Annotated in this window: 54 protein-coding genes and 2 riboswitches (1 of these 56 only partly in view); of the genes, 41 read left to right on the top strand and 13 right to left on the bottom strand. The window is 32.4% G+C overall.

The window, feature by feature from the left end:
* Positions 1 to 746, top strand: partial view of an asparagine synthase (glutamine-hydrolyzing) gene (gene asnB, locus AB8U03_RS10800; protein WP_369704567.1) — the 3' end only. 1,096 nt of this gene lie to the left of the window's left edge; the window shows 746 of its 1,842 coding nt (coding positions 1,097-1,842); its start codon lies beyond the left edge, outside the window; the stop codon is at positions 744 to 746.
* Positions 747 to 941: 195 nt separating this feature from the next.
* Positions 942 to 1,541: a nitroreductase family protein gene (locus AB8U03_RS10795; RefSeq protein WP_369704566.1), complete on the top strand. Its 600-nt coding sequence runs from the start codon at positions 942 to 944 to the stop codon at positions 1,539 to 1,541.
* Between the two features lie 210 nt (positions 1,542 to 1,751).
* Here AB8U03_RS10795 and larE read toward each other — a convergent pair whose 3' ends face one another.
* Positions 1,752 to 2,570 (bottom strand): ATP-dependent sacrificial sulfur transferase LarE, encoded by an 819-nt coding sequence (larE, locus tag AB8U03_RS10790; protein WP_369704565.1) that lies wholly within the window; start codon positions 2,568 to 2,570, stop codon positions 1,752 to 1,754.
* Positions 2,571 to 2,708: 138 nt separating this feature from the next.
* Here larE and AB8U03_RS10785 point away from each other — a divergent pair, with 138 nt between their 5' ends.
* A complete protein-coding gene (locus AB8U03_RS10785) occupies positions 2,709 to 4,064 on the top strand; it encodes an ATP-binding protein (RefSeq protein ID WP_369704564.1) in 1,356 nt (451 codons plus the stop codon).
* Positions 4,065 to 4,170: 106 nt separating this feature from the next.
* On the opposite strand, the gene AB8U03_RS10780 is transcribed toward AB8U03_RS10785, so the two are convergent.
* Both AB8U03_RS10780 and AB8U03_RS10775 read right to left on the bottom strand, forming a co-directional pair.
* Positions 4,171 to 5,085 (bottom strand): DUF2156 domain-containing protein, encoded by a 915-nt coding sequence (locus tag AB8U03_RS10780; protein ID WP_369704563.1) that lies wholly within the window; start codon positions 5,083 to 5,085, stop codon positions 4,171 to 4,173.
* 76 nt (positions 5,086 to 5,161) lie between these two features.
* Entirely contained in the window at positions 5,162 to 5,713 is a 552-nt protein-coding gene (locus AB8U03_RS10775; protein WP_369704562.1) for a GNAT family N-acetyltransferase, read from the bottom strand.
* Positions 5,714 to 5,979: 266 nt separating this feature from the next.
* Here AB8U03_RS10775 and AB8U03_RS10770 point away from each other — a divergent pair, with 266 nt between their 5' ends.
* Positions 5,980 to 6,084 carry an asparaginase gene (locus AB8U03_RS10770; RefSeq protein ID WP_369704561.1) on the top strand — a complete coding sequence of 35 codons (105 nt, stop codon included), beginning with the start codon at positions 5,980 to 5,982 and terminating at the stop codon, positions 6,082 to 6,084.
* Positions 6,062 to 6,427, top strand: coding sequence for an asparaginase (locus tag AB8U03_RS10765; RefSeq protein ID WP_369704560.1), 366 nt, complete (start codon positions 6,062 to 6,064; stop codon positions 6,425 to 6,427). The genes AB8U03_RS10770 and AB8U03_RS10765 overlap by 23 nt, the downstream gene beginning before the upstream one ends.
* Before the next feature lie 205 nt (positions 6,428 to 6,632).
* On the opposite strand, the gene AB8U03_RS18080 is transcribed toward AB8U03_RS10765, so the two are convergent.
* Both AB8U03_RS18080 and AB8U03_RS10755 read right to left on the bottom strand, forming a co-directional pair.
* On the bottom strand, positions 6,633 to 7,112 hold the full coding sequence (locus AB8U03_RS18080; RefSeq protein WP_455423797.1) for a methyl-accepting chemotaxis protein: 480 nt from the start codon (positions 7,110 to 7,112) through the stop codon (positions 6,633 to 6,635).
* A gap of 991 nt (positions 7,113 to 8,103) precedes the next feature.
* On the bottom strand, positions 8,104 to 8,781 hold the full coding sequence (locus AB8U03_RS10755; protein WP_369704558.1) for a Crp/Fnr family transcriptional regulator: 678 nt from the start codon (positions 8,779 to 8,781) through the stop codon (positions 8,104 to 8,106).
* Positions 8,782 to 8,894: 113 nt separating this feature from the next.
* Between AB8U03_RS10755 and AB8U03_RS10750 the strand changes: the two genes are divergently transcribed.
* The 9 genes from AB8U03_RS10750 (at position 8,895) to grdD (ending at position 18,093) form a co-directional block, all read left to right on the top strand.
* Complete coding sequence (locus AB8U03_RS10750) at positions 8,895 to 9,641, top strand: ATP-binding protein (RefSeq protein ID WP_369704557.1); 747 nt, start codon at positions 8,895 to 8,897, stop codon at positions 9,639 to 9,641.
* Between the two features lie 276 nt (positions 9,642 to 9,917).
* A riboswitch (glycine riboswitch) is annotated at positions 9,918 to 10,018 on the top strand.
* A gap of 131 nt (positions 10,019 to 10,149) precedes the next feature.
* Positions 10,150 to 10,524 carry a GrdX family protein gene (locus AB8U03_RS10745; RefSeq protein WP_369704556.1) on the top strand — a complete coding sequence of 125 codons (375 nt, stop codon included), beginning with the start codon at positions 10,150 to 10,152 and terminating at the stop codon, positions 10,522 to 10,524.
* A 105-nt stretch (positions 10,525 to 10,629) separates the two neighbouring features.
* Positions 10,630 to 11,556 (top strand): thioredoxin-disulfide reductase, encoded by a 927-nt coding sequence (trxB, locus tag AB8U03_RS10740; protein WP_369704555.1) that lies wholly within the window; start codon positions 10,630 to 10,632, stop codon positions 11,554 to 11,556.
* Between the two features lie 17 nt (positions 11,557 to 11,573).
* On the top strand, positions 11,574 to 11,906 hold the full coding sequence (trxA, locus tag AB8U03_RS10735) for a thioredoxin TrxA (RefSeq protein WP_369704554.1): 333 nt from the start codon (positions 11,574 to 11,576) through the stop codon (positions 11,904 to 11,906).
* Between the two features lie 56 nt (positions 11,907 to 11,962).
* Positions 11,963 to 13,249 carry a glycine/sarcosine/betaine reductase component B subunit gene (locus tag AB8U03_RS10730; protein ID WP_369704553.1) on the top strand — a complete coding sequence of 429 codons (1,287 nt, stop codon included), beginning with the start codon at positions 11,963 to 11,965 and terminating at the stop codon, positions 13,247 to 13,249.
* A 202-nt stretch (positions 13,250 to 13,451) separates the two neighbouring features.
* Positions 13,452 to 13,916 carry a glycine/sarcosine/betaine reductase complex selenoprotein A gene (gene grdA, locus AB8U03_RS10725; protein WP_369704552.1) on the top strand — a complete coding sequence of 155 codons (465 nt, stop codon included), beginning with the start codon at positions 13,452 to 13,454 and terminating at the stop codon, positions 13,914 to 13,916.
* 47 nt (positions 13,917 to 13,963) lie between these two features.
* Positions 13,964 to 15,268 carry a glycine reductase complex selenoprotein B gene (gene grdB, locus AB8U03_RS10720; RefSeq protein ID WP_369704551.1) on the top strand — a complete coding sequence of 435 codons (1,305 nt, stop codon included), beginning with the start codon at positions 13,964 to 13,966 and terminating at the stop codon, positions 15,266 to 15,268.
* A 109-nt stretch (positions 15,269 to 15,377) separates the two neighbouring features.
* Positions 15,378 to 16,910, top strand: a complete 1,533-nt coding sequence (gene grdC, locus AB8U03_RS10715; RefSeq protein WP_369704550.1) for a glycine/sarcosine/betaine reductase complex component C subunit beta — start codon at positions 15,378 to 15,380, stop codon at positions 16,908 to 16,910.
* Positions 16,911 to 16,953: 43 nt separating this feature from the next.
* The gene (gene grdD / locus AB8U03_RS10710; RefSeq protein ID WP_369704549.1) at positions 16,954 to 18,093 is read left to right on the top strand and encodes a glycine/sarcosine/betaine reductase complex component C subunit alpha; all 1,140 of its coding nucleotides are present in this window, start codon (positions 16,954 to 16,956) and stop codon (positions 18,091 to 18,093) included.
* 18 nt (positions 18,094 to 18,111) lie between these two features.
* On the opposite strand, the gene iadA is transcribed toward grdD, so the two are convergent.
* Together iadA and AB8U03_RS10700 are read right to left on the bottom strand one after the other, a co-directional pair.
* On the bottom strand, positions 18,112 to 19,278 hold the full coding sequence (iadA, locus tag AB8U03_RS10705; protein WP_369704548.1) for a beta-aspartyl-peptidase: 1,167 nt from the start codon (positions 19,276 to 19,278) through the stop codon (positions 18,112 to 18,114).
* Positions 19,279 to 19,562: 284 nt separating this feature from the next.
* On the bottom strand, positions 19,563 to 20,549 hold the full coding sequence (locus AB8U03_RS10700) for a biotin--[acetyl-CoA-carboxylase] ligase (protein ID WP_369704547.1): 987 nt from the start codon (positions 20,547 to 20,549) through the stop codon (positions 19,563 to 19,565).
* A gap of 222 nt (positions 20,550 to 20,771) precedes the next feature.
* Between AB8U03_RS10700 and AB8U03_RS10695 the strand changes: the two genes are divergently transcribed.
* The 9 genes from AB8U03_RS10695 to AB8U03_RS10655 all read left to right on the top strand — a co-directional run bounded on the left by AB8U03_RS10695 (position 20,772) and on the right by AB8U03_RS10655 (position 31,456).
* Positions 20,772 to 20,993: a helix-turn-helix domain-containing protein gene (locus AB8U03_RS10695; RefSeq protein WP_369704546.1), complete on the top strand. Its 222-nt coding sequence runs from the start codon at positions 20,772 to 20,774 to the stop codon at positions 20,991 to 20,993.
* Between the two features lie 246 nt (positions 20,994 to 21,239).
* Positions 21,240 to 22,163 carry a ribonuclease Z gene (locus AB8U03_RS10690; RefSeq protein ID WP_369704545.1) on the top strand — a complete coding sequence of 308 codons (924 nt, stop codon included), beginning with the start codon at positions 21,240 to 21,242 and terminating at the stop codon, positions 22,161 to 22,163.
* Between the two features lie 126 nt (positions 22,164 to 22,289).
* On the top strand, positions 22,290 to 23,462 hold the full coding sequence (locus AB8U03_RS10685) for a PDDEXK nuclease domain-containing protein (protein ID WP_369704544.1): 1,173 nt from the start codon (positions 22,290 to 22,292) through the stop codon (positions 23,460 to 23,462).
* An 86-nt stretch (positions 23,463 to 23,548) separates the two neighbouring features.
* Positions 23,549 to 25,000, top strand: coding sequence for an MDR family MFS transporter (locus AB8U03_RS10680; RefSeq protein WP_369704608.1), 1,452 nt, complete (start codon positions 23,549 to 23,551; stop codon positions 24,998 to 25,000).
* Positions 25,001 to 25,133: 133 nt separating this feature from the next.
* Positions 25,134 to 25,721: a protein kinase gene (locus AB8U03_RS10675; RefSeq protein ID WP_369704543.1), complete on the top strand. Its 588-nt coding sequence runs from the start codon at positions 25,134 to 25,136 to the stop codon at positions 25,719 to 25,721.
* A 363-nt stretch (positions 25,722 to 26,084) separates the two neighbouring features.
* Entirely contained in the window at positions 26,085 to 28,106 is a 2,022-nt protein-coding gene (locus AB8U03_RS10670) for a methyl-accepting chemotaxis protein (protein WP_369704542.1), read from the top strand.
* A gap of 283 nt (positions 28,107 to 28,389) precedes the next feature.
* Entirely contained in the window at positions 28,390 to 29,259 is an 870-nt protein-coding gene (locus AB8U03_RS10665; RefSeq protein ID WP_369704541.1) for a 5'-methylthioadenosine/S-adenosylhomocysteine nucleosidase family protein, read from the top strand.
* Entirely contained in the window at positions 29,225 to 30,238 is a 1,014-nt protein-coding gene (locus AB8U03_RS10660) for an SPL family radical SAM protein (RefSeq protein ID WP_369704540.1), read from the top strand. Before AB8U03_RS10665 ends, AB8U03_RS10660 begins: the two co-directional genes overlap by 35 nt.
* A 120-nt stretch (positions 30,239 to 30,358) precedes the next feature.
* Complete coding sequence (locus AB8U03_RS10655; RefSeq protein ID WP_369704539.1) at positions 30,359 to 31,456, top strand: glycerol dehydrogenase; 1,098 nt, start codon at positions 30,359 to 30,361, stop codon at positions 31,454 to 31,456.
* A gap of 109 nt (positions 31,457 to 31,565) precedes the next feature.
* On the opposite strand, the gene AB8U03_RS10650 is transcribed toward AB8U03_RS10655, so the two are convergent.
* Genes AB8U03_RS10650 through AB8U03_RS10640 form a run of 3 tightly spaced genes read right to left on the bottom strand, consistent with a single transcriptional unit; the run spans position 31,566 to position 34,951 of the window.
* Positions 31,566 to 32,702, bottom strand: a complete 1,137-nt coding sequence (locus tag AB8U03_RS10650; protein WP_369704538.1) for a glycosyltransferase — start codon at positions 32,700 to 32,702, stop codon at positions 31,566 to 31,568.
* A gap of 5 nt (positions 32,703 to 32,707) precedes the next feature.
* Positions 32,708 to 33,868, bottom strand: a complete 1,161-nt coding sequence (locus AB8U03_RS10645) for a glycosyltransferase family 4 protein (protein ID WP_369704537.1) — start codon at positions 33,866 to 33,868, stop codon at positions 32,708 to 32,710.
* Between the two features lie 21 nt (positions 33,869 to 33,889).
* Entirely contained in the window at positions 33,890 to 34,951 is a 1,062-nt protein-coding gene (locus AB8U03_RS10640; RefSeq protein WP_369704536.1) for a sugar phosphate nucleotidyltransferase, read from the bottom strand.
* A gap of 442 nt (positions 34,952 to 35,393) precedes the next feature.
* Here AB8U03_RS10640 and AB8U03_RS10635 point away from each other — a divergent pair, with 442 nt between their 5' ends.
* The 7 genes from AB8U03_RS10635 to AB8U03_RS10605 all read left to right on the top strand — a co-directional run bounded on the left by AB8U03_RS10635 (position 35,394) and on the right by AB8U03_RS10605 (position 41,207).
* Complete coding sequence (locus AB8U03_RS10635; RefSeq protein ID WP_369704535.1) at positions 35,394 to 36,392, top strand: ABC transporter substrate-binding protein; 999 nt, start codon at positions 35,394 to 35,396, stop codon at positions 36,390 to 36,392.
* Positions 36,355 to 37,104, top strand: a complete 750-nt coding sequence (locus AB8U03_RS10630) for an ABC transporter permease (RefSeq protein WP_369704534.1) — start codon at positions 36,355 to 36,357, stop codon at positions 37,102 to 37,104. Before AB8U03_RS10635 ends, AB8U03_RS10630 begins: the two co-directional genes overlap by 38 nt.
* Before the next feature lie 50 nt (positions 37,105 to 37,154).
* Complete coding sequence (locus AB8U03_RS10625) at positions 37,155 to 37,763, top strand: ABC transporter ATP-binding protein (RefSeq protein WP_369704533.1); 609 nt, start codon at positions 37,155 to 37,157, stop codon at positions 37,761 to 37,763.
* 81 nt (positions 37,764 to 37,844) lie between these two features.
* A riboswitch (TPP riboswitch) is annotated at positions 37,845 to 37,956 on the top strand.
* Between the two features lie 80 nt (positions 37,957 to 38,036).
* On the top strand, positions 38,037 to 38,696 hold the full coding sequence (tenA, locus tag AB8U03_RS10620) for a thiaminase II (RefSeq protein ID WP_369704532.1): 660 nt from the start codon (positions 38,037 to 38,039) through the stop codon (positions 38,694 to 38,696).
* Positions 38,697 to 38,698: 2 nt separating this feature from the next.
* Positions 38,699 to 39,454, top strand: coding sequence for an ABC transporter ATP-binding protein (locus AB8U03_RS10615; protein WP_369704531.1), 756 nt, complete (start codon positions 38,699 to 38,701; stop codon positions 39,452 to 39,454).
* Complete coding sequence (locus AB8U03_RS10610; RefSeq protein ID WP_369704530.1) at positions 39,451 to 40,194, top strand: ABC transporter permease; 744 nt, start codon at positions 39,451 to 39,453, stop codon at positions 40,192 to 40,194. Before AB8U03_RS10615 ends, AB8U03_RS10610 begins: the two co-directional genes overlap by 4 nt.
* Positions 40,191 to 41,207, top strand: a complete 1,017-nt coding sequence (locus AB8U03_RS10605) for an ABC transporter substrate-binding protein (RefSeq protein WP_369704529.1) — start codon at positions 40,191 to 40,193, stop codon at positions 41,205 to 41,207. The genes AB8U03_RS10610 and AB8U03_RS10605 overlap by 4 nt, the downstream gene beginning before the upstream one ends.
* Positions 41,208 to 41,349: 142 nt before the next feature.
* Here AB8U03_RS10605 and AB8U03_RS10600 read toward each other — a convergent pair whose 3' ends face one another.
* Positions 41,350 to 41,538 carry a hypothetical protein gene (locus tag AB8U03_RS10600; protein WP_369704528.1) on the bottom strand — a complete coding sequence of 63 codons (189 nt, stop codon included), beginning with the start codon at positions 41,536 to 41,538 and terminating at the stop codon, positions 41,350 to 41,352.
* A 190-nt stretch (positions 41,539 to 41,728) separates the two neighbouring features.
* Between AB8U03_RS10600 and AB8U03_RS10595 the strand changes: the two genes are divergently transcribed.
* Positions 41,729 to 41,959, top strand: coding sequence for a glutaredoxin family protein (locus tag AB8U03_RS10595; protein ID WP_369704527.1), 231 nt, complete (start codon positions 41,729 to 41,731; stop codon positions 41,957 to 41,959).
* 102 nt (positions 41,960 to 42,061) lie between these two features.
* Here AB8U03_RS10595 and AB8U03_RS10590 read toward each other — a convergent pair whose 3' ends face one another.
* Positions 42,062 to 42,892, bottom strand: a complete 831-nt coding sequence (locus AB8U03_RS10590) for a YitT family protein (RefSeq protein ID WP_369704526.1) — start codon at positions 42,890 to 42,892, stop codon at positions 42,062 to 42,064.
* Positions 42,893 to 43,252: 360 nt separating this feature from the next.
* On the opposite strand from AB8U03_RS10590, the gene recQ reads away from it, so the two are divergent.
* The 7 genes from recQ to carB all read left to right on the top strand — a co-directional run bounded on the left by recQ (position 43,253) and on the right by carB (position 53,908).
* The gene (gene recQ / locus AB8U03_RS10585) at positions 43,253 to 45,400 is read left to right on the top strand and encodes a DNA helicase RecQ (protein ID WP_369704607.1); all 2,148 of its coding nucleotides are present in this window, start codon (positions 43,253 to 43,255) and stop codon (positions 45,398 to 45,400) included.
* 99 nt (positions 45,401 to 45,499) lie between these two features.
* Positions 45,500 to 46,402: a fumarylacetoacetate hydrolase family protein gene (locus AB8U03_RS10580; protein WP_369704525.1), complete on the top strand. Its 903-nt coding sequence runs from the start codon at positions 45,500 to 45,502 to the stop codon at positions 46,400 to 46,402.
* 124 nt (positions 46,403 to 46,526) lie between these two features.
* The gene (locus AB8U03_RS10575; protein ID WP_369704524.1) at positions 46,527 to 47,546 is read left to right on the top strand and encodes an NADH:flavin oxidoreductase; all 1,020 of its coding nucleotides are present in this window, start codon (positions 46,527 to 46,529) and stop codon (positions 47,544 to 47,546) included.
* A gap of 212 nt (positions 47,547 to 47,758) precedes the next feature.
* Positions 47,759 to 48,559, top strand: a complete 801-nt coding sequence (locus AB8U03_RS10570) for an ABC transporter substrate-binding protein (RefSeq protein ID WP_369704523.1) — start codon at positions 47,759 to 47,761, stop codon at positions 48,557 to 48,559.
* Positions 48,560 to 48,578: 19 nt separating this feature from the next.
* Positions 48,579 to 49,583, top strand: a complete 1,005-nt coding sequence (gene argF, locus AB8U03_RS10565) for an ornithine carbamoyltransferase (RefSeq protein WP_369704522.1) — start codon at positions 48,579 to 48,581, stop codon at positions 49,581 to 49,583.
* A 14-nt stretch (positions 49,584 to 49,597) separates the two neighbouring features.
* On the top strand, positions 49,598 to 50,662 hold the full coding sequence (carA, locus tag AB8U03_RS10560; RefSeq protein WP_369704521.1) for a glutamine-hydrolyzing carbamoyl-phosphate synthase small subunit: 1,065 nt from the start codon (positions 49,598 to 49,600) through the stop codon (positions 50,660 to 50,662).
* 21 nt (positions 50,663 to 50,683) lie between these two features.
* Positions 50,684 to 53,908, top strand: a complete 3,225-nt coding sequence (gene carB, locus AB8U03_RS10555) for a carbamoyl-phosphate synthase (glutamine-hydrolyzing) large subunit (RefSeq protein WP_369704520.1) — start codon at positions 50,684 to 50,686, stop codon at positions 53,906 to 53,908.
* A 135-nt stretch (positions 53,909 to 54,043) separates the two neighbouring features.
* On the opposite strand, the gene AB8U03_RS10550 is transcribed toward carB, so the two are convergent.
* Complete coding sequence (locus AB8U03_RS10550) at positions 54,044 to 54,217, bottom strand: Spo0E family sporulation regulatory protein-aspartic acid phosphatase (protein ID WP_369704519.1); 174 nt, start codon at positions 54,215 to 54,217, stop codon at positions 54,044 to 54,046.
* Positions 54,218 to 54,466: 249 nt separating this feature from the next.
* On the opposite strand from AB8U03_RS10550, the gene AB8U03_RS10545 reads away from it, so the two are divergent.
* From AB8U03_RS10545 to AB8U03_RS10535, 3 genes are all read left to right on the top strand, one after another.
* Positions 54,467 to 55,324 (top strand): alpha/beta hydrolase family protein, encoded by an 858-nt coding sequence (locus AB8U03_RS10545; RefSeq protein WP_369704518.1) that lies wholly within the window; start codon positions 54,467 to 54,469, stop codon positions 55,322 to 55,324.
* Between the two features lie 18 nt (positions 55,325 to 55,342).
* A complete protein-coding gene (locus AB8U03_RS10540) occupies positions 55,343 to 56,491 on the top strand; it encodes a Coenzyme F420 hydrogenase/dehydrogenase, beta subunit C-terminal domain (protein ID WP_369704517.1) in 1,149 nt (382 codons plus the stop codon).
* A 196-nt stretch (positions 56,492 to 56,687) separates the two neighbouring features.
* Complete coding sequence (locus AB8U03_RS10535; protein WP_369704516.1) at positions 56,688 to 57,590, top strand: M15 family metallopeptidase; 903 nt, start codon at positions 56,688 to 56,690, stop codon at positions 57,588 to 57,590.
* Positions 57,591 to 57,671 lie beyond the last annotated feature (81 nt).

Here is a 57,671-nt window from a genome sequence, read left to right as displayed (position 1 = left end):
GGATAAGAGAAGATAATACAGTAGCACTGTCAGGAGAATGTGCGGATGAGATATTTGGTGGATATCCATGGTACAGGAGACCTGAAGATATCAATGCACATACTTTCCCTTGGTCAAAATCTGTAAATTCGAGAAAAGAAATCTTATCAGATGAATTGAAATCTCTTAATCTAGATGAATATTTAAATGAACAGTACAAAGGTACTATAAAGCAGGTTCCTCATTTGGATGGAGAGTCAAAGATAGAATATCGTATGAGAGAGTTGTTCTATTTAAATATAAAGTGGTTCATGATCACTTTATTAAATAGAAAAGATAGAATGAGCATGTCAAATAGTCTTGAAGTAAGAGTTCCTTTTGCAGATTATAGACTGGTGGAATATGCTTTTAATATACCTTCTGATATAAAATTTTATAAGGGAAGAGAAAAAGGGCTGCTTAGAAAAGCCCTGGAGGGAATTTTACCAGAAGATATTATTAAAAGAAAAAAGAGTCCTTATCCTAAGACTCATAATCCTGAATATACTAAAATAGTTCAGAAGTGGATGCAGGATATAATGGATGATAAAACTTCTCCTATACTTCCTCTTATAGATAAAGAGGCTGTGAAAACTTTAATAGAGACAGGAGGCTCTTCTTTTAAAGCTCCATGGTTTGGGCAGCTTATGAGAGGACCCCAATTATTAGCTTATTTGATTCAAGTAAATGTATGGCTTAAGGAGTATAAGGTTAAAATAGAGTTTTAAAGGATTTGAAAATTACTGGCATTGACCAGTAATTTTTTTTCAACTAAAATAACTGATATAGAAAAACATCAAAGACAGTATAATCACCCTGAGTAAAAGATTTAGAAAAATTTTACTTGTTTATATTGATTTTTCCTAAGAATAGTGTATAATTAATATTAATAAAGAATCATTATTAAATTGGAGGTATGTAAAGTGAGTAAAGATTTTTATAGTGCAGTAAAACATAGAAGAACTATTTATGGTATAAATAAAGAAAAAGTTATTTCAGATGATAGAATAATGGAAGTGATCAATGAGGCTGTAAAAAATTCTCCATCGGCATTTAATTCTCAAAGTGCAAGGGTAGTAGTTTTATTAGGTGAAAATCATGACAAGTTATGGAATATTACAGAGGAAGAACTTAGAAAGATAGTTCCTAAGGAAAGCTTTTCAAAGACAGCAGAAAAAATTGCTTCTTTCCGCAGTGGTTATGGATCTGTTTTATTCTTTGAGGATGAAGATATTGTATCAGAATTGCAAAAAAACTTTCCCCTTTATAAAGATAACTTTCCTATTTGGTCACAGCAGGGTTCCGGAATCCTTCAATATATAATATGGACTTCATTGGAAGTAGAGGGTTTGGGGGCTTCTCTGCAGCATTACAATCCACTTATAGATGAAGAAGTGAAAAAAACATATAATATACCTGATAATTGGAAATTAATTGCACAGCTCCCTTTTGGAAAGCCAACTTCAGAAGCTGGAGAAAAAGAAGTCAAGCCATTGGAGGATAGAGTAAGAGTATTTAAGTAAACATAAAAGCAGCTTCTTCAATTCCTCAAATAGAATCGGGAAACGCATCTAGATTTGATTTGCACAAAAATCTAGGTGTGTTTCCCGTTATTTTTATACTTATACGATTTCAGTAGCTTTATTTTATCCCTTGGTAGTCACTAGATAAAGTTCCTTTAGAACCACATATGAAAAGCATTTCTTATGGGCAAGCCTAACTGCACGTAACAATCACTTGATTTGTACAGCTTTTTTTAATACGGCATTCATGCTTCCTGTTTTGTATCCTAAAATATCTAAAGTAACATAAGTAAATCCAAGTTCCTTTAATTTTTTACCCACTTTATTCATAATATCTAAATTAAAAAATTTAATTCTTTCTTCTGGAGCAACTTCAATTCTTGCAATTTCTCCATGGTGTCTTACTCGAACCTGTCTAAAACCTAAATCCAATAAAAACTGTTCCGCATCTTCTACCATTTTCAATTTTTTACTGTTTATTTCATTTCCATAGGGAAACCTTGATGATAAACATGCGAAAGAAGGCTTATTCCAGGTTGGCAATGACATTTCCTTAGAATAGGTTCTAATATCTTCCTTAGTTAATTTTGCTTCTTTTAGTGGACTTAATACACCTAATTCCTTTGCGGCTTTCATTCCAGGTCTATAATCGCCAATGTCATCAAAATTGGAGCCGTCTAAAAGAAATTTTATACCATTTTCTTCTGCAACCTTTTTTAATTTTGAATACAATTCTTTTTTACAATAATAACACCTGTTAACAGGGTTTTGAGAATAACCTTTGATGTCAAGTTCCTCTGATGGGATAATTATATGCCGTACTCCTATGGATTTTGCGTATTTTTTAGCCTCATTCAATTCTCTCTTAGGATATGTAGATGAAGTTGCAGTTACAGCAAGGACTTTGTCCTGAAGGACATCATGTGCCACTTTCAATAAAAATGTACTGTCAACTCCGCCAGAAAATGCTATTAATACGCTTTCAAGTGATTTAAGATTTTCTTTTAATGTTTTTAATTTTGTACTCATAATCAACCTCTACTTTATAACTATTTTTATTTATATTTATTATAACATAATACTTCACTTTTCGAGCTTATAGGTTGTGAATTTTAATAATTAATGTGATAAAATAAATTATAAATAATTTATTTTAGGGGGCTATTTATGAAAAACATAAATTTTCAAGCAGATTTTGACATAAAATATGCAAAGTTAGCTTTAGATTCAATTTCTATTTATAGAAATTTACTTCAGGATAAGGTAATAGGTAGTTTGAAGAATTTTCTCGATTATATTGACAGGGGGGAAGTCAATATAGAATCTATTGCCAATTTGTATAACGGTTTTTTCTTTAATTTGACTGAAAGCGGATACTTTTCTTTAAAAAATTATATTATTGATAAAATAATTTTTAGTGAAAATTATTTTTCATTAAGTGCTGAGAGGGGGAGTTTCAAAGGAAATGAAAATATGATTAAAGATGCAGCGGCTAAGGATCTTGAAAAATTTCAGTGTGCTGCAGAATTAAGTTTTTTTAACATAAGGGGTCAATTATTAAAGTGTTTTGACAAGGATTTGTTTAAAAAGATAATTGAGGAATTTCCTCAATTGGAAATGGAAGATGATTTTAAAGAAGAAAATTATCCCAGACATATAAGCTCAATAGAAAAGAGTTTTCATTGCAGCAGTAAATGGAGTAAGTGTATTGATGATCTTGCAGAATTCCATAATGTTTACGGATGCGGTATATTTGCAAATTATAGAGCTTTTGTCTGGGAACATATTGATGGCAAAGGATGTTTCAAGGGAATTGAAGATCCAGATCCTATTGAACTTTCAGATCTTATTGGCTATGAAAAGGAACATTTAATAGTAGAGAAAAATACAATACAATTTTTAGAGGGATTTCCCGCCAATAATGTGTTGATTCACGGAGATAGAGGGACAGGTAAATCCTCCACAGTTAAGGCCATCCTTAATAAATATTATACCAGGGGACTGCGTATGGTTGAACTGCCTAAAGCATATCTGGAGGATTTCCCAGAAATAATAAGAAAGCTGAAAAACAAATCGGAGAAATTTATCATATTTGTAGATGATTTAGTTTTTTCAGATAATGAGGAAAGTTACACTGCACTTAAATCAATGCTTGAAGGAGGATTCGAAAATAAATCATCGAATATATTGATATATGCCACTTCCAATAGGAGACACCTTGTAAAAGAGTATTTTAGTGAGAGAGGAGCTTCTGATTTTGATGAAGAAGTTCATAGAGAGGATAGCGTACAGGAAAAGCTCTCATTGGCGGATAGATTTGGAATAAATGTGGTATTTATATCTCCAGACAAAGTTAAGTATTTACAAATTGTAGAGGGTATTGCTAAAAAAAGAAAATTAAATATTGATAGAGAAAGGCTTTATAGTGAGGCACTTAAATGGGAACGCTGGTATAATGGACGTTCTGCAAGAACTGCAAGACAATTTGTGGATTGGATAGAAGGATGTCAGGAAAAATTTTAGAATAATAAGTAAATAGTTAAAAGTTAAAAGCTAATGGTAAATGAAGATTTTGGGTATTTATTGAAAATCAGCTAACACTTTCAACTTTTAACTATAGTTGTTTTATTTAATTGAAGACAATAGTGGTAGAAAAGTTGATACAATACTTTTCTGCCATTTTTACAGGATGGTATGATTTTTTGGCCTTTCTAAGGCCGGGAACACCTAAGTCCTGTTCTCTGTTAATATATTTAACAGTAGATAAGTAATTTTCTACAAAGGTTTTATTTACAAAAGTATATATTCCCCTTATGGAAGAAGCACCCTTTTCTATATGTATAATTCCCATATCATCATTGATTTGTTCCCCTATTGTAAAGGCAGCTATCCTATCTTCTACATATACTGCCATTGCCTCCAAATTCAGAAGTTTCATATTGTTTATGATTTCCCTTGTGCCGTCTAACTCGTATTCTAAATATTTATCTCCATTGTTTTTTTCCCTGTACCAGCTCTCAGCGGCATTTTCAATATCTGATTTCACATTTGGTTCAAAGAAGTCTTTAACTTCATAGTCATAGGTTTTTGTAAAATAATTGTAGTGATTTTTTTTAGAATGAAGTTTTTTCCCGGATAAAGTAATCAGCTTTTCAGTTGTATAAATGTAGTCAAAGTTATCTATATCAGCTTTTACACTAATATTGTCACCATAAATTTCTTTTAAATCATTTAAGAACTTTTCCTCGACATCCTTGAATAGATAAGCCATGGGATGTTTTTCCCTATATTTAAGTAGTTCTTCTATTATAACTTTTAGATTCTTTTCAGTATAGCCTATAGGCTGCATGAAATGATAATTACCTTTAAAATCTCTTTTCTTTATAATAAGGGTATTGTTGTAAATGGTATATTTAATATCACAGCCTTTTCTCCATATGATAAGATTGGTGAAAGAATATTCACAGGTATCAAAATTGTAGTGATTTAAGTATTTATCAAAAATGATTTTATCATCTATAGTAATAGGTTTAAATGTAAGCATAAAAATTCACAGTTTAATAAATAGCACACATATAAAATTGTGTAATACTTATTATTTACTGAGAGTACCTCCTTTGTTATTTTATAGTGGCTTCCCATTCAGATCTTAGTATTCCGTAAAGGTACATGTCATATCTGGTTCCATCTCTATAAATAAATTCTCTATAGGTTCCTTCTTTTTTAAATCCTGATTTTTCATAAAGTCTTATGGCAGGTTTATTATAAGATAAAACAGTAAGCTGTATTTTGTGAAGGTTTAATTCTTCAAATCCAAATTCCAGGGTTAGATGTAAAGCCTCATTCCCAATTCCACAGCCTATATAGTTTTTGTCACCAATACCTATATATATTGTTGCAGTTCCATTATTCCATAATATATTTTCAAAACCTGTGATCCCTATTATTTTTCCATTTTCTATGGAATTTATTGAGAACATAAATTTATCATTGGATTCCCTTAAATTTTTTAATGTAAAATTTAATTCCTGGGAACTTCTTGGAAAAGCCGGTATCATGTCAAAATTTCTTAAAAAGTAGATATCGTTGTACCACTTTTCTAAATAGGTCAGGTCAGCATCTTTAAAGGCAGCAAGTTCTATTTTAGAGCCATTCAACAAATTTTTAATCAAAACATAGGTCACTCCTTGTAAAAAAAGTTAGAATTAAAAGATAATGGTTTTTTATACATAGTTATTATAACCTAATCCATATCTTATGTAAAATCTCACTGAAAATAATTTCTCGAATATTAATCTTTTATATATTATAATATATTTTTGCTTACTATAATATAGAATTCATATGAACGTTGATAATATGTGAAACTTTTTTTATATTAAAAGAAAAGTTCAGGTAGAATACTTAATTATAATTTAGATTTATTGGAGGAATTTTTATGTCAGAAATAGTTGTTAAAGTTACAAGAGGGCCTTTGGTTGAAAGTGTTCACAGAGCGGATATAGCAGTAGTAGATAGTAATGGTAATCTTGTCTGCAGATAGAATATTTAATGCTGTAAATAATGCGCCTGAGATGATAGCAGGTACTAATGGATTCTGTACTGAAGTTATTAAAAACACTAATAAGATCATTGGAAAGTTTGGGGCAGAAGGTATGTATTGTATTGGAATTAAAGGTATGAATTTAGGAATAGCGATTAAAATAGAAGATGGAAGTACTAGAGCAATATGGCCTACAGTTGTTAAATGCCTAGAAGATTTAAATGTTTTAGACCAAAATGAAAAAAATGTATTAAATAAATATAGATATGGAAAAAATTTAAACAACGTGGGAGAAAAAATAGGAGAGGTATTTCCTGATTTTAGCTTAAAGAAAAATTTCTGAAGTTCATTTTTATCTACAGCCTGCAATGAAAATATCACAGGGAACAGCTGGGATGCCTATAGGTTGTTTATGTTTGCACAGCTGTATTTTGTCTATTTGGCATGGCATTTACTGTGTTTAGAATGCTGAAAAATAAAAGAACCTGTTATAATTTATACAACCTAAGCTTTAGAACTTAGGTTGTATAAGTATATGTATTTAAAAGTTATTCTGATAATTCTTTTAGCTTATTTGTCAATGTAGTCAGACTATTTATTGAAGCATCCAGTTGCTGTATTTCAGATAGTTGATTTTTAAAGGTATCAGCTGTAGATGAAATTCCCTGGGAAATATTATTTACAGATTTTTTTATTTCAGTTAATGTTGAGTTTATCTCATTTATAGATGTACTGCTTGAATTGGACAATTTTCTTATTTCATTTGCCACTACTGAAAATCCTTTTCCATGTTCTCCAGCTCTTGAAGCTTCTATAGCTGCATTTAAACCAAGCAGATTAGTTTGAGAAGCTATATTTTTTATAAAGTTTAATACCTCATCGGTGTTTTCTGATTTATTTAAAGCATCCCTTACCTCATTTAATATATCATCATTGGATTTCGCAGCATTTTCTATTCCAGAAGATAATATGCCTGAAGCTTTTGAAATATTTTCTATGGAGTCTGACAATATTTTAGACACTTCCATAAATTCATAATGTCTTTTTGCGCTTTTCGCAAGGACTATACTTCCCAGTATTTTACCATCCTCTTCCACAGGTATTCCTATGGCTTTTAGTTCCAAGCCGAAGGTCTCCTTGGGGACCATGGTTGAGACAGGTTTCCTAGCTTTTATACATTCATAGGCAGCTCCCGTTGGCCTTAGAGGATCACCAGCTTTCGCATTCATGTTTATATTTTTACTATTTACAACTTTTATAAAATGAGTTGTATTTGACATGGTAAAGGCTATCTCATCATCAAAAAAATACTGCATATAGGGTATTAAAGTATCAAAGGCTTGTTGAAGTTTATTTTCAATTTTAATTTTTTCCATAATCTCTCCCCCAAATTTTAATAATAATATTTATTATATACAACTATACAATAACACAAATAAAAGGATTTTTTAATTATTTTTAAAAAATAAAAGTCACATTTACTAGGCTGATTAATATTATAAAAGTATAGAACACATGATGAAAAAAAAGAGTACCTAATAATATAATTATTAAAGATGACAAGGAGGGATCTTTATGTCACGCAAAGGTTGTGGTTGTGGTAATAGAGGAAGTGGAAAAGAAGTACTGGTTATAATAATAATCTTAATATTGTGCTGTGGTATTGATTGTGGTAGTTTGGGAAGAAGATGCTAGATGGAAACTGCTATTGTGTAAAAGTAAAATATATCTAGTAAACAGGCATTTGATTTTTTACTAAATATAATGCATTTGATTTTAAGAATTCTGACTAATTAATAGCATAGCAGAACAAAAGATAAGAAATTAAGATAACTTAAAATTATATATTTATAATTTAAGATAATAAGGAGGGATCTTTATGTCACACAGATGTTGTGATGATAGACGCGGAAGCAGTTCAATAATAATAATAATAATACTATTATTATTATGTGGTGGATGTGGAAGAGGAATATGTTAGAATAAACAAAAAGGAAACGAAGTTTTTCGTTTCCTTTTTTAAAATAACAAATTTTCAAGAATATTTATATTTTTTATCAGTATGTAATTCTTGCCAAAATCTATCAAATTTTCTTTTTTCATGTGTGCCAACTCTCTTGAAAGTGATGGACGTGGAATTCCAAGCTGTTCAGCCATTTCCTTTCTAGTATAATTTAGAATTATTTTCAGGTCTTTTTGATGGGTATATTCATCTAAAATATAAGAAATAATTTTTTGACGTATGGTTTCATAAGATATATTCTTAAGCTTTTTATTTAGCATAAGTACCTTATCAGATAAGAGAGTCATAAAGTTATTTAAAAATAGGGGAAATAGATTACAGAGTTTTAATATATTTTCTTTAGATATAAATATTATATATGTATTGCTTGATGCAACTATAGTAGCAGGATAGGTATTTCTATTGGAGAATATTATGACCTCGCCAAATATATCGCTTTCTTTTAAACTACTTATAGTAATAGCTTTACCAGAGGAAAATATTTTTTGTACCTCCACAGTTCCGCTTATGACTATTCCTATTTTTGAACAATCTGATTCCTCGATAGCTATAACTTCTCCCTTTAAATAGCGCATTGAGGTATAATTTATTTCTTTGAGAAAATTTTTGATATTATCTTTTGAAAAATGTTTCATTAATATGCAATTACTCAATATATCAGTAATATTTTCCATGTTCTTCTCCAATCTATTTAATATTAAATTATAATTATAATGGTAACATAAGATACGGATTATATAATTTTATTTTATTATAATAGAGACATGAAAACAAGGGAGGAATTTAAATGAAAAGAAAGATTGTTAATATAGATAAGAAAAAATGTAATGGATGTGGTTTGTGTGTAAATGCCTGCCACGAGAATGCCATAGAATTGGTAAATGGAAAAGCTCAGCTTATAAGTGATGAATACTGTGATGGACTTGGAGATTGCCTTCCTGAGTGTCCTACAGGTGCAATAAATATAATTGAAAGGGAAAGCAAAGATTATGATGAGAAATTAGTTATGGAAAGAAAAAGAGAAAAAGACAAACATAATTTTAAAATTTCTATGCCCTGCGGGTGCCCTGGAACAACAGCTAGAAGTATAGATAGGACATCAAGGCCAAAAGTAAAGGTAAATAGGAAGGTTAATGCTAATGCTGAAGAAAATGTCGGTGTTATATCAGAACTTAGGCAGTGGCCAGTTCAATTGAAGCTTATAAATCCTAAGGCAACTTATTTAAAAAATGCAAATCTTCTGGTAGCAGCTGATTGTACGGCTTATGCCTATGCAAATTTCCATGAAGATTTTATTAAAGATCATATTGTGGTAATAGGTTGTCCAAAGCTGGATGATGTAAGCTACTATGAAGAAAAACTTATAGAGATTATAAAAAATAACAATTTGAAAAGTTTAACTGTAGTGAGAATGGAAGTGCCATGCTGTGGTGGAATTGTAAATGCAGTGAAAAATTCTATGCTGAAATCTCAAACTATAGTTCCTTATAGGGAAGTTATAATATCCACTGAAGGAGAGATTATAAGTGAGTAGTTATGTTAAGATACATTATGAGTATATCGTTAATATTATAGATGATATAAAAAAATGGAATATGTAATCTTATTGAAATATATAGAAAAGTATTCAGATGTAATATATAATTAAAATAAATAGGAAATAAATTTTAATTATAAGCTGGATGAATTTTTCGGGAGATTAAGTAGAAATTTAAACAATTAGTTAAATTAAATTTTGTATATTGTTTGCTTTTCTTATTATAAAGAAAAGTTTCATAGAAAAATTTCTTTGAAGAACTACTTAACTATAGAATATCATTCTATAGTATCCTTAAATGGATAGCCGAAGGAGTAAGTATTATTTCTCTTAAATAATATGAATCTCTCAGGTCAAAGGACCGAAAAAGGACAAAACTCTGGAAAGCTTTTAGCACCGACGGAGTAAATCTCTCAGGTAAAAGGGACAGGGTAAAAGAGAATTCTTTTACCCTGTCCTTAATTTTATGTGGATTTAACTGAAAATTTTGAAAAGGAGAAAGAATATGATAGAACCGATAATAGTGGTTACTAATAATCCCATGTGTAAAGAAGAGTTGACAGATAAATATAAAATAGACTTTATAGAGGGTACTGTTATGGATGTATTGGAAAGAGTTAGGAATTATATACATGGCAATCATATATTATTAACCCATCCACTTATGAGCAGCATAAAACCTAATGAAACTCCATATAGAACTATCATAATAACTGAAAAAACTGAAGATGCTATAGATATTAATTCTTTGAATTATATAGAAAGGGGGATTCATACTACTGAAAAATTTTTTCGAGATTATGGTATTCCACACTGGAGTCAAAAAATATTAGATGATTTTTCTTTAATAGATTATGATCTTGTAAAATATAAACTTTAGCAGATGTATAATATAGATAAGAAGAATCTTATTGTTATAAAAGTAAAGAGCATACACTTGAATAGAAAAAATTGTTTGTATTTTAACAATACGAGGAGGTATAAAATGGAGCATATATATGATTGCATAATAATTGGTGGAGGCCCAGCAGGGTTATCTTCAGGTCTTTATGCAGCAAGATCTAAAATGGACACTTTGTTGATAGAAAGGACAAAATATGGGGGACAGATAACTACAACAGATGAACTTGAGAATTACCCAGGTTCCATTGAAAATTGTACAGGAACAAATTTAAGTGAGAGAATGAAAAATCAGGCAGCAGACTTTGGTGTAAAATTTGCTAAAGATGAGATAGTAGATGTAGATATGGATGGGGTAATTAAGGTTTTAAAGAGCAAAAAAGATATTTATAGGGCTAGAACAATAATAATTGCCACAGGTGCAAATCCAAGGCTTTCAGGTTTTAAAAATGAAAGAGAATTGAGAGGCAGGGGAATTTCATATTGTGCAACTTGTGATGCGGATTTTTTTACAGACTTAGATGTAGCAGTAATAGGTGGGGGAGATTCAGCTATTACAGAGGCTATCTATCTTACAAAATTTGCGGAGAGTGTTACGGTTATACACAGAAGGGATGCATTAAGAGCAACAAAATCCTTGCAGGATAAGGCTTTCCATAATTCTAAAATAAAATTCATATGGAATTCTACTGTGGAAGAAGCTGTAGGAAAAGAGATATTGGAACAATTGGTTATAAAAAATAAAATTACAGGTGAAATTCGTAAATTAAAAGTAGATGGATGCTTTGTATTTGTAGGATATGATCCCATATCACAATTATTTAAGGGAAAAGTAACTATGGATGAAAAAGGTTATATTTTGACAGATGAGGATATGAGAACTGATATTTCAGGTGTATTTGCAGCAGGAGATATAAGAAAAAAATCTTTAAGACAGGTTATAACTGCAGCAGCAGACGGTGCCATTGCAGCAACTACTGCAGAAGGTTATATAGAAAAAAATAAAATTTGAAATAGGAGGAAATTACAATGATTGAATTAACAAAACAAAATTTTAATGAAGAGGTGTTAGATTATACTGATAAACCAGTATTTGTAGATTACTGGGGGGATAAATGTGAAATATGCAAACAGCTTATGCCTGAAGTGCACAAATTAGAAGATAAATATGGAGACAAAGTTAAGTTTTCAAGCCTCAATATAAGTAAAGCTAGGAGGCTGGCAATAGGTCAAAAGGTCTTGGGGTTACCTACTATGGTACTTTATAATAAGGGAGAAAGGATCAATGCTATTACTGCTGATAAAATAACATCTTTAGATGATGTGGAAGAATTTATTAAATCCTATTATACTACATTGTAAGAATTAAGAATTTAATATTTTAAATTCTTAATTTAATAAATTTGGAGGTGAATATATTGCAACTAGAAATTGGAAAAATTCATATTAAGGATATTCAATTTGGAAATGAAACAAAGGTTGCAGATGAGGTTCTCTATGTAAACAAAAATGAATTGATAGAAAAAATCAGTGGCGATGAGAGAATTGGACAAATGGAAGTGGATATCGCCAGGCCAGGTGATGAAACTAGGATCATACCTGTAAAAGATGTAATTGAGCCCAGAGTTAAGGTTGAGGGAAAAGGAGGTATATTTCCGGGATTCATAAGTAAGGTTGATACCGTTGGAGAGGGTAAAACACATGTGTTAAATGGAGCTGCTGTAGTTACTACGGGAAGTATTGTTGGATTTCAAGAGGGCATCATAGATATGAGTGGTGAGGGAGCAAAATATACTCCTTTTTCAAAAACAAATAATTTAGTTATAATTTGTGAACCAAAACAGGGAATAAAACAGCACGAACATGAAGAGGCCATCAGAATGGTTGGCTTTAAAGCGGCTGCTTATCTTGGTGAAGCTGCAAGGAATGTAGAACCAGATGAAGTAAAGGTTTATGAAACATTGCCTTTATTAGAGCAAGTAAAAAAATATAGTAATCTGCCTAAGGTGGTTTATGTATATATGCTTCAAAGTCAGGGATTAATGCATGATACCTATGTCTATGGAGTTGATGCAAAAAAAATTATACCAACCTTTTTATATCCTACAGAAATATTTGATGGTGCAATAGTCAGCGGAAATTGTGTATCTGCCTGCGACAAGAATCCAACTTACGTGCATTTGAATAATCCGGTTATCGAAGATTTGTATGATAGACATGGAAAAGACATCAATTTCTTAGGTTGTGTAATTACAAATGAAAACGTATACCTGGCAGACAAAGAAAGATCCTCTGATTTTACAGCTAAACTGGTGAAATACCTTGGAGCTGATGCAGTTATTATATCAGAAGAAGGATTTGGAAATCCAGATGCCGATCTTGTAATGAATTGTAATAAGATATCGGATATGGGTATAAAAACTGTGCTTATAACTGATGAATATGCAGGCCGAGATGGTGCATCTCAATCCCTGGCAGATTCTACAGCTAAAGGAGATGCAGTTGTTACAGCAGGAAATGCAAATGAGATAATTGAGCTTCCTAAAATGAAAAAAATAATAGGACACCCTGAAGCTGCTAATATAATTGCAGGTGGCCATGTGAAAAGTCTAAGGCCAGATGGTACTATAGAAGCTGAACTCCAGGTGGTAACTGGAGCTACTAGCGAAGTTGGATTTACCAAATTGACTTCCAAAGGATATTAGTTCAATTAAATTAGTGCAGACAAAATGTCCCTAAATAATAAAAATATAAAACGTTCAAATCTTATTATAAAATAAATAAAAGAAAATGATAAGCAGTATTTTAAAATGAAATAGCAATTTAGTGACAGATAAAATATGATTATGTAAATATAAATAGAATGTTGGCAATATTGTAATATATTTTTGAAAGGAATGATAAAAAATGTTAAAAGGGAAAAAGGTCATTGCCATAGGAGATAGAGATGGTATACCTGGTCAAGCTATTGAAGCATGTGTAAAATCAACTGGAGCAGAAGTTATATTTGCTTCTACAGAATGTTTTGTTTGAACTGCTGCGGGAGCTATGGATCTGGAGATCCAACAGAGAGTAAAAGATTTAACACAAAAATATGGTGCAGAAAATATAGTCGTAATTTTAGGTGGAGCGGAGGCAGAAGCTTCAGGACTTTCAGCAGAGACAGTAAGTGCTGGAGATCCAACTTTTGCAGGGCCACTTGCAGGAATTAAATTGGGATTAGCTGTTTATCATATTGTGGAGCCGGAAATAAAAGAAGAATGTGATGCTGCAACTTATGATGAGCAATGTGGGATGATGGAACTGGTTCTTGATGTAGATGAGATAATCAGTGAAGTTAAACAAATCAGGGATGAGTATTCAAAATACTAAAAGCTTTATAGAAAATTTTGCAAAACTTTGAAAGGAGTATAAATTATATGATTAGAGTTGTGCATTATATAAACCAATTTTATGCTGGTATAGGAGGAGAGGATAAGGCAAATATAAAGCCGGAGGTAAGAGAAGGTTTTATAGGTCCTGGTATGGGGTTAAATGGTTTATTTAAGAAGGAAGGAGTTGAAATAGTTGCTACAGTCATTTGTGGAGATTCCTATTTCAATGAAAATATAGAAGATGCAAAAAAAGAAATAATAGGTATGATTGAAAAATATAATCCAGATTTGTTTATAGCAGGGCCTGCTTTTAATGCAGGCAGATATGGCATGGCATGTGGTTCGGTATCAAAAGAAGTTCAGGATAAATTAAGGATCCCCGCTGTTACTGCCATGTATCCTGAAAATCCAGGAGCAGACTTATTTAAAAAGTATCTGTATATAATTGAAACTAAAAATAGTGCTGCAGGTATGAGAAAAGCTCTCCCTAAAATAGTATCATTGTCCTTAAGATTGGCTAGAGGTGAGCAAATAGGTTTTCCTGAAGAAGAAGGATACATTGAAAGGGGTATAAGAAAAAATTTTTTTGGTGAGAAACGTGGATCTAAAAGAGCGGTAGACATGCTTATCAATAAATTGAGAGGAGAAAGCTTTACCACAGAATTTAAAATGCCCGTGTTTGATAAAGTAAGTCCAAATCCAGCAGTGAAAGATATAGCTAAAGCTAAAATTGCACTAGTTACTTCCGGTGGTATAGTTCCAAAAGGAAATCCGGATCATATAGAATCCTCCAGTGCCTCCAAGTTTGGAAAATACAGTATAGAAGGAATTGAAGATCTAACATCTGAAACCTTTGAAACAGCTCACGGTGGTTATGATCCAACCTATGCAAATGAGGATCCAGATAGGGTGCTGCCTGTAGATGTTTTAAGAAAGATGGAAGGAGAAGGTAAAATAGGATCTCTCTATAAATACTATTATTCAACTGTTGGAAATGGTACGGCAGTGGCATCTGCTAAGAAATTTGCAAATGATATAGTTAAAGAACTTGTGGCTGATGGGGTTGATGCAGTTATATTGACATCCACCTGAGGAACTTGTACTCGTTGCGGTGCAACTATGGTAAAAGAAATAGAAAGAGGAGGATTACCAGTAGTGCATATGTGTACGGTAGTACCCATATCATTGACAGTAGGGGCAAACAGAATAATACCTACAATAGCTATACCTCATCCATTGGGAAAGCCAACATTGGATAAAAAAGGTGAATTTGAATTGAGATATAAGTTAGTTGAAAAAGCACTAAAGGCCCTTTCAACATCAGTAGATGGACAGAAAGTTTTTGAATAAAATAATTGGTAAAGTCTAAATATAAGATTGGATACTTGGGGAAATTGAAAATTGAAATATGCGGTTTTTAATTTCCTTGGTTTTTAAAAAGGTAAATGGAGGTTTTAAAATGAGTTTTCCTGTTATTAAGAAGGCTTCTTATGTTTTAATTAATACACCGGATATGGTAGTACATAATGGTACTACTCAAAATCTGGAGAGAAAGACAAATCCGGATTCAGACTATTTAAAAGAAATAAAAAGTCATTTAAGATCTTTTCAGGAGGTTGTATCCTATGCTCCTAATCAAACTTATATAGGAAATATTACACCGGAGAATTTATCTGAAATAAAAAGACCCTGGTATTTAAACAGTATGAAAGATGCAAGTAGATTTGGGAAGTTTGGGGAAATTATGTGCCAGGATGAGTTCTATGGATTATTGAAGATTTCTGATGTATTTGATTTAATAATTTTAGAAAAATCTTTTATGGAAAATGTAAAAGAAAATTTTAAAAAACATCCTATTCTAAATAAGAAAGTTGAGCAATTAAAAGAAGGAGAAGATATAAAAAATATAAAACAACTTTTAGATGATAAAAAGGCAGAAGGACTTTATAAAGAGGATAAATTAGTAGGATGTATAAAAAGAGCTCATGAATTTGATCCCAATCTATCGGCTCATACTATGATTGAAAATTTATCTGTAAAGGCATCAGGAGTTTTGGCTCTAATGCATCTTATAAAAAATTCCGGAATAGATGTGAATCAGGTTGATTATCTAATAGAGTGTTCAGAAGAAGCCATAGGTGATATGAATCAAAGAGGAGGGGGAAATATTGCCAAGGCCTGTGGTGAAATAGCAGGAATAAAAGGGGCTACAGGTGTGGACATGAGAGGATTTTGTGCAGGCCCTGCACATGCATTGATTACAGCTGCTGCTTTTGTAAAATCAGGTATATACAAAAATGTTATAGTATTTGCAGGTGGGTGTACTGCTAAACTTGGAATGAATGGAAAAGACCATGTGAAGAAAAATATACCTGTACTGGAGGATTGCCTTGGCGGTTTTGCAATTCTTGTATCAGAAAATGACGGAGTGAGTCCTGTGCTTAGGACTGATGTGATTGGAAGACATACAATAGGAGACGGTGCTGCACCCCAAGCTGTAATGCAGGCTTTGGTGCTTGATCCTCTGACTAAAAATGGAATGAAGATTACAGATGTAGACAAGTTTGCTCCGGAAATGCAAATACCGGATATAACAGAACCAGCCGGTGCAGGTGATGTGCCTACACAAAATTACAAGATGATAGGGGCTCTGGCAGTTAAAAAGGGGCAGGTGGAACGGAAGGAATTGCCTTTGTTTGTTAAAGAACATGGATATCCGGGATATGCTCCTACTCAGGGACATATCCCATCTGGCATTCCTATTATAGGACATGGTATAGAACATATAGTTAATGGTAGATTAAATAACTTTATGATAATAGGAAAAGGAAGTTTATTTTTAGGAAGAATGACTAATTTGTTTGATGGAGTATCCATACTTGTAGAAAAAAACAGTGGTCAGGAAGAAAACATTGGAGTAACCAGAGAGGAGATAAAGAAGATCATATCACAAGAGATGAGAAAATTTGCACAACAATTAATAAATGACTGATATTAATGAATATGGCTAAATTTGCATGGTGGGGAGGGTAATCATGGATAAAACAAAAAAAATGATTGCAGAAGTATTTAGTAATATAGCCGATGGTATAGAAAATGGTACTTTCAAGAAGAGATTTAAAATAGGACTCACAATTTATGGATCTGAACATGGAATAAATGAAATGATAAAAGCTGCACAACTGTCCAGAAGCAAATATGGGGATTTTGATATAGTACTTATAGGACCAAAAGTTGATTGTGATTTTGAAATTGTAGAAGTAAGCAATTCAGAAGAGGGTCATAGAAAAATGATAAGCCTTCTTGAAGAAAAAAAGATAGATGGATGCGTAACACAGCATTTCGATTTTCCCATAGGAATTTCAACTATAGGCAGACTGGTTGCTCCAGGCAGTGGGAAAAATATGATAATTTCAACTACCACAGGTACTATGTCTACAAATAGAGTGGATAGCATGGTTAAAAATTGCATAGGTGGCATTGCTGTGGCAAAGTCCATTGGAATAGATAATCCCACAGTGGGTATTCTGAATATAGATGGAGCTAGAGGTGCACAAAGAGCATTAAAGGAACTACAAAATAGGGGCTATGAAATTAACTTTGCACAATCTCTTAGAAAAAATGGAGAAGTATTGATGAGGGGAAATGATATATTGGCAGGTACTCCAGATATTATGGTCTGTGATTCACTAACTGGAAACCTGCTTATAAAGATATTTGCAGCCTATACTACAGGGGGAAATTATGAAACCCAGGGATATGGATATGGTCCTGGAATAGGAGAGAATTATGATAAGTTGATAAATATAGTATCCAGGGCCTCAGGAGCAGCTCTTATATGTGAAGGGCTGAAGTATTGTGCAATGTGCGCTGAAGGGAAGGTACTCCATAGGGCAAAAAGTGAATTTGAAAAAGCAAAATGTGCAGGGCTAGAAGAGATATTGATAAAGGAAAAACCATCAGATGTTGAACAGGTGAAAATGCCTGCTAAAGAAATTGTTACTTATGCAATACCGGGAATAGATATATTGGAATTGGACAACGCATGTAATGTATTGTGGAGGAAGGACATATATTGTGAAAGCGGTATGGGTTGTACGGGGCCTGTAATTTTGGTGCAGTCAGAAAAAGGGGAAAAAGCCATAGAGATTCTGAAAAGAGCTGGATATAAATAAGAGGGTGAATTGACCCTCTTATCTGGCTTCAAAAGTTCCATATACCAGGGGCTTGTAGTTTTGGACCATAAGTTTTCCACGGCTTATGACAGTATGAATATTCAATTTACTGTCCAATAAGACTAAATCTGCATCATATCCTTCTGCTATTTTCCCTTTGTGTGGAAATTTAAGAAATTTAGCAGGGGAAATAGTAAGGGGAATAAGAGCTGTTTCCATGGACAGTCCTCTTTCAATAGATTCCCTTACGGAGTCCATATCTGTGGAGGGCATACCTATGGTTAATTTGGTCAGGTTACCTTTACAGTCGAAAAAGGGCATACTTCCCCCTGCATCGGAACTCATAGTTACATGATAAGGAGAAATATTTTCCTTTAATATTGTGCTGTATAGTTGGGAGGAGCTCATGGCGTCGTTACCGTTATTTCTAATTCCGGTGGTTATGTCGGTAAATCCTCCCATCTTTAAATATTCTATAGCCTGTTTGGATAACAGACTATTTCTATTAAGATGTGTAGGCAGTAAATTTTCAAAAGGTATATCTGAATTATCTATTAGATCAAATATGGGAGTCAATCCTTTTTTACCATCTCCCAGATGCATATGAAGGACTCCGCATTTATCTGAAATAAGGCCGCCTACTCTGGTCTCACAGGCCAAATGTATTAAATCTTCCTCTGAAGGGTGGCTCCCTCTGTGATCTGAAACAGCTATTTCACCAACTCCTATTATCTTATCTATGGCGACAATATCTCCACGGACGCTGTCTGTAAGAGTTCTAGTGGGAACGTCATAACATCCTGTCCAGCAGTATGTAGTTATACCTTCCTTTTGGAGAGCTCTTGCTTTTGCCACTAGGCCTCCCATATTTCTTGTAATTCCATCTGTACCTAAAAGTCCTATACAAGTTGTGACACCGTTTAACGTAAATTTTGTAAGATTTAATTCAGGAGTTCTGTTTTGAAATCCACCCTCTCCTCCTCCACCGTTTATATGTATGTGAAGGTCAATTAGACCAGGAATGGCTTTTAATCCACTACCGTCTATTATTTCCACCTGGGGGAAATTTTTATCCGGAATACTTATGCTTTGAGATATATATGTTATTTTATCATAGCATATCAATATGTTTTTTTTACCTATGGATCTTGGATCAAATACTTCTATGTTTTTTATTAAAATCATAATTTACACATCCTTTAATATTATAGTTTGTCATTTGATTATAATTTAAACATAGAAATAAAGGTTATTCATGAAAATTAAGCTTTTTTGATCTTTTGAAAAAAAATATGATAAGAAGTCCTACTATAAAAAACATAATTAATGAGAAATTCACTGTAAAAAAGCTTAAATTACTGTGGTGTATTCCTTCCTTTAATATAGAAGCAGGGAGACTTTGAAGTCTGTCCAGACCGATTATTAAAATTATTATTAAATTACATAATATCAAATTACATGCACTGAATTTAAATATATTTGTTTAGTCCCCTTATGGAAACCTCTCCGGATATCAGTTTCTCAACAGAGCCATCTTCATACTGGACTATTAATCCACCGCCTTCATCTAAATCCAGTGCTTTTGCGTAGCTTTCATCAGTATTTTTAATTATTTTTATATTTTTACCAATAACAGCAGAATTATCTTTACATATTTTTATGGAAAACCCGATTTTTCCTTTTTCCTGAAATTCTTTGTATAGGTATTCAAATTTATTTAACAGAGTACCAACTAAGGCCTTTCTGTCCACATTGGAATTTATCTCTATTTTAAGAGAAGTGGCTTTATCCAGCAGGTCTTTTGAAAAATCGCCTTTATCTAAATTGGCGTTTATACCTATTCCAACAATTACATAATTTACTCTGTTTAATTCACCGCTCATTTCTGTTAAAATTCCACAGACTTTCTTACCTTCAATTATTATGTCGTTAGGCCATTTTACTTTGGCATTTATATCAAATTCCTTTAAACTTTCTATCATGGCAGCGGCAGCTATTTGAGTTATTTCCGGAGCCTTCATTGGATTTATATTTGGCCTCAATATTATAGACAGCCATATTCCCTTATATTTAGGAGAACACCATAGCCTGCCAAGTCTACCTTTACCACCTACCTGTTCCTCAGATATTATTATAGTTCCGTCATCGGCACCTTGTTCGGCCAATTCCTTTGCTTTATCATTTGTAGAATTTATACTTTCAAAATGTATAATTTTTTTGCCTATGTATTTTGTATTTAGATATTTTTTAATTTCCTCAAAAGTGAGTGCATCTGGAGAAACTATCAATCTATACCCCTTTTTGGAAGAAGAATCTATCATATATCCTTCTTCCTTTAATGATTTTATGTACTTCCATATGGAGGTGCGGCTTACCCCTAGTTTTTCACTTATGAGCTGCCCGGATAAAAATGTTTCACTATTTTCTTTCAATAAATGAAGTACTTCATATTTCATGTAAAACCCACCTTTTTATATTATTTAATAGTATTATAGCACAGTTCATAAATTTAAACTGTATCATAATAATCAGGTAAAATATTTTTTAGTTGAATATTCCTATATGAGGTTGAATAAGAAATAATAAATAGATTAGACAATAAAACGCATCTGTAAATTTTTATAAGAAAGTAATATAATTTAAATTAGAGAAGTTAATATTAAATAGGGGGTTTTCTTATGTTAAACGGAAAAAAAATTCGTGATATAAGGGTAAGCTTAGGATATACTACTTTGGATGTTCAAAATCTTACTAAAAATACCAGTTTTGAAACTTCAATTTCAAAGTCTTATTTAGAAGAGCTGGAGAGAGGAGATAAGAAAAATCCAAGCCTTGAAAAAGTTGTTGTAATAGCAAAGATACTTGGCTGTAAGATTGATGATTTAATATTAAGCGCATGATGAATAAGAACTTCTCATAAAATTACATTTAGAGGATAAATATTTACCGGATAAAAGAGGAAACATCAGGAAAAGATATATAAAAAAGTCTAAATTATTATATTGAAAAAATGAGCTGTGGATAAATTCTGCAGCTTTGACTATTTAGTAAGAATGTTCAAATTATATGTTTGAATAAATCTAAATTATACTCTTGTTTGAAAAGAAGTATTATTTATATATTAAATTTAGAGAAGGGATAGGTTTATGTTGGATTTATGTTTGTTAGGATGTGGGGGGAGTATGCCTGTGCCAGGAAGATGGCTCACTTCTATGATAGCTTCTTACAATGGAAGAAAACTGCTTATAGATTGCGGTGAAGGTACTCAGATTAGCTTAAAAATTTTAGGGTGGAAAATCAAGAATATAGATGTGATTCTATTCACACATTTTCATGCAGATCATATAGCTGGGCTGCCGGGATTACTGCTCACAATAGCTAATTCGGGCAGGACCGATCCTATTACTATAATGGGACCTGCTGGGTTATTGAAAGTGATAAATGGGCTTAGAGTTATAGCTCCCGTACTTCCATATAAAATAAACCTGATTGAACTTTATGGAAAGGGCAGTTATTATAAAAAAATAGGAAACTTTAATGTAAATGTATTATCTGTGGATCATGGCATACCTTGCTTGGGATATTCATTAGGTATAGTCAGAAATAGAAAATTTGACAGGAAAAAAGCTTTGGAAAATAGAGTACCTTTAATGTTTTGGAGCAGTCTTCAAAGGGGAGAGACCATAAAGGACGGGGAGCGTATATACACTCCAGATATGGTGCTTGGATGTGAAAGGACAGGATTAAAGATATCCTATTGTACAGACTCCAGACCAACGGAAGCACTGGTGAAATTCATTCAAGATTCTGATGTGTTCATATGTGAGGGGATGTATGGGGATGATGAAAATATTTCGAAGGCTGTTCGGTATAAACATATGGTATTTTCAGAGGCAGCACTTCTTGCCAAAAGGGCAGGAGTAAGGGAATTATGGTTAACTCATTTTAGTCCTTCAATGCCTGAACCCGAGATATATTTGAAAAATGCCAGGGATGTATTTCAAAATACAATAATAGGAGAGGACAGATATGTGAAAAGCATCAATTTCAAGGAATCAAGTGATTTCTAGGTTAAGTTGAGTGGCTTAATATTGAATAAATAGTTTTAATTTGGTAGAAATATTATGGATTTTACCGTATAATAAAATATGTAATTATTAAAACTAAAATGATGCCAGTTCTGAGGTGGTTTTACTATGATAGAAAATTATAACGATATAGACAAGTTTCTTGAAAATTTGAGGAATGATGTCATCTCTTCAAAAAACAGATCTTTGATAACTGTTAATAAAAACATGTTTATGCTTTACTGGGAAATTGGGAATTTAATTTTAATAAGGCAAAACAAGGGCTGTGGAAGTGAATTTATAAGTATTCTAGCACAATATTTTAAAGCTCAGTTTCCAAATAAGCTGAGTTTTTCAGAAAAAAATTTAAAAAATATGGTTAAGTTTGCTGGGGAGTACGAGTCTCAGAATTTTGTGGAAAATGTGGCTTCAAGGATAAGCTGGTCATGCAATATGGTCCTTGTGGATAGGATAAAAAATGTAAATAAAAGAGTGGAGTACATGAATGAAGCTCTGGAAAAAGGATGGAATTTGGAGACTTTAGCCAGGAAAATAGATTTACAGTATGGAATAGTAGAAGATAATGGGGAAGAAGTTACTGAAGAAGAAACAACAAATGAAGAGGTGCAATCTGTTGAAAATAAAGATATTATTACATCAGAAGTGGACAACCCTTCCAAAGGTGAGGGTAATGAAAAAAAAGAGGCCGTAGGTACCTCGCCTTTTATAAAAGATATAATTTCAAATGAAGATGCAGGTCAATTATCTGAAGATGATATGAAAAATTATTTTTCAGCATTAAAGGATGAATATTTGATAGATTTTATGAATGACTTAAATGAGGAAAAAGAGAAGTGTTTTCAGGAACAATTTATTAAGTACACAATGGAATTTTTTTTGGAACTAAATTCTGGATTTGCATTGGTCGGGAATAGATATCATATGGAACTTTCCGGAGGAGATTATTATGTGGATTTACTTTTTTACAATTTAAAATTAAAACGATACGTGGCCGTTGAGCTGAAAGTTGGAAAATTCAAGCCGGAATATCTTGGCATTCTGACTTTTCATCTTTCTATACTGGATGATTCAGTTAAAAATAAAGATGATAACAGTTCCATAGGTATAATTATTTGTAAAGAAGATGAAAAATTAATTGTACAGTATGCTTTTAAGGATGTGGAAGAATCTGAAGATGCAGAATACAGATTAAATGAAGATATTCCGCAACAGTATCAAGACATATTGCCTACAGTAGAAGAAATAGGTTGTGGGATTAAAAGCAAACTAAAATCGGCATAATTTTAAGGTGAATAATTATTTGTAGAACATAAAACCTCAGGTAAGTGGGTGGACCTGAGGCTTTTTTAAAGAAAGTGAGATTTAACATGGAGCTAAAAAAGAGAAATATAATTATTGCAATAATGTTGGCCATGTTTCTTGCGGCTGTAGAGGGGACAGTTGTAACTACTGCGGTTCCAACTATAATAAAAGATTTGAATGGATTCGGACTTGTAAGCTGGATATTTTCCAGTTATCTGATTACATCTGCAATAACAACTCCTATATATGGTAAGCTTTCAGATCTATACGGCAGGAAAAACGTTCTAACAATTGGAATAGCAATATTTTTATTAGGCAGTATTTTATGCGGACTTTCTCAAAATATATACTCACTTATAATATTCCGCGCCCTGCAGGGAATTGGGGCAGGTTCCATATTTACAATTACATATACTATAGTTGGAGATGTATTTTCTATTTCGGAAAGAGCAAAAGTTCAAGGGTGGCTTAGTACAGTATGGGGTATATCAAGTTTAATAGGACCTTTTTTAGGAGGATTTTTAATAGATACTTTATCCTGGCACTGGATCTTTTTTATAAACATACCTTTTGGAATAATATCTATAGTACTTATCCAAAAAAATCTCATTGAAAATTTTCAAAAGAAAAAGAGAAAAATAGATTATTTTGGTAGTGTAATTTTAACAGCTGCTATTGTATTTCTTTTATGTGGATTTTTGACAGAGGGGAATGGAAAAAGCAGAAGTACGATTTTATCCGCTATATATGTGATATTGGCACTGGTTTTTTTTGCTTTTTTCTATTTTGTGGAGAGGAGGGCAGAAGAACCTATCATACCATTTGAAATATTTACAAAATTTAATATTATAGCAAATGTAATAAGTTTTTTAGAGTCTGCTTCTTTAATAGCAATGGATGTTTATATGCCTCTATACATTCAAAATGTACTGGGATTTGGTGCAACTATTTCAGGCCTTTGTATGTCACCTATGTCATTTACATGGCTTTTATCTTCAATATTTTTGGCAAAATGCATAATAAAGTACAGAGAAAAATATATTATTTTAATATGCTCAATTATAGTGCTATTGGGAAGTGTACTGCTCCTTGACATGGGAATTAGTTCTTCATTGCTTTCAGTCATACTATGTGTAGCTATTTTAGGGTTTGGTTTTGGAGGTAATTTTACTACACTTACTATAGTAGTGCAGTCTTCGGTAGGTTATTATATGAGAGGGGCGGCTACTGCATCAAACTCCCTTCTGCGTAATTTAGGGCAGACTGTAGGAATAAGTATATTTGGAAGTATATTTAATTTGAATATATTAAAATATTTTAATAGGATAGGGATTTCAGGAATAGATCCAAGTAATCTGTATTCTAAAGCGTCCGTTAATATGGGAGTGTCTTTGCAATTTATAAAAGAATCAATAAATTCAAGCCTTCATGTATTATTCATATGCGTTATTATAATTAATGGAGCTTCACTTATACTCTCTTTATTTTTACCAAAGGATTTAAAAGAAAATGATTAGATATTTGAAGTTATCAAATGAAGTCGGGAAGAAATGTTACTTCCCGGCTTTTTTTACTTTTATTTAAGTTATTATCAAATTATTGTATCAAGGCTCATACAATATAATAACAACAATATAGAAAGGTTTGTTTATGAGTAAGAGAGAGGGTTATTATATTGAACTGGATGAAATGGCGGAAAGTATGCTGAGAGGAGCTGATTTTCTGGGATGCGGGCATAATGGCATAGTGTATTTACTTGAAGATAATAAGGTGATTAAAATATTTAAAAGCAAATATGTATGTAAAAATGAATATGACATATTGAAAAAAACAAGCAAAAGCAAATACTTTCCTCAAGTATATTTTCATGGAGATTATTACATTGTGAGAAGTTATGCCAAGGGAGAGAGACTTGATTATTATATTAAGAAAAATGGATTAAATAGAAAAGTAGCAGCTAATATGATTCGACTTATAAAAGAATTTAAAGAACTGGGATTTACTAAATTGGACATAAGGTGCAAGGATTTGTATTTAAGTGATGATTTTTCTATAAAAGTAATAGATCCTAAGAACAATTATTCCAAAAACTGCAGTTATCCACGACATCTTATGAAGGGCTTGAGTAAGCTGGGAGTACTGGATGAGTTTTTAGGAATTGTAAAAAAAGAATATAGTGAGGAATACAGAGAATGGAATTTTAAAATACGAAGATATCTGGGAAGAGGTATCAAGTGAATCTTGGGTTCAGGTGGAGTTTACTCATAAGGAATACTTTTTTCCAACTGGGCCTTAGAAGAAATTATCCAGGGGTGTAATACCGTTTATCCCTAATTTGGGGTCCTAGCAATAGCAGACATGGAATAAAGTGATAATTTATTCTAAAAAGTATCATATTTTTCTATAAAGTGCAAATAATTTAGAGGAAAAATTGGATTTTATTATATAATATGCTATAATTACCATGGGTATTTTAGTAATTTAACTAATCTTTTAATACTATACGAAAAAATATTAAAATTGACTTCGGCAATAGGACTAATCTATTGAACAATTTTCCAAGTATGTATAATAATATGCAAAAGAGGAGCGTGAATAATTGTGGAAAATTACGATAATCAAAAAACTCATTTAAAATTCAAAATTTTATCTGTACCTATGATTATGATATTTATAATCATTGTAGCAATAGCATCTATATCAATATGGACAGCTAAAAGTAAAGTAATCGATCAAATGCAAGTTGACGGAATGATGATGACCAATCAAATATCCGACAGTATGACTAACAATGCGGAGTCTACAAAAACATTGAATAGCTCTATAGAAACCAGAATAAGTACTTTGGCAACCTTTATAAAAGATAATAATGATAAAGTAAACAATGATTATTTAAATGTTATTGCCAAAGAGTTTCAAGTAGATGAAATAAATGTTACAGATCCCACCGGAAAAATAATATATTCAAATTTGCCCACTAGTTTAGGATATGTATATAAACAGGGGGATTCAGCTTATCAAATTTTAAATGGCGGCAAAAATGTTGTAATGGAGGATATGAGGAAAAGCACCAAGAGCAATAACTACTACAAGTATGGCTGCATAAAGAATACAGATGGAGGAATCATTCAAATAGGAATATTGGCAAATAAGATTCAAAGCTTAACTTCTAAAATGCAGCCACAAAATATAGTAAATACTTTAACCAAGGATAAATCCATAATATACGCACTGTATATGGATAATAATTTGAAAGTAATCGCCCATACAGACAAAAGCAGAATAGGAATTAAGCTAACTGATATAGGTAGCAGAACTGCTGCCGTAGATGGGAAACCCTATTCATCCAAGTTTAAATATAAGAATCAGATAAATGTATATGATGTAATATATCCTGTAATAATTGACGGGAAAACGGCGGGTGCTGTAGATATAGGCATTTCTATGGAAAATGCCAATAAAGCTGTCTACAATATTATAGGCATAATTGTAGTGTTATCCATTATAGCTTTTGCTGTATGCGCTTTCATATTGCTCAAAATATCCAAGGGTATAACAGAACCTCTAGACGGGTTGGTTTATGTGTCTAAAAAGATAGCGGATGGAGATTTGAATGTTGAAATAAATGTGAACAGCAATGATGAAATTGGAATATTGGCAGATAGCTTTAAAAATATGAGTGACAATCTTAGAAATACTATTGGAACCATAAAGAATAATTCTTTAAAGGTAAGTTCCATGTCTTCAGATTTAAAAACAAATTCCGGCCAGATGACTGGAGCTGCTAATGATGTGGCAAGTGCAGTGCAGGAGGTAACAAGGGGTACTACCCAACAGGCCAGTGATTTAGTTGAAATTTCAAATAGCATGGTAGGTCTGGCGGATGAACTGCAAAATATTTATAGTAAACTTTCAGAAGTTAAAGAAAGTTCAGGGACAACTAATATTATATTGGAAGAAGGAAGAAAACAAATAGATCGGTTATTAAAATCGATAAAGGATGTAAGAGAATCATTTGGAGCAGTTTCTGAGAAAATAAACGGTCTCAGCAGCAGCGTATCCAAGGTGGGAAGCATAACGGATGTAATAAATGGGATACTGGATCAGACAAATTTACTTGCATTAAATGCAGCTATAGAAGCGGCTAGGGCAGGAGAGGCAGGAAAAGGTTTTGCTGTAGTAGCAGAAGAAGTAAGACAGCTGGCGGAGAAGTCAAAAGAGTCAACAGAACAGATACAGCATATTATACAATCCATAAGCAATGAAACCAAGGATGTAATCTTGACCTCAAATAAGGTAAACAGCCTTGTTGAAAATCAGGAGGATACAGTAAACGGTACTAAAAATTCCTTTGAAAAAATATCACATGCAGTAGAAGGCATAGGACCTTTACTTGAAAATACCTATAATTCTTTAAAAATGACCGTTAAATCAAAAGATGATGTTCTGGGCAAAGTAGAGTCTGTAACTGCGGTATCTGAAGAAACTTCTGCATCTTCACAAGAAATATCGGCATCTTCAGAAGAGATGTTCGCATCTTCAGAAAATGTGGACAAATATGCATCAGAGCTTAACGATATCGTAAACAAATTGAATGAGGAAACAGATAAATTTAAAATATAAACAATTGATACAGCTTATCATCCCCCACCTTGTAAAGGTGGGGGATGTGTTTTAAGTGGGCAGCCTTGGGATAAAAAGAACCTTGAGTTATCGAGGTATTTTTATATGTGTAAAACTTACTTTAAAGTATTTTTTCATGGTAAATACATGAGCAAATAAATTGTAAAATAGGTTGGAATTATAGATCTAAGGCTTTCTTTAAATTAATTATTATAGTATGATAATTCATATGAATTCATATGAGGTTATGGTACTGTGATAAAAAATATAAGAGAAAGTTGAGGTGAAAAATCCTGATAGCTGGAGATCAGGATATTATATGATTTTTATATCAACAGCATTATATTGTGAAGCAGAGCCTTTTATAAAAAAGTTCTCTTTGAAAAAGTATAATTCCGTAAACAAGTTCCAGGTTTTTAAAAATGACGAAATTGTAATTGTAATAAGTAAGGCTGGTGCTGTAAATGAAGCCAGTGCCTGTAGTTATATTATAGGTAGATTTGATGTGAATAAATATGATACTTTTATAAATATAGGATTATGTGCAAGCAAAAATAAAAGTTTTAAAACAGGGACTGTAGTACTTTGCAATAAAATAACAGATGGTGTAACCAATAGGGACTTTTATCCTGATATGATATTCAGACATCCTTTTGAAGAAGGATGTCTGGAGAGTTTTCCTAAAGTGCTGGATCATGAACAAGTTGAAAAGATAAAAGGAGACATTATGGATATGGAGGGAGCTGCTTTTTTTCAATCTGTGTCCATATTTTTGCCGCCTCATAGAATTTATTGCTTAAAAGTAGTATCCGATTATGCATATGGCAATGATGTAGATGAAGAAAGAATAGAAGGGTTAATTGAAAAAAGTTCAGGAAAGATATGCAGATGGATACTTGATATTGCCCATGAATGTGCAAAACCCAGTGATATACTTGATGAAAAGGACATGAATTATATAAATGAAATTATATCTAATTTGAATTTATCGGTGTCCATGCAGCAGGAACTTAAAAAATTATCCAAATCCTATAAAATTAGAAATGATAATTTACTGCTTGCGCTTGAACCTTTTACTCAAATTTACTGTAAAACCAAATATGAGAGGAAGATGTATTTTGAAAAATTGGTGCAACAGCTTGAGTTCATCTAGATTTTCCCATATTTATGTAGAAAACAGGATTTTTGAAGATGAGAATACAAAAGCCATACTTTCAAAATTAAAAAGTTCAAAGATAATAAGGGTAGGGCATTATAAAGATGTTTTTTGCAGGCACAATCAAAATTTTTTAGTACAAAAAAAGTCTCCTAAATTAATATTGGCACATGATGATGGAAATTTAATTTATAAAGGAGCCAAAGTTTGTGATGATTTTGGGAATAAGTATTTTTACTATACATCTTCTATAATCAATTGTCTGTATAATTGTGAATACTGTTATCTTCAAGGTATGTATTCTTCAGCAAATGCAGTTATATTCGTGAATATACAGGATGTTTTTTACCAGTTGAACTGTATCTTGAAAAAACATCCTGTATATATATGCATATCTTATGACACGGATATCATGGCTTTTGAGGGTATAACGGGATTTTTGAATAAGTGGCTGGAATTTGCCGAAAAAAAGAATGATTTAAAAATAGAAGTTAGAACCAAAAGTTCTAATTTTAAGAGTATAGAAGATGTTGCACCTCTGGACAATGTGGTACTTGCATGGACAATTTCACCAGATGAAATTGCCCGGAAATACGAAACAGGTGCTCCGGAGTTAAACTCAAGATTGAAATCAGCTAAAAGTGCCTTGGAGAAAGGGTGGAAGGTGAGAATATGTTTTGATCCCATATTGTATGTTGAAAATTGGGATAAATATTATAAAAAATGTATAGAAGAAACCTTTGAAATTATTCCAGTAGAGAAGGTACAGGATATCAGTATAGGAGTGTTCAGAATTTCAAAAAGCTATTTTAAAAATATGATAAGGTCAAATCCTGATTCCAGTTTGCTTTCCTATCCCTTTAAAACATTAGATGGGGTCTGCACTTATGATGAAGCGCATCACAGGAAAATGGTAGATTTTGTATACAATATAGTTTCCAATTACGTTACAAAGGATAAGATATTTATACAATGATCAGTATTATTAAAATGAAAGGAGCAGTTGCAAATGGAGTTTCATCTTTTATAAAAGCGATTTTCAGGGTATAATATAGATCAAGTTATTAAAAATAATTGAATAAAGGAGTAATTAAGGATGTCAAGAATTATCATATCAACAGGAAAATATGTACAGGGAAATGGAGAACTTAATAAAATAGCTGATTATGTTAAAGAGCTTGGTAATAGCTTTTTTATAATAGCCAGTGAAAATGGAATTAAGAGAACAAGAGAAAAAATAGAAGAGAGCTTTAAAGGAAAAGATTGTTCGTTACATTTTGAAGCTTTTAATGGAGAATGTTCTAAAAATGAAATAGACAGATTGCAAAAAAAACTAAAACAAAATAATAACAATGCTGTAATTGGTATAGGAGGAGGAAAAATATTTGATACTGCAAAGGCGGTTGCATATTATGCAGGTACTCCCGTTGTAATAGTTCCAACTATAGCTGCTACTGATGCACCATGCAGTGCACTTTCTGTAATATATACAGATGAAGGTGTGTTCAGTGAATATCTAGTACTTCCTAAAAATCCCGATATGGTACTTGTGGATTCATCAATAGTGGCAAAGGCTCCAGTAAGACTTCTTGTTTCAGGAATGGGAGATGCACTGGCAACTTATTTTGAGGCAAGGGCATGTGTTAGATCAGGAGCAGTTACTATGGCAGGAGGCAAAGCTACAAAGGCTGCTTTTGCACTTTCAAAATTATGCTATGATACACTTTTGGAAGATGGACTTAAAGCTAAGTTATCTGTTATAAACAAAGTGTCTACAAAGGCGTTGGAGAATATAATTGAAGCAAATACTTATTTAAGTGGAATTGGATTTGAAAGCAGTGGACTGGCAGCTGCACATGCTATTCATAATGGATTTACAGTAATTAAAGAGTGTCATGAATTATATCATGGAGAAAAAGTTGCTTTTGGAACTTTAGTTCAGTTGATTCTTGAAAACAGTCCTTCAGAAGAAATAGAGGAGGTCATAGATTTTTGTATTGAAGTAGGTCTTCCGATTACCCTAAGAGATCTTGGAATTAAGGAAATAAACAAGGATGACATAATGAAGGCCGCAGAAGTTTCCTGCGATAAAAATGATACAATGGGGAATATGCCCTTTAAGGTTACAAAAGAGGATGTGTATTCGGCAATACTTACTGCTGATGAACTGGGGAAAATGTATAAGCAGCTATAAAATAATTGCCAGTTTTTGATTTGAAATATGATCAAAAACTGGCAATTATTTATGGATTACATAAGCATTATAATTGTGTTTACCTGTTGTTGTAAATACACATTGACTATTACAGGGTATCTAAAGTCAGTTCAGTTATTATTTTTGCAAGTATACTTTCTGCTCCTTCATTTAAATTCACATGAGTTTTCATTATTCCATCATAACTACCATTGGTAAAGTTATCTACTAGAACTTTGTTTCTGGAGTTTTTCCCCAGGAACCATTCGTGGCAGATATGAGCCTTATCCAGATATTTTATATCCTTTAATATTTTATATGCTTCCGTATACATAATACATGTACCGCAGGCTTCTATAGGTTGTTCATCGAATTCAGAAGGAATTACATCTCCCTTTTTAAACCAGGTATTGCTGCCGATAGGTTTAAAATAGCCTTTTGAAAAGCAAAGTTTTTCTAAAAAGTTTAATGATTTAAGAGCTGTATCCAAATATTTTTTCATATTTAAAGTACTGCCGCTTTTTAATAAACTCCATGGAAGCAGGGAGTTGCCATAAGTTAAACTGTCCTCAAACCACTGCCAGGATCCGCTGGCATGAATTTCAAAATTATCTGTAAGACATTGGCATATATTCATCATTTGAGCTTTTGAAATATCAATTAAATCCTTCATAGTTGTCATTGATATACCATTGGTCTTTAAAATTTCAATACCATTTAGATATCTGTCTATGGGTTCCTTTGCCATAGTATCATTGTTTTTTTCCAAAAGAGCTTTATAAAAGAGATTTAATCCCAATAGGGAATAAGATTTTCCTCTTATATAAGTTAAGGATGGTACATTGGGAATTGCCCTATATATCATAGTTAAAACTGCAGATTTTATGGATTCCGGTACATCTTTTGATTTAAAGGTATATCCCAGTGCCCATAAACATCTCCCAAAACAATCTTCAGATCCTTCTTCTTCCGTAAAATTTCTATTGTAATCCATGAAGTTTTTAAAAGTTCCCTTATTATTTTGAGCATATAATAAAAAAGAAGTGTAGATAAATATCAATTTTAAATATTTTTTGCTTTTGAATTTTTCATATAGCATTACAGCTGCAATTAAAGCCCTTGAGTTGTCATCCGTGGTGTAACCGGAGTTTGGATCCGGAACTGAAAATACGCTGTGTTGAATAATACCCGTATCATCAGTCATTATAAAAATAGGTGTTGAATGTTCTTCCTGAAAAATGTGCATATGCTCTACACCACCTGCTTTGCGATCTTATTAGCTTTGATTATATTTAAAAATAAATTTTCATATTGTTTTGCAACGTAAGGCCATTTCATCTTTCTACCCAGTTCAAACATGTTTTTCTCCATGTTTTTTCTGGCTATTGGATTGTCAAGCAAATATGTTATGGCCTGTGCCAGAGAAGTTGAATCTTTAAACTTTGCAAGCATTCCCCTATTGTCCTTTAACATTTCCTCTGCATATCTGTAAGGTGTGGACACTATTACCTTTCCATACCCAGCAGCATAAGCTAATGTACCACTTACTGCCTGTTCACTTGCAAGATAAGGTGTCATATATATATCAGACAAGGTTAAATACTGTACTATTTCTTTTTTGGTAAGATATTTGTTTACAAATTTCACATTATCTTTTATATTTAATTTTGACACTAAATCTTGTAAATTATTTCTATAACTTTCTCCTTCTGTTCTTTTTATACAAGGATGAGTTTGACCGAGTATTAGATAGAGCACTTCAGGGTGAGTTTTTACAACCTGGCTTATAGCTTCTATACTATATTCTATACCTTTCCCAGAGCTTAAAAGACCAAAAGTACTTATTACGCTTCTGTTTTCATAACCCAATTTTTCCTTTAAAAGTTCTTTTCCCTCTACAATAATATCTGGCACTCCATGAGGTATCACTATGATTTTATTTTCAGGTATATTGTATACCTGATTTAAAATTTTTATAGAATTTTCTCCCATGGTAATAATTTTTTTGCTTTTGCTGCCTAATATTTTTAATATATCCCTCTGCTTTTTGTTTGGTTTTGACAATATGGTATGAAAGGTTGCTATAAAAGGAATTTTTAAGCTGTTTATAAAATCCAATAGGTATTCTCCGCAGTCCCCGCCGTATATTCCATATTCATGTTCTATTACAACTAAATCCATATTGGAATTATTTATCAAGTTTGCAAGGTGGACATAAGCCTTCCTGTCAAATTGATCTAAAGTAGACCATATATCTTTTCCATATTTATAGTTTTCATCGTTGATGGCAGCTATTTTATAATTATTAGAAGGAAATTTATCTCCCAAATTTTTAACTAAATCAGCGGTAAATGTGGCTATTCCACATGCCCTGGGGGGATAAGTGCTTAAAAAGATTACATTTTTACTCAATGGTATCACCTCTTTAGTTTTTTATATAGCAAGTAGATTGTTATCATAATTATTTGAAACATAGGCTGTATTAAGCAGATTACAATATTTATCTATAGTGCAATTCGAGCCTATTACTGAGTTTGTTATATTCGCATTTTCATTTATTTTTACTCTATCCCAAAGTATACTTCTACTTATGTTACTCATTTGATTTATATGACAATTGTCCCCTATAACTGCATAAGGACCTATTTGAGCACCAGCTCCAATAATAGAATTGTTCCCTATAAACACCGGTCCTATTATTTTTGCATGGGGATTTATTTTTACATTGTTGTTTTTAAAAATTATGTTTTTTATATCCGAAAGATTATTAGCTTTTTTAAACTTATTGCATCGGCTGTGGAGTATATCTACATGTGCTTGTATATATTTCTTTAAGGTTCCGACGTCAATCCAGTAGTCATTGTATTCATAAGCTGCCATTTTATAATTTTTTTCAAGCAGTAGAGGGTAAACGTCTCTTTCTACAGAAACTATTTTGTTTTTAGGTATTTCCTTAAAAACATCTGGTTCGAACACGTAAACTCCGGCATTTATCCATTTCGAATTTGTTTCTCCCTCCTTAGGTTTTTCTTTAAAGGCATTTATATAGTTATTTTCATCAAATTCTATGACCCCATATTGAGAGGGATCTTTAACTTTTGTCATAGCTATGGAAACCGCGGCTCCCTTTTTTTTGTGATATTGCACCAAGTCTCTATAGGATATATCATCTACTATATCAGAATTCAAAACTATAAAAGTATCATCAAAAAATTTCTCGGAGTTTTTTATGGCACCCCCTGTGCCAAGAGGCATATCTTCAGAAACATAATCTATTTTTATCCCTAATTTTGAACCATTATCCAGATAATTTTCAATGTAATGCGATTTATAACAAGTACTTAGAACTACTTCAGTAACTCCGGCTTCTTTTAATTTTGCTATCACTCTTTCTATAAGCGGTTTTCCCATAATTGGAACCATGGGTTTTGGTAACTTATCTGTTAGAGGTCTTAATCTGGTACCTTTACCCCCAGCTAAAAGTAATGCTTTCATGTTGATTCCTCCCTTATGTTAATTAAATTTCTTATATTGAATAAACATTCTTATTTTAAAAAGAATGTTATTTGCCAAATAGGTCTAATTATTGTGTATATGCTAAATAGAAATTATATTATATTCATGAATATAATTTTTAAGGTAATATTTTATAACTATTGCTGAGCCCTATATAAAAAATAAAAGATCAGTTTGAGATATGAATTTGCAAATGTGAAATTAAGAATATTTTAAATTACCATGTATTATTAGCATTCACTGCCATGAATTGCTAATAAACCTATTGTAGTATAATATTATTATTATGTCAACATAATTCTCCCAATGAATTATATATAAAATTACTTTAATGTAATTAAAATCTAAAAAAATAATGTTATAATAGAATAGAAATCGGTATTATATGCGTATGACTAAATTATTAAATGGGGGATTTTTTATGAAAAAGAAAATGGGTATATTTATTATGGCACTAGTACTTATAATATCAACCTTGTTTGCGGTAGGATGTTCTAATAGCTCTAATAATACTGCATCCCAGACTAAAAAAGAAAAAATTAAAATTGCGGCTTTGAAAGGACCTACTGGAATGGGCATGGCAAAACTTATGGAGGATAAAGAGAACTACAGCATAACTTTGTACGATTCACCAGATCAGATAACATCCAAGCTTATAAATGGAGAATTGGACGGCGCAGCGGTGCCTTCAAATTTAGCATCAATTTTATATAATAAGACAAAGGGTTCAATTAAACTTGTGGGGATAAACACTTTAGGTGTTTTATACATTGTAGAAAATGGCAATGCAGTGAAAAGTATAGCTGATTTAAAGGGGAAAACCATTTATTCAAGTGATAAGGGAGCCACTCCGGAATTCATATTAAATTACATATTGAGAAAAAATGGTCTGGAACCTGGAAAAGATGTAATTATTGATTATAAAATGAATCACAGTGATCTGGCAGCAGCAGTAGCGGCTAAGAAAGTGGACTTAGCAGTACTGCCGGAACCTTTTGTAACTACAACTAAGATGAAAGACAGTAGTTTGCAGGTGCCTATAGATTTAACCAAGGAATGGGATAAAGCTTCCAATGGACAAAGTAAGCTGGCTATGGGAACTATCGTATTTAGAAAGTCTTTTATAGATAAAAGGGGAAAAGATTTAGATAACTTTTTAAATAAATACAAGGAATCCGTGAATTTTGTAAATTCAAAGAAGACAGAGGCTGGAAAACTAATGGAAAAAGATGGCATAATTCCGAAGGCTAAAGTGGCAGAGATGGCCATACCAAACAGTAATATAGTATTTATAAGTGCAAAAGATGGAAAACAAATTCTTCAAAAATTTTATGAAGTTTTATATGAAAGTGATCCAAAATCTGTTGGGGGAAAGATACCGGATGAGAATTTCTATTACAGTGGAACCAAAGGTAATTAAAAAATTATTTATATTAATATTCTGGTTGTCTATATGGGAGTTTTGCTCCATTTTTATAAATAATTCACTTCTTTTACCATCACCTTTTGAGGTAATAAAAACACTATTTGTTTTAATGAAAGAAGCTTATTTTTGGAAAAGTGTTTTTAGCAGCATAATAAGGGTAATTTCAGGAATTTTGATATCTGTAATTGTAGGCATTGTGCTTGGTGTAGCTGCAGGTCTCAACAAATTTATAGAAGAAATTCTAGATCCTCTTATAATTACAATGAAGGCAACTCCTGTTATGTCCATAATTATTATAGCTTTAATTTGGTTTACTTCATCTTATGTGGTTATTTTTACAGCTGTCCTAATATGTTTTCCAATAGTATACACAAATGTAATTCAGGGAATAAAGTCTGTGGATGAAAAGTTAATTCAGATGGCAAATGTATATAAGGTTAAAAAAAAATATTTATTAAAAGATATATATCTTCCAAGCATAAAAAATTATATTGTGTCAGGTATACTCATGTGCCTTGGAATTGGCTGGAAGGTTTCAGTTGCGTCAGAAGTATTGAGTACACCTAATTACTCCATAGGATTAAATCTTTTAAATTCTAAAACAACTCTTGAAACTCAGGAGCTGTTTGCATGGACTATTGTAGTTGTAATACTGAGTTTTATGTTTGAAAAGATATTTAAACATTATTTAGATGTAAAAAAGTAATTTCTAATATGAAAATTTAAATTGCGTAAGTATAGAGGAAGGTAGCTTGCATGGAAAATGATGATAAATATGAAGTTATGATTAGAAATTTAAATAAGTCCTATGGGGGAGTGCCTGTATTTACAAATTTAAATGTGAACTTTCTAAAAAACAAAATCACAGTGGTACTTGGACCCTCAGGTTGTGGCAAAACCACTCTTTTAAATATTATAAGTGGAATTGAAAAAGATTATAGTGGACAGGTGGATTTGGAGAGCAGCAGGCTATCTTACATTTTTCAGGAAGATAGATTGATTTCACATCTTACAGTGTACGAAAATGTGGCCTTTGTATTGAAGTCAATAATGAGTAAAATTGAGGTGAATTTAACTGTAAATAAATTTTTAAGCATGGTGGAATTGTCAAATTGCAAGAGTAAATTTCCAAGAGAATTAAGCGGTGGTATGAAGAGAAGAGTTGCACTTGCCAGGGCCTTTGCCTACAAAAGTGATTTGCTTTTAATGGATGAACCTTTTAAAGGCCTGGATGATAGATTAAAAGGTGACATAATAAAGAAATTTTTATCACTTTATAGGGAAAATAAAAGAACAATTATACTGGTAACTCATGATAAAGAAGAAGCAAGTGAGCTAGGTCATATAGTTTATTCGCTGGAGTGAAATGCAATAGAAATATTGATTAATTTCAATTATTGTAGTAATATAATTGGTGTTTATGTAATATATAAAATTAAATACTTTTATATATCCCGGGGGGGCTGGTGCTACCGGCTGAGAGTAAGGATTAAATCCTTAGACCCTATTTATACCTGATCTGGTTAATGCCAGCGTAGGAAGAGGCCACATGTAATTTAGCGAGTAAAGGTACAAACCTCTTCAGAAGGTTGTACCTTTTTTTATGAAAATAATTGTGAATTGAAAAAGGGGGATTATATGAAGACATCTATAAAATTGTATGACAGTGTAAAGGACATATGGGATTCTTATTATCAGCATCCTTTCATAAAAGGGATAGCAGATGGAAGTTTGGAGATAGATAAATTTAAATTCTATATGATTCAAGATTATATATATCTTTTGGATTATGTAAAAATATATGCTCTTGGAGTGGTTAAATCCAATGAGGAGAGTACGATGAGGGGCTTTTCCAAAATGGTGGATAATATATTAAATGGGGAAATGAATATACATAGGACTTATATGAAGAGACTTGGCATTGGGAAAAAGGATATAGAGAATACCAGAGCTTCCATTGAAAATATTTCATATACAAATTATATGTTGTCAGTGTCTCAGATGGGTGATTTAATGGATTTGACTACTTCACTTCTAGCTTGTATGTGGAGTTATTACTTAATTGGAAAAAAACTGAGCAAAATAGATGGTGCCGCCCAGCATGAATTTTATGGACAGTGGATAAATGGATATGCATCAGAGGATTATGAAAGGGAAACCGAGTGGATAATTGATCTGCTTGATCATCTAACTGAGGACATATCGGAGAAGAAATTTAAAAAATTAAAGGAAATTTTTATAAATACCAGTGAATATGAGAGAATGTTTTGGAACATGGCATATAAAAAGGGGATGTAATCGTGCTGGAATTTAAAAATATAAGTTTTAAATATGATGAAGATCCTGATTTCATAATAAAAAATTTGAGCTTTACTGTGAATAAAGGTGAATTTATAAGTATAGTAGGTCCCAGCGGATGTGGCAAAAGCACTGTGTTCAGACTTATTTGCAAATTGGAAAGGCCTTTTGAGGGAGATATATTTTTAAAAAATAGAAATATTAATGCTTTGAAAAAAGGATACATAGGATATATGCCTCAAAATGACCTTTTAATACCCTGGAGAACTATACTTCAAAATTCTTCACTGCCTCTTGAAATCAAAGGTGAGGATTTAAAAAAAGCAAGGTATGAAGCTGAAAAAATACTTAAGGCCTTTGGACTTGAAAAATACAAGAATAAATACCCGAAGGATTTATCAGGAGGCATGCGTCAGAGGGTTTCTTTTACAAGAACTCTTCTTACAGGAGCGGATATGCTTCTTTTAGATGAACCTTTTAGTGCGCTGGATGCAATAACAAGACTTTCCATGCAGGAGTGGCTTTTAGATAAATGGTCAAATTTAAATAAAACGGTGTTGTTCATAACACATGATGTAGAAGAAGCCCTCTTTTTATCAACAAAGATATTTATAACAGATGGAAGTCCCATAAGAAAATTTAAAGAAATAAAAGTGGATTTAAGTTATCCCAGGACAAGAGGTATGCTTGATAGCCCTGATATGTTAGAAATAAAGGGAGAGCTTATAAGTGAATTGAAAAAGGGGGTAAGGTTGTGAAAAAATACAGATCATCCATAATAATATGCCTGTTATTTTTTGCAGCCTGGGAGGGAATTGCCAGATATATAGATGCCATGTATATACTTCCCTCTCCTACGGCAATTGTAAAAAAAATATGGGAACTGAAAGACATTCTATTTTTGGTTCACCTTCCGGCAACTCTTCTTGTAACTTTTGAGGGACTTGGAATATCCATAATATTTGGAGTGCTCCTTGCTGCTGCCATGAATATTAGTGAAAAGGTGCAGAGAGCTCTTTATCCAATTGTAATTGTAACTCAGACAGTGCCCATAACTGCACTTGCACCTATATTTGTGCTGTGGTTTGGATATGGAATATGGAGTAAAGTACTGGTAACCATACTCATAACTTTTTTCCCCATAACAATAAATGTATATGATGGGCTTCGTTCAACAAGAAGGGATATGGAGGAACTTCTATTTACATATGGTGCCAGTAAAAAGGATATATTTATAAAATTGAAGTTCTCAGCAGCACTTCCTTATTTTTTTTCTGCTCTTAAGATAGCAGTCCCGCTAAGTGTGGTAGGTGCAGCTATAAGTGAATGGCTGGGAGCACAGGCTGGTCTTGGATATTTCAGCAAGAGAATGATGACACAACTGGATGGTGCCGGAGTTTTTGCCCCTATTGTAATATTGTCTGCAGTTGCACTGGTTATGGTTAAAATTATAAGTGTGCTTGAAAATAAAATAGTAAAAGGGAGGAATGAAGTGTGAAAAAAATAAAAATTTTAGCTTTTATGATATCAGTTTTAATGCTGGTTGGTTTAACGGGATGCGGCAGTAAATCATCCCAAAGCGATAATGGCAAATTGGAGAATGTGGATTTGGTGCTTGACTGGTATCCAAATGCCATACATACTTTTATATATGCAGCTATTGAAAAGGGATATTTTAAGGAAGAAGGGCTTAAGGTAAATATCAAATTTCCATCAGATCCTACAGACCCGCTGACTCTTCCAGCTGCAGGAAAAGCAACGCTTGGAATCTATTATCAGCCGGATCTTGTAATCGCAAGGGCTAACCAGGGAGTACCCGTAAAATCAGTTGGGGCAATAGTGCATACTCCACTTAATGTCATAATAGCTTTGAAGGGAAATAATATAAATTCTCCAAAAGATCTTCAGGGAAAGACTGTAGGTTATTCGGGAAATCCATTGAATACAGAATATGTAAAGACCATGGTTAAAAAGGATGGGGGAAATCCGGACACTGTTAAAATGGTGGATGTAGGATTTGATCTTTTATCATCCATGGTAACTAAAAAGGTGGATGCAACTACGGGAGGCCTTATAAATCATGAGGTTTTAATGATGCAAAATGAAAATCATCCTGTAAATTATTTTGATCCTTCAAAATATGGAGTGCCAAATTATTATGAAGAAGTATTTGTAACCAGTGATAAAACTCTCAAGGAAAAACCCGAAACCATCAAAAAATTTATGAAAGCCGCCCAGAAGGGATTTGAATATACAAAAAATAATCCAGATAAATCATTGAAGATACTCATGGACAATCAACAGAAAGGCAGTTTCCCACTTAAAGAAGCTGTTGAGGAAAAGAGCCTCAGTATACTTTTACCTAAAATGGAATCAAAAGATGAGCCTTTTTTAAGTCAGGATAAAAGAGTATGGCAGAACAATATAGATTGGTTAAAAAAACAGGGACTTCTAAAAAAGGATGTAAATGCGGAAGATTTTTATGTGAATGTTCTAGATTATAATAAATAGTCATTGTGAACTGTGCTGTGATAAAGCTGTACTTAAAGATCAGGATATATAAGTATTTATCCACAACTTTGAAGAAACTGAGAGTGCAGCTTTGAATAAAAAATAGAGAGATTAAATTCTCTCTATAAAAATTTAAACTAGATTATTTGCCATATTTATTAAGCAACTTTTCCAATTCCTGTGCTTCCAATGCAGATCCCTTTGCAAATTGTTTAAATTTTTCATTGATTTCTTTATTATCTATTTTCTTTGAGTACTCTTGAAAGTCTCTTACATTTTCCTGTACATCAAGAAGCTTATTTTTTATCATATCTTCTGTTGTTAAATCCATCTCATTCCCACCTTTCCATTAATATATTTTGTAAGAATTAATGATTTTATTCATATTTAGCTTAATAAAATTGAGTCTGTATTTCATGTTATTGAATATATTCTGTATTATTTAATAACTATTATTGAATTATACACATCAATGTGATATTATAAATTTGAAAGGTAAATGTTACAAGGAGATGGTTTTTATGAGTAAGGTAGACATATTTACAACTAGCACCTGTCAGTACTGCCACAGTGCAAAAGAGTTTTTTACAAAAAACAATATAGATTTTACAGAGCATAATATCACTACAGATGCCGATGCGAGAAAGGAACTAATGAAAAAAGGATATAGATCAGTTCCCGTCATAGTTATAGATGGTGAATATCTTGTGGGATTTAATGAATCAAAAGTAGAAAGCCTTTTGAATATTTGATGATAAAATTTATTATAAAGTCAGAAAAGGGATGCAGGGATAAAAATTATTTTATCCCTGCATCCCTTTTCACATATAATGAACAAGGTTCTCTTAAATTAATTAAGCTGTACCAAATCCCTTGCCGTAGGCTTCATAAGAATTCTGTATTAAAACCAGGGCATTTATATCAACTTCTTTTACTAATTTTTTTAGTTTTACCAGCTCCGTATTTGTCACAAGACACATTAATATGTCACGTTTGTCATCTGTATATCCGCCTCTTGCCTCAATTTTGGTAGTTCCACCGTGTAATTTGGTTAAGATCAGATCATTGATTTCCTCAATTCTATCGGAAATTATGAATACTGACTTGGAATCGGTAAAGCCCTTAATATATATATCTACAACTCTTCCAATCAAATATACCGTTACTATGCCGTAGAGAGCTTTTTCTATACCAAAAACAAAACAGGTAAGCATTACTATGGACAGATCTATACTCATCATTAGTTTCCCCACAGGTTTATGTGTGTATTTGGATATGATTTTAGCAATGGTATCTGTGCCGCCTACAGAGGATTGTCTGCTTAAAAGCATCCCTAAAGCAATACCGGTGAGTACACCGCCTAACAAGGAGGATAAGAGGATATCGTTGGTAAAAGGAGCAATATTACTAGTCAATTCTACAAATACTGGAACGAGAAAAACACCTAATGCTGTATTCAACACAAACCTTTTACCCAGTGTCAATAATCCCAGAATAAAAATGGGCACATTAAAAATGCCTATTAATATTGACCTTTTTATGTGAAGTACGGATTCCAGTACAATGGCTAGTCCAGAAACCCCGCCTGGCACAATTTTATGTGGTGCAAGAAAAACGTTCAAAGCAAAAGAAAATAAAAATAATCCCAATAAAATTACAATTAAATCACATAAATTTTTTTTCATTCCACTTCCCTCCTATTTTTAAAAAGATAAGCACTATAAAAGCCCTCCGTCCCTTTGGGATGAAAGACTTTGCTCACATGGCAGATTTTTTGTTTAATAATAATGAATTAATACCATTATGAGTACAAATACATTTCATAATTAAAATTACCATCTGATTAAATAAATTGCCAATTATTATTTACAATACTCATTATAATGAATTAAAGTATATATATCAAGATAATATTTATTAACTTATATAATATTTTTATATAAGTATTTTACGCAGATATTTTAAAATAAGTGACAATTTTAAAACCACAATTTTATATGCTATAATTTGTATAGAATATATAAAATATAGAGGTGAAGTCATTGATTAACAGCGCCTTAAAGGTTTTACGCAAATACTATGGATATGAAAATTTTAGAGGAGATCAAAATAACGTAATTGAAAGTATATTAAGTGGCAGAGATACCATGGCTATAATGCCGACAGGAGGGGGGAAGTCCATATGTTATCAGATACCAGCCCTACTTTTTAAAGGTATAACTATTGTCATATCCCCCCTGATTTCTCTTATGAAGGATCAGGTGGATAGTATAAAAGATTTGGGCATAGGAGCTGCTTATATAAATAGTTCTATTTCTCAAAGTGAAATTTTAAATATATGCTCGGATCTAAAAAATGGAGATATAAAAATACTGTATGTGGCACCTGAAAGACTGGAATCCACTGATTTTTGCCATCTTATTAAAAGTATGCAGGTTTCTCAGGTGGCAGTGGATGAAGCTCATTGCGTTTCACAGTGGGGACACGATTTTAGAGTGAGTTATACATATATTTGGAAATTTATAGACGATTTTTCCAAAAGACCTGTAGTTACTGCATTTACAGCTACTGCTACTGAAGAAGTGAGAGTGGATATTGTAAATCAAATAAAATTAAATAATCCTGCTGTTTTTATATCCGGGTTTGATAGAAAAAATTTAAAAATAAGTTGTCTGAAGGTTGGAAATAGATTTCAGCATATGTTGAACTACATTAAGACCAATGGGGAACAGTCAGGTATAATATATGCAGCTACTAGAAAAGAAGTGGATAGTTTATATGAAAAACTCAAGGCAAATAATATATCTGCAGGGAGATATCATGCTGGACTATCCAGCGTGGACAGGGAAAAAAATCAAGAGGACTTCGTATATGACAGAATAAACGTAATAGTTGCCACTAATGCTTTTGGAATGGGTATTGATAAATCAAATGTAAGATTTGTAATTCACTATAATATACCAAAGAATATAGAAAGTTATTATCAGGAAATAGGCAGAGCAGGGCGTGATGGGGAAACAAGCGAATGTATACTCATGTTTGCACCTCAGGACATAATTACCCAAAAATATTTAATAGAGACAAGTATACAATCTCCGGAAAGAAGAATAAACGAATATAAAAAACTTCAGTATATGGTGGATTTCGTTCACTACAATGGCTGTTTGAGAAAATATATATTAAATTATTTCGGGGAACATGTGGATTATGAAGAGTGTGGGAATTGCAGCAACTGTATAAGAAAGGGAGAATATGTAGATAAGACCGTAGATTCCCAGAAGGTACTTTCATGCATTTATAGGATGAAAAGAGAATTTGGCGTTAATATGATAGTAGATGTTCTAAGGGGGTCTTCACAAAAAAAGGTGCTTCAATACGGATTTGACAAGATATCTACCTATGGCATAATGAAAAATTACTCAAAAAGTCAGCTTTCTAATTTTATAAATACACTTATAGCTCAGGGTTATATCTCCTTAAAAGAAGGGGAGTATCCTATGGTAATATTAAACTCTCAGTCTGTAAAAATATTAAAGGGAGAAGAAAAGGTGGTTTTGAAAGAGCCAGCTAAAGCAGAAAAAATAATTACCAACAGTGATTTATTTGAAATATTGAGAAGCTGCAGAAGAGAAATAGCTGATGAAGAATCAATTCCTCCATATCTGATATTTGCAGACACTACTTTAAGGGAGCTTAGCAGCAGATATCCAGTAACTTCTGAGCAGATGCTTGATATATCTGGAGTTGGAGAACTAAAACTTAAAAAGTATGGAAATAGATTTTTAAAAATCATAAGAGAATATGTAGAAAAAAATAAAATACAACCCAGCTGGTTTTTTAAAGGGGATCTGCAAAAAAATCATGAGGGAAAAAGTAATAAGTTGAAAACCTTTGAAATAACCATAAATATGATCAAGGATAATATGAGCATAGAGGAAATTTCAAGGAAGAGAGAGCTTACTGTATCTACAGTAGTATCTCATATTACAAAATATCTGGAAGAGGGAGAAAAATTTAATTTAAATGTAAAATTTGACAATTTGTTTACAATAGATGAAGAAAATAAGGTTTTAAAAGTTATAGAAAAATTGGGCTTGTCTAAATTGAAACCTATTAAAGAGTCTCTTCCAGATAATATAAGCTATGATAAGATAAAAGCAATCATACTTAAAGATTGTATTCTGGACAATTAAAATTATATCATTAAATTGAAATTAAATTATCAATAGTATTTACCACATTGTTCAATATAGTAAATAACTATTTTTCAAATTATAGAATGGGGTGATAATATGAAATTTGTGACTTATGTTTATGAAAAAAAAGAGAATATAGGGATTTTAAAGGAAGGTGGTATTTTAAATATCAGAGACGTGTTTAAAGGTATTGAAGAAAAAAATCCACCTGAGACCATGCAGGAGTTTATAGAGTATTTGGATGATAATAAGTTAAATAAGATACAGTATTTTTTAAACAATAAAAATATTGTATCTATTCCACTGGATTCAGTTAGATTAAAAGCTCCAATACCTTATCCGAGGAGAAATGTATTTTGTCTTGGGAAAAATTACGTAGAACATGCCAGGGAAATAAAAATAACTAGAATATCAGGAAATGGGATTCCAAGCAAACCTATATATTTTACCAAAGTGGCAGCACCTGCCGTGGGGACTGGAGATAATATTGAATTTTCTCCTGAAGTTACAAAACAAGTGGACTATGAGGCTGAACTTGCAGTTATAATAGGAAAAGATGGTGCAGACATAAAAGCAGAAGAGGTGGAAGATCATATTTTTGGATATACTATAATAAATGATGTGTCGGCTAGAGATCTCCAGGGAAAGCATATTCAGTGGTTTAAGGGAAAAAGTCTAGATACTTTTTGTCCAATGGGACCCTGTATAGTACATAAAAATGAAATACCTTTTCCAGTTAATTTAGATATTAAATGTATGGTAAATGGAGAAATCAGGCAAAATTCCAATACTAAAAACTTAATTTTTGATATACCTTACATAATAAGTGATTTATCCAGGGGATTGACTTTAAAAGCAGGTGATATTATATCCACAGGTACTCCCAGTGGCGTGGGAATGGGGTTTGATCCTATTAAGGTATTAAAAAACGGAGATACGGTAGAATGTTATATTGAAAAAATAGGGAGTCTTATAAATAATGTAGTGGAAACTGCATAGAATTTAAAAAATATAATAATTTGTTGAGTTAAAAGATATAGATTAGGTTGTATTTTTGTAAAATTTCACAGGTTAAAGTATAATGTAGTAAAGTTTAAATTATGAAGTTATTTGGAGGTTTATTATGAAATCACTATTCGATACAACCTATATAAATAATTTGAAATTAAAAAATAGATTTATAAGATCTGCCACTTGGGAGAATATGGCCTCGCAAGATGGACATATTACTCCTGAGTTACTTCAGCTTTATAAGAATCTGGCTTCAGGAGGAGTGGCACTTATAATAACTGGATGCACTGATATATTTGAGGATGAAAAGCCAAGACGTAATATGTTGTCAATATATGATGATTCCTTTATAAAGGAATATAAAAAATTAACGGATATGGTTCATGAGAATCATTCTGGTATAGTTATGCAAATTGCTCAGAGGGATGGATATGCAAGTCCAGAGGGACAGGTGGATACTTCTGAATTTTCAGATAAAATCTCAAAAGAATATATGGAAGATATAGCAAATGCTTTTGCAAATGCTGCTTATAGGGCTAAACAATGTGATTTCGACGGAGTGGAAATTCATGGAGCTGACGGATGCTTCCTTAGTAAAACTGTAAGTACCATATATAATACTAGAACTGATGATTATGGAGGCAGCGTTGAAAATAGAGCTAAGTTTATATTTGAAGTATACAATAAAATACGCAGCAAGGTGGGAAAGAGCTTTAACGTATTTATAAAGATAAACTCCTCGGAGGTGGAAGAAAAAAAGGTAGCTTTTGATGATTGGAATTATCTGTGCAGACTATTGGATAAGGCTGGTATAAATGCTATAGAGATTAGCGGAAATATTAAAGACTTCAAGGATAAAGGGAGCTCAGAGGCCTTATTTAAAAAATATGCACAAAAAGTAGCAGAGAAAGTAAAATGTCCTGTGATCCTAGTTGGATTAAATAGAAGTGTATTTAATATGAATGATATACTGAATAATACACCCATAGAGTATTTTTCCATGTCAAGGCCTTTTATATGCGAGCCCGATCTTATAAATAAATGGCTTAGTGGTTCTACTACTAAATCCAGCTGTATTTCCTGCAGTAGATGTATGACCGATAAGGGAATTAGGTGCATATATCATATATAAAATATAACTAAATTTTATTAATTAGAAAACCTTCAATAGTTGTTAATATTGGAGGTTTTTTTATGACATGATTTATTCTATGAGGTGAATAAATTTGGGAAAATATCTGAAAGCATATTGCATTATTATTAATATATATGTATAATTATAAAATATATCAAAGTGTTATTTTAATACATTATATTGGATTATTATAAATTAGGGGGACGATAATGAAAAAGACAATGGCAATCATAATTACAATTATTTTCAGTGTAGTATTATTCACAGCTTGTGGGCAAACTACTAAAAGCAATGCAAATTCAAATTTGCTGGATAAAATAAAAAAATCAGGTAAAATCACTATAGGGACTGAAGAAGGATATCCACCTATGGAATTTAGGGATGGTAATGGTAAATTAGTAGGATTTGATGTGGATTTTTCCAATGAGGTGGCAAAAAGATTGGGAGTGAAAGCAGATTTTTTAGTTATGGATTTTAATGGACTTATATTGGCACTTGATTCAAATAAGTTTGATGCAGCTATTGCATCTATAAGTATAACAGATGAAAGGAAAAAAAATACTGACTTTTCTACACCTTATATAAATGGAGGACAGATTATTGCAGTGAAAAGTGGAAGAGAAGACATAAAAGGAGTAGATGATTTAAAGGGAAAGGTTATAGCTTGTGAGTTAGGTACTACTGGGGAAAAAGTGGCAAATGGGATAAAAGGTGTCAAGGAATCCAAAAAATACGATAAGATAACGGAAGCTTTCCAGGATATGTCCATAGGCAGGGTGGATGCCGCTATAATGGATGAACAGGTAGGCGGATATTATATACAAAAGAAAAAAGGTGAATTTAAAATAGTACCAGGTGCCTTGAGCAAAGAACCTATGGGAGTAGCCTATAGAAAAGGTGATGATTCGCTGAAAAAGGAAGTTAACAAGATCATTGGAGATATGAAAAAGGATGGAACGCTTTCAAAACTTTCAGTAAAGTGGTTTGGCTTTGATGTTTATAAAGAGTGATTTTAAGGAGGAGATATTTATGGTTGATTTAAAAGGAAAAAGTTTTTTAACATTAAAAGACTTTTCACAAGAAGAGATAAAATACCTGCTGGAACTTTCAAAAAAACTGAAGAAAGAGAAATATAGCGGCGAGGAAAAAAAGAGACTGCAGGGAAAAAATATTGCATTGATATTTGAGAAGGACTCTTTGAGAACAAGATGCTCATTTCAGGTGGGTGCTTATGACGAAGGTGCTACGGTGACTTATATAGGTCCTACAGGAAGCCATATGGGCAAAAAAGAATCAGTAAAAGACACCGCTAGGGTAATGGGAAGAATGTTTGATGGGGTGGAATACAGAGGATTTTCACAAAAAAACATGGAGATATTTGCAGAGTATTCAAAAGTACCTTTATGGAATGGACTTTCAGATGAAGATCATCCTACTCAGGTCTTAGCAGATTTCTTAACTGTGGAAGAGCATGTGAATAAACCTCTGAAAGATGTGAATTTTATTTACCTTGGTGATGGAAGAAATAATATGGCAAATGCCCTTATGATAGGGGCGGCAAAAATGGGAATGAATTTCAAGATTGTAGCTCCTGAGGAATTGTTCCCTGAGGATGAATTAGTGGGGGAATGTAAAGAAATATCAGAACAAAATGGAGGAACTATTACAATAAGTGATGATATATACGGCAGTGTAAAAGGGGCAGATGTTTTATATACTGACGTATGGCTTTCTATGGGCGAGGACAAAAGTCTATGGAAAAAGAGAATTGAGACTTTAATGCCATATCAGATAAATAGCAAGCTTATTGAAGCCTGTAAAAATAAAAATGTGAAATTCATGCATTGTCTTCCAGCCTTTCACAATAGAGAGACGGATACTTCGGAAGATATATACAAGAAATTTGGATATGAAGCTCTGGAAGTGACGGAAGATGTATTTGAAAGTCAGCATTCCATAGTATTTGATGAAGCAGAAAACAGATTGCACACTATAAAGGCGGTTATGGTAGCAACTCTATGCAGTAATATTTAGAAAGAGGGAATATTATGAATTCCATATTGTATTTAGAAGATGGAACTGTATTTATGGGAAAAGCCATAGGAAAACGGGGAATAACTACAGGAGAGCTGGTTTTTAACACTTCAATGACGGGGTATCAGGAAATACTTACAGACCCATCCTATAGAGGACAGATAATAACTATGTGCTATCCCTATATAGGAAATTATGGTATCAATTATAATTTTAGCCAGTCTAATGAAATACAGGCTAAAGGTATTGTAATTAAAAATATGTATAATAATACATCACACTATTTAAGTGAAAATAGTTTTGAAAATTTTTTGAAAGAAAATAAAATTGTAGGTATAAGTGGTATAGATACGAGAAGTATAACCAAGAAAATAAGATCTGCAGGAACTATGAAATGTGTGATATGCGATGAAAACAAGTCCATAAATGAAATAAAAGACATTTTAAATTCCCATGAAGATAAAAATCTGGTAGCACAGGTGAGTACAAAATCCATAGTGCATATTGAGGGCAGTGGACCTAAAGTGGCATTTTTGGATTTTGGAACTAAAAATAACATTATTGAAAATTTAAAGATTAGAAATTGTGATATAACAATATTCCCATATAATTCTTCTTATGAAACCATAATGAATATAAATCCGGATGGTATACTCCTGAGTAACGGCCCGGGAGATCCTAAAGATTTGGGAAGCATTATGAATAACGTAAAAAAATTAATAGGAACAGTACCTATATTTGGCATATGTCTTGGACATCAACTTTTATCATTGGCTTTTGGTGGAGATACTTATAAAATGAAATTCGGGCACAGGGGTGGAAATCACGGCGTATATGATATAACTTTAGATAGAGCCTTTATAACCTCTCAAAATCATGGATATGCAGTTAAAAGGGAGAGCTTAAATGAGAATGATATTGAAATAACCCATGTTAATTTAAATGACAACACTGTAGAGGGAATAAGGCACAAAAAACTGCCTGTATTTTCAGTGCAATTTCATCCGGAAGCATCTCCAGGACCTACCGATTCAGAATATTTATTTGATAAATTTTTGCAATTGATGACTTTAGTATAAATAACAAGGAGAAGTGATATAATGCCGTTAAGAAAAAACTTGAAAAAAGTTTTGATAATAGGATCAGGCCCTATAATAATAGGTCAGGCTGCAGAATTTGACTACTCGGGTACACAGGCTTGTGAGTCCATAAAAAAGGAAGGTATAGAAACTGTACTTGTAAACAGTAATCCTGCTACTATAATGACTGATAAAAATATTGCGGACAAGACTTATATAGAACCTCTAACTGTTGAATCTCTTGAGGCAATAATAAAAAGAGAAAGGCCGGATGGTGTTCTAGCTGGGTTCGGAGGTCAAACTGCTTTAAATCTTGCAATGGAATTGAACAAGCTTGGAATATTTGTAAAATACGGAGTGGAACTTCTTGGAATAAAGACAGAGTCCATAAAAAATGCCGAGGATAGAGAAAGTTTTAAAAAATTAATGGAAGAAATAAATGAACCTATAGCAGTAGGTGATATTGCAACAAACTTAGAGGAATGTAAAAATTTCTTAAATAAAGTGAGCCTTCCAGTTATAATAAGGCCAGCTTATACTTTAGGTGGAACTGGCGGAGGAATTGCAACAACTTATGAAGAGTATATTGAAATATGTGAAAATGGATTGGAAGAAAGCCCTATAAATCAGATACTTTTAGAGCAAAGCCTGGCTGGCTGGAAAGAATTAGAATATGAGATCATGAGGGATAAAAAGGATAATTGCATGGTAGTTTGCAACATGGAAAACATAGATCCTGTTGGAATACATACTGGAGACAGTATAGTTGTAGCTCCATCACAGACCCTCAATGACAGAGAATATCAGATGCTCAGAAGATCCGCTGTAAAAATAATAAGAACTTTGAAAATAGAAGGTGGGTGCAATATCCAATTTGCACTGGATCCTATCAGTAACAGATATATGGTAATAGAAGTAAACCCTAGAGTGAGCAGATCTAGTGCTCTTGCTTCCAAAGCAGCAGGATATCCTATAGCCAAAATTGCAGCTAAAATTGCGATTGGATATACGCTGGATGAACTTAAAAATTATGTTACTGGAAATTCCAGTGCATTGTTTGAACCCGCTCTGGATTATTGTGTAGTTAAAATGCCAAAATGGCCCTTTGACAAATTTAAAACTGCAAATAGGACTTTAAAAACTCAGATGAAGGCCACTGGAGAAGTAATGGCAATAGATAGAAGCTTCGAGAGTGCTCTTTTAAAAGCAGTCATAAGTCTTGAGGGCAAAATAATAGGACTTAAATTGGACAATCTTGAAGGTATGAATGTAGATGAAATAATTGAAAAATTGAATGAACAGGATGATGAAAGAATTTTTGCCGTAGCGGAAGGTCTTAGAAAGGGTATCAGCATAGAAAGGCTTCATGATATAACGAAAATAGATGAATGGTTTCTAAGTGGGATAAAAAATATAATTGATATGGAAAATGAACTTACAGAAAGTGTACCCAATGTGGAGACAATTCAAAAAGCAGAAATCATGGGATTTACAGACGAGTATATCTGCAAATTAATAGGAATGAAGCTTGAAGATTTGAAAAAGCTAAGAGAAGTGAACAATATAAAATCTGTTTATAAAATGGTTGATACCTGCAGTGGTGAATTTGAAGCAAAAACATCTTATTATTATTCTTGTTATGATTTAGAAAGTGACAATATTATTACAAGTAACAAAAAGATACTTGTAATAGGATCGGGTCCTATTAGAATAGGACAGGGAATAGAATTTGACTACTGTTGTGTAAATGGTGTATGGGCAATAAAAAAGGCAGGATATGAGGCCATTATAATAAATAACAATCCTGAAACTGTAAGTACTGATTTTGATATTTCAGATAAACTGTATTTTGATCCGCTTTATATAGATGATGTCATGAATGTTATAAACGAAGAAAAGGTATATGGAGTTATAGTTCAATTTGGAGGTCAAACTGCCTTGAATTTATCACAAAAACTAAATGATAGAGGGGTAAATTTACTTGGAACTTCTTTTGAATCCATAGATTTAGCAGAGGATAGGGAAAAATTCAGGGTACTTCTTAAAGAACTTGATATAAATTCCCCCATAGGAGGATCTGTAACCAGCATGGAAGAAGCGGATGTACTTGTAGATGAGATAGGTTATCCTGTTATTGTGAGGCCTTCCTATGTTATAGGCGGCAGGGCAATGAAAATTGTTTACAAGCATGAAGAATTGCGTAAATACTTAAAAGAAGCAGTTAACTTATCAAAAGAACATCCCGTACTTGTAGACAAATATCTGCTTGGGAAGGAAATAGAAGTAGATGCAATATCTGATGGAAAAGATTTGATAATTCCAGGAATAATGGAGCATATAGAGAGAACAGGTGTACATTCAGGAGATAGTATAGCAGTTTATCCTGCAAATGATTTACCTGAAGATATATCTCAAGTTATAGAGGATTATACTGTTAAAATAGCAAGAAAGCTTAATGTAAAAGGACTTTTAAATGTTCAATATGCTTATGACGGAGAAAAGGTATATGTGATAGAAGTAAACCCAAGAGCCTCAAGGACAGTGCCTATTCTAAGCAAAGTCACGGATATACCCATGGTTGAGATAGCTGTGAAAATCATGCTTGGTAAAAGGATAAAAGATTTTGGATATAGACAGGACATGTATAGGTATAGTAATATCTATGCTGTAAAACTGCCTATATTTTCAAATAAAAAATTGCCTGGAGTTGACGTTGCATTGGGACCTGAAATGAAATCCACAGGAGAAGTTCTAGGAGTGGATTTTGACAGGAATAAGGCAATATATAAGGCATTTAAGGCATCCGGAATTGATATGCTTAAAGGTGGAAATTTATATGTTTCAATCAGTGATATAGATAAGAAAAATTCAGTTGATATAATTAGAAAATATGAAAAACTAGATTTTAATATAACTGCTTCAAGAGGAACTTATAAATTTCTAAATGAGAACGGAATAAAATGTAGTGAAGTAAACATAGGTGATGCTTTGGAATATATAAAACTGGGCAAAATAGATATGGTGATAAATATAGCTACCCAGGGTTATGACAGAACAAGAGAAGGCTTTAAGTTAAGATATAGGGCACTTGCACATGACAAAATTGTATTTACATGTCTAGATACGGCCAATGCCTATATTGAGGCTGTCTTAATAGAAAAAAACGGTGAAACCGTGGAATATAAAACAATGAATGAATATTTAAAGAAAAGGGTCAAATATAGAGAAATTGTTTCATGTAATTAAATAAAAATCAACTTAAAATTATATTGATTGTAAAAGCTGCATATAGTTAACTTTTTGCAATCAATATAATTTTTATTTGCATCAATTTTAAATTTTCCTGAAATAAATTATTAGAGAGAACAATTATGAGGTAAACTATTTGTTAGAAACATTTTTAGGGTCTGTTGTACTTTTTAGGTTTTCATACATAAATTCTTCTAATGCCTCATCCAGCCTCTCACTTATCTCCAGAAGCTTATCTGAACTTGTATTTTGGTGAATCAATAAATTAAGTTGCCTTTTTAATATATAAATTTTTTCCCTTGACAAATTTAACACCCCAATTTATATTTTATATTTTAATGTCCGTCAAAACTTTTATTATTCATATAAGCCTAGTATGCAAAATCAATTATATATTTAATTCTACACAATAAATCAGCTATTTGCAAATAATATTTAATTGCAAATAGCTGATTTATATAAAGACTTTTAGGAATAGAAACTGAGAGATTAACAATAGTGATGAATTTTGGTAAGATATAAGTATCAATATAAATCGGAAAGCAGGGTGATTATATGAATTTTAAAGCTATATGGGAAGATCCAAAGGAATTAGATGAAAAGTATCCAGCAATGGTACAGGGAGTTGATTTTAACAGTAATGGATCTGAGATCATGGGAATAATGCATGTGGCACAGGGCATAGGCCCTCATAAAACAATAATTTTATTACATGGGTTTCCCGGATATGAACAAAACTTTGATCTTGCTCATGTTTTGCTGAGAAGTGGTTATAACGTATTGATATTCCACTATAGAGGCAGTTGGGGAAGCAAAGGAGATTATTCTATAAATCACGTACTGGAGGATGTAGAATCTTCAATTGATTTTTTGAAATCAAGGTTTTCCAGGGAGAGCTATAGAGTTGATGGCGAAAACATAATCTTAATTGGACATAGCTTGGGAGGCTTTAGTGCTCTCATGACTGCAGCAAATCATGCTGAAATAAAGTCAGTAGGATGTATTGCCGGATTTAACTTTGGACTGTATGGAGAGAATATTTCCAAAAATAATTTTTTAATAGATTCCGCCATTAAAAAATGGGAAAAGGCCGTCATACCGCTTAATGGTATAACTGTTGAGAATTTTATGGAAAGCATTATAGAAAACAAGTACAAATGGAATTTACTTAATATAGCAGAAAGTTTAAAAACCCATTCTATATTAATGATTGGAGCAAAAAAAGATATAATAGCGCCTATAGATGAGCATTATATGCCTCTTGTGAAAGCACTGAAAAAACAGGGAATTCATCTTAAAGAGGTAATTTTAGATGGAAATCATTCTTTTTCTGCTAAAAGAATAGCTCTTGCTAAGGAAGTATTGATCTGGCTTCAGGAACAAGAAATTGAATCCCATACTTTAAATCAATAATAAAAAGGAGTAGTACAAATGAATGAAAATGTCAGATTTAAAGGAGAACCTGCTTTTAGCATTTTGACAAAGGAAAAATGTACAGGTTGTTTTGGATGTGAAAATAGCTGTAAATTTAAAGCTATCAAAATGACACTTTCACAAGAAGGTTTTTATTTTCCCGAAATTGATACTGAAAGATGTATCAAATGCGGTAAATGTGCTTTAAACTGCCCTGTTTTAAACTTTAAATCACATAATTTTGGAGAAAATTACGTAAAAGTTTATGCCTCATTTTCCAGAGATGATAAGGTAAGATTTGAAAGTTCCTCAGGAGGAATTTTTACTGAAATGGCTCAGGAAATTATAGAAGCAGGGGGAATTGTATTTGGGGCTGCATGGGAAAAAGATTTATCCGTGAAGCATTTACAGATAAAAGACAGGAAGGGACTTTCCAAATTGAGAAGTTCTAAATATATCCAGAGCAATCTGGAAGGTATTTATCTAGAAGTTGTAAAAGCAGCTGAAACTGAAGGTAAAAAGGTTCTTTTTACAGGAACGCCCTGTCAGGCAGCAGCTTTAAGAACTTTTACAAATAGTGAAAATCTATTGATTGTAGATGTACTTTGTCATGGAGTTCCATCTAAGGTAGTTTTTGATGAGTATATTAAGTATATATCAAATAATGATGAAGTCGTTTCTTATAATTTTAGGGACAAGGCCAATGGATGGTCAAAATATGGTGTGAAAGCAAAAATGGGTAATGGTAAAATATACAAATGTATCACAAGAAAAGATCCATTTTTTCATGGATTTATCTGTGATTTGTATTCAAATTTATCCTGCTATGATTGTAAATTTGCATCTATACCAAGAGTAGGTGACGTAACTATAGGAGACTTCTGGAAAGCTCCCCAGGAAATTATGGATGAAAGAGGAGTTTCTGTGGTTATAGCAAATAACCATAGAGGAGAAAAATTTTTAGAGAAGTTATATAGTAAAAATAAAATTGACCTCCACCCTAGAAAATTGTCTGAAGCGCTAAAGGGCAATTCACGTATTTGCAACGGATTTCTAAATATGCGTAAAAATAGGGAAGAAATTTTAAAGACAGTGAAAAAAAGAGGTTTTATATATATTGCAGAAAATTACATAAATAAAACTAAAAGATATGTACTGGATAAATAAATTATCAGTTCTATTATGGGTCCAATGCATAAACTGAATATATGTACATACAATAAAGCTAGAAATTCAATAAGCTGCTTTGGTATTTTGGTATTATTGATAATTTCTTCTAAGATTCAGGTATGAAAAGCATCCCTTATGTGCAAATTCCACCTGAACTCGAGAATAACTTGATGAAGTTGGAGTGATTCAGTTTATGAAAAAAAATGTGGTTATACTGGCTATATTTTTTTGTATATGTATTAATATACCTGGAAAAGCTGCTTCAAAGGACTATGATATTGTAACAAAACAGGATATTTTATGTCTTATGATGGCCTATCCGGAATATATTGCAGATGTGGAAAAAGATAAAAGCAGCAGTGTATATATAATTATGAGGTCTGGCAAAAAAATCTTGTATGATGATAAGAAGAAAAAAAATTTCGAAGAAAAATTTCAAAATACAGATTTGCAGGATATGATGGAGCAATCCTATCCATTGAAAGCTATAGATGGAGTTGTAGAAAAAAATTTTGACCCTGGAAGGTTCCGGGTTTATTCTCTATTAAAAGAGACTTATGGTAACAATAAAAGTTCTGTGGAGTCAAATCTTAAGATGGCCAGCCTTGGATATAGAAGGCTTCAGTTTAATGGCAATAATGGAGCTTCAAGATCCCTTGAAAATGCAATGAAGGAACTTATGCCTCTTGCACAAAAAAGCTCAGATATTTCAAGATGTCTGTTTCCAAGCAGCGGTACCTTCAACTACAGGTGTATTTCAGGAACCGGTTTATTAAGCCCACATTCTTTTGGGATAGCTATTGATCTAGCGAGAGACAGAAGGGATTATTGGAAGTGGGTATCTAAAGAGGAAGGAAGCTGTAGAATAAGAGAATATCCTAAAGAAATTGTGGAGATATTTGAAAAAAATAATTTTGTATGGGGTGGAAAATGGAGTCATTTTGACACATTGCATTTTGAATACAGACCGGAAATAATTCTAAAAGCCAGGTATTTTGGAGATAAAAGCAAAAATGAAAGCTATTGGTATGAAGGTGCTCCCTGTAAAGATAAGTTGGTAAAAAGCTATATTGAAAAAATCGATAAAAAATTATAATGGGGATTTTGTAATAAATATGAAGTTTTCATTAAAATTTACAGGGTGATTATTATTGCAATTGGGTACAATAAGTGTACA

Source organism: Clostridium moutaii, from assembly GCF_041205085.1.
Taxonomy (GTDB): Bacteria; Bacillota; Clostridia; order Clostridiales; family Clostridiaceae; genus Clostridium_B; species Clostridium_B moutaii.
The sequence above is the reverse complement of the archived record's forward strand: the minus strand, read 5'-3'. Positions and strand labels throughout refer to the sequence as shown.

What these genes read in the sequence shown, in the direction of transcription:
- AB8U03_RS10650 (WP_369704538.1), bottom strand. Translation starts at nt 32,702, where the DNA reads ATGCACATTTTTCAGGAAGAACATTCAACACCTATTTTTATAATGACT.
- AB8U03_RS10785 (WP_369704564.1), top strand. Translation starts at nt 2,709, where the DNA reads ATGAAAAACATAAATTTTCAAGCAGATTTTGACATAAAATATGCAAAG.
- tenA (WP_369704532.1), top strand. Translation starts at nt 38,037, where the DNA reads ATGAAGACATCTATAAAATTGTATGACAGTGTAAAGGACATATGGGAT.
- AB8U03_RS10765 (WP_369704560.1), top strand. Translation starts at nt 6,062, where the DNA reads ATGGTAATCTTGTCTGCAGATAGAATATTTAATGCTGTAAATAATGCG.
- AB8U03_RS10685 (WP_369704544.1), top strand. Translation starts at nt 22,290, where the DNA reads ATGATAGAAAATTATAACGATATAGACAAGTTTCTTGAAAATTTGAGG.
- AB8U03_RS10695 (WP_369704546.1), top strand. Translation starts at nt 20,772, where the DNA reads ATGTTAAACGGAAAAAAAATTCGTGATATAAGGGTAAGCTTAGGATAT.
- AB8U03_RS10590 (WP_369704526.1), bottom strand. Translation starts at nt 42,892, where the DNA reads ATGAAAAAAAATTTATGTGATTTAATTGTAATTTTATTGGGATTATTT.
- carB (WP_369704520.1), top strand. Translation starts at nt 50,684, where the DNA reads ATGCCGTTAAGAAAAAACTTGAAAAAAGTTTTGATAATAGGATCAGGC.
- larE (WP_369704565.1), bottom strand. Translation starts at nt 2,570, where the DNA reads ATGAGTACAAAATTAAAAACATTAAAAGAAAATCTTAAATCACTTGAA.
- grdC (WP_369704550.1), top strand. Translation starts at nt 15,378, where the DNA reads ATGAGTTTTCCTGTTATTAAGAAGGCTTCTTATGTTTTAATTAATACA.
- AB8U03_RS10780 (WP_369704563.1), bottom strand. Translation starts at nt 5,085, where the DNA reads ATGCTTACATTTAAACCTATTACTATAGATGATAAAATCATTTTTGAT.
- AB8U03_RS10755 (WP_369704558.1), bottom strand. Translation starts at nt 8,781, where the DNA reads ATGGAAAATATTACTGATATATTGAGTAATTGCATATTAATGAAACAT.
- AB8U03_RS10535 (WP_369704516.1), top strand. Translation starts at nt 56,688, where the DNA reads ATGAAAAAAAATGTGGTTATACTGGCTATATTTTTTTGTATATGTATT.
- AB8U03_RS10625 (WP_369704533.1), top strand. Translation starts at nt 37,155, where the DNA reads ATGGAAAATGATGATAAATATGAAGTTATGATTAGAAATTTAAATAAG.
- iadA (WP_369704548.1), bottom strand. Translation starts at nt 19,278, where the DNA reads ATGATTTTAATAAAAAACATAGAAGTATTTGATCCAAGATCCATAGGT.
- AB8U03_RS10690 (WP_369704545.1), top strand. Translation starts at nt 21,240, where the DNA reads ATGTTGGATTTATGTTTGTTAGGATGTGGGGGGAGTATGCCTGTGCCA.
- AB8U03_RS10580 (WP_369704525.1), top strand. Translation starts at nt 45,500, where the DNA reads ATGAAATTTGTGACTTATGTTTATGAAAAAAAAGAGAATATAGGGATT.
- AB8U03_RS10575 (WP_369704524.1), top strand. Translation starts at nt 46,527, where the DNA reads ATGAAATCACTATTCGATACAACCTATATAAATAATTTGAAATTAAAA.
- AB8U03_RS10680 (WP_369704608.1), top strand. Translation starts at nt 23,549, where the DNA reads ATGGAGCTAAAAAAGAGAAATATAATTATTGCAATAATGTTGGCCATG.
- AB8U03_RS10545 (WP_369704518.1), top strand. Translation starts at nt 54,467, where the DNA reads ATGAATTTTAAAGCTATATGGGAAGATCCAAAGGAATTAGATGAAAAG.
- carA (WP_369704521.1), top strand. Translation starts at nt 49,598, where the DNA reads ATGAATTCCATATTGTATTTAGAAGATGGAACTGTATTTATGGGAAAA.
- AB8U03_RS10770 (WP_369704561.1), top strand. Translation starts at nt 5,980, where the DNA reads ATGTCAGAAATAGTTGTTAAAGTTACAAGAGGGCCTTTGGTTGAAAGT.
- AB8U03_RS10540 (WP_369704517.1), top strand. Translation starts at nt 55,343, where the DNA reads ATGAATGAAAATGTCAGATTTAAAGGAGAACCTGCTTTTAGCATTTTG.
- trxA (WP_369704554.1), top strand. Translation starts at nt 11,574, where the DNA reads ATGATTGAATTAACAAAACAAAATTTTAATGAAGAGGTGTTAGATTAT.
- AB8U03_RS10595 (WP_369704527.1), top strand. Translation starts at nt 41,729, where the DNA reads ATGAGTAAGGTAGACATATTTACAACTAGCACCTGTCAGTACTGCCAC.
- AB8U03_RS10640 (WP_369704536.1), bottom strand. Translation starts at nt 34,951, where the DNA reads ATGAAAGCATTACTTTTAGCTGGGGGTAAAGGTACCAGATTAAGACCT.
- grdD (WP_369704549.1), top strand. Translation starts at nt 16,954, where the DNA reads ATGGATAAAACAAAAAAAATGATTGCAGAAGTATTTAGTAATATAGCC.
- AB8U03_RS10600 (WP_369704528.1), bottom strand. Translation starts at nt 41,538, where the DNA reads ATGGATTTAACAACAGAAGATATGATAAAAAATAAGCTTCTTGATGTA.
- AB8U03_RS10750 (WP_369704557.1), top strand. Translation starts at nt 8,895, where the DNA reads ATGAAAAGAAAGATTGTTAATATAGATAAGAAAAAATGTAATGGATGT.
- argF (WP_369704522.1), top strand. Translation starts at nt 48,579, where the DNA reads ATGGTTGATTTAAAAGGAAAAAGTTTTTTAACATTAAAAGACTTTTCA.
- AB8U03_RS10700 (WP_369704547.1), bottom strand. Translation starts at nt 20,549, where the DNA reads ATGAAATATGAAGTACTTCATTTATTGAAAGAAAATAGTGAAACATTT.
- AB8U03_RS18080 (WP_455423797.1), bottom strand. Translation starts at nt 7,112, where the DNA reads ATGGAAGTGTCTAAAATATTGTCAGACTCCATAGAAAATATTTCAAAA.
- AB8U03_RS10655 (WP_369704539.1), top strand. Translation starts at nt 30,359, where the DNA reads ATGTCAAGAATTATCATATCAACAGGAAAATATGTACAGGGAAATGGA.
- AB8U03_RS10745 (WP_369704556.1), top strand. Translation starts at nt 10,150, where the DNA reads ATGATAGAACCGATAATAGTGGTTACTAATAATCCCATGTGTAAAGAA.
- AB8U03_RS10570 (WP_369704523.1), top strand. Translation starts at nt 47,759, where the DNA reads ATGAAAAAGACAATGGCAATCATAATTACAATTATTTTCAGTGTAGTA.
- AB8U03_RS10630 (WP_369704534.1), top strand. Translation starts at nt 36,355, where the DNA reads ATGAGAATTTCTATTACAGTGGAACCAAAGGTAATTAAAAAATTATTT.
- AB8U03_RS10675 (WP_369704543.1), top strand. Translation starts at nt 25,134, where the DNA reads ATGAGTAAGAGAGAGGGTTATTATATTGAACTGGATGAAATGGCGGAA.
- trxB (WP_369704555.1), top strand. Translation starts at nt 10,630, where the DNA reads ATGGAGCATATATATGATTGCATAATAATTGGTGGAGGCCCAGCAGGG.
- AB8U03_RS10635 (WP_369704535.1), top strand. Translation starts at nt 35,394, where the DNA reads ATGAAAAAGAAAATGGGTATATTTATTATGGCACTAGTACTTATAATA.